This is a genomic window from Pseudomonas morbosilactucae, from assembly GCF_023241715.1.
Classification (GTDB): domain Bacteria; phylum Pseudomonadota; class Gammaproteobacteria; order Pseudomonadales; family Pseudomonadaceae; genus Aquipseudomonas; species Aquipseudomonas morbosilactucae.
This window is the reverse complement of record NZ_JALQCW010000037.1, coordinates 1-52,489: the sequence shown is the minus strand read 5'-3', so window position 1 is coordinate 52,489 and position 52,489 is coordinate 1. Positions and strand designations below refer to the sequence as shown.

General features: G+C 63.6%; 42 protein-coding genes and 4 pseudogenes. 20 read left to right on the top strand and 26 right to left on the bottom strand.

The window, feature by feature from the left end:
- Positions 1-467, top strand: a 467-nt coding sequence (locus M1B34_RS16380) for a methyl-accepting chemotaxis protein (RefSeq protein ID WP_268265653.1), incomplete at its 5' end; no start/stop codon positions are given.
- A gap of 289 nt (positions 468-756) precedes the next feature.
- Here the strand turns inward: M1B34_RS16380 and M1B34_RS16375 are convergent.
- Positions 757-1,137, bottom strand: a complete 381-nt coding sequence (locus M1B34_RS16375; RefSeq protein ID WP_268265652.1) for a DUF3077 domain-containing protein — start codon at positions 1,135-1,137, stop codon at positions 757-759.
- A gap of 517 nt (positions 1,138-1,654) precedes the next feature.
- Here M1B34_RS16375 and gliR point away from each other — a divergent pair.
- On the top strand, positions 1,655-2,671 hold the full coding sequence (gliR, locus tag M1B34_RS16370) for an AraC family transcriptional regulator GliR (RefSeq protein ID WP_123337404.1): 1,017 nt from the start codon (positions 1,655-1,657) through the stop codon (positions 2,669-2,671).
- Positions 2,672-2,673: 2 nt separating this feature from the next.
- On the opposite strand, the gene M1B34_RS16365 is transcribed toward gliR, so the two are convergent.
- The 9 genes from M1B34_RS16365 to mdaB all read right to left on the bottom strand — a co-directional run bounded on the left by M1B34_RS16365 (position 2,674) and on the right by mdaB (position 12,598).
- Positions 2,674-3,042 (bottom strand): glyoxalase superfamily protein, encoded by a 369-nt coding sequence (locus tag M1B34_RS16365; RefSeq protein ID WP_268265651.1) that lies wholly within the window; start codon positions 3,040-3,042, stop codon positions 2,674-2,676.
- Positions 3,043-3,158: 116 nt separating this feature from the next.
- A complete protein-coding gene (locus M1B34_RS16360) occupies positions 3,159-4,625 on the bottom strand; it encodes an N-acyl-D-amino-acid deacylase family protein (protein WP_268265650.1) in 1,467 nt (488 codons plus the stop codon).
- 1 nt (position 4,626) lies between these two features.
- The gene (locus tag M1B34_RS16355) at positions 4,627-5,487 is read right to left on the bottom strand and encodes a MurR/RpiR family transcriptional regulator (protein WP_268265649.1); all 861 of its coding nucleotides are present in this window, start codon (positions 5,485-5,487) and stop codon (positions 4,627-4,629) included.
- Positions 5,488-6,837 (bottom strand): GntT/GntP/DsdX family permease, encoded by a 1,350-nt coding sequence (locus M1B34_RS16350; protein ID WP_268265648.1) that lies wholly within the window; start codon positions 6,835-6,837, stop codon positions 5,488-5,490.
- A 237-nt stretch (positions 6,838-7,074) separates the two neighbouring features.
- Positions 7,075-7,401 (bottom strand): hypothetical protein, encoded by a 327-nt coding sequence (locus tag M1B34_RS16345; RefSeq protein WP_268263182.1) that lies wholly within the window; start codon positions 7,399-7,401, stop codon positions 7,075-7,077.
- 109 nt (positions 7,402-7,510) lie between these two features.
- On the bottom strand, positions 7,511-8,956 hold the full coding sequence (locus tag M1B34_RS16340) for a SulP family inorganic anion transporter (RefSeq protein ID WP_268265647.1): 1,446 nt from the start codon (positions 8,954-8,956) through the stop codon (positions 7,511-7,513).
- A 220-nt stretch (positions 8,957-9,176) separates the two neighbouring features.
- Positions 9,177-10,844 (bottom strand): gamma-glutamyltransferase, encoded by a 1,668-nt coding sequence (gene ggt / locus M1B34_RS16335; protein ID WP_268265646.1) that lies wholly within the window; start codon positions 10,842-10,844, stop codon positions 9,177-9,179.
- Between the two features lie 180 nt (positions 10,845-11,024).
- A complete protein-coding gene (locus tag M1B34_RS16330) occupies positions 11,025-11,957 on the bottom strand; it encodes a LysR family transcriptional regulator (protein WP_268265645.1) in 933 nt (310 codons plus the stop codon).
- Positions 11,958-12,007: 50 nt separating this feature from the next.
- Positions 12,008-12,598: an NADPH:quinone oxidoreductase MdaB gene (mdaB, locus tag M1B34_RS16325; protein WP_123337421.1), complete on the bottom strand. Its 591-nt coding sequence runs from the start codon at positions 12,596-12,598 to the stop codon at positions 12,008-12,010.
- A gap of 204 nt (positions 12,599-12,802) precedes the next feature.
- On the opposite strand from mdaB, the gene M1B34_RS16320 reads away from it, so the two are divergent.
- Entirely contained in the window at positions 12,803-13,117 is a 315-nt protein-coding gene (locus tag M1B34_RS16320; protein WP_268265644.1) for a putative quinol monooxygenase, read from the top strand.
- Here M1B34_RS16320 and M1B34_RS16315 read toward each other — a convergent pair.
- The gene (locus M1B34_RS16315) at positions 13,107-13,871 is read right to left on the bottom strand and encodes a sulfite exporter TauE/SafE family protein (RefSeq protein WP_268265643.1); all 765 of its coding nucleotides are present in this window, start codon (positions 13,869-13,871) and stop codon (positions 13,107-13,109) included. The two genes, M1B34_RS16320 and M1B34_RS16315, sit on opposite strands and share 11 nt — an antisense overlap.
- A gap of 214 nt (positions 13,872-14,085) precedes the next feature.
- On the opposite strand from M1B34_RS16315, the gene M1B34_RS16310 reads away from it, so the two are divergent.
- From M1B34_RS16310 to M1B34_RS16300, 3 genes are all read left to right on the top strand, one after another.
- Positions 14,086-14,967: a LysR family transcriptional regulator gene (locus tag M1B34_RS16310; RefSeq protein WP_268265642.1), complete on the top strand. Its 882-nt coding sequence runs from the start codon at positions 14,086-14,088 to the stop codon at positions 14,965-14,967.
- Between the two features lie 56 nt (positions 14,968-15,023).
- Positions 15,024-15,599, top strand: a complete 576-nt coding sequence (locus M1B34_RS16305) for an NAD(P)H-dependent oxidoreductase (RefSeq protein WP_268265641.1) — start codon at positions 15,024-15,026, stop codon at positions 15,597-15,599.
- 62 nt (positions 15,600-15,661) lie between these two features.
- Positions 15,662-16,033 (top strand): MerR family DNA-binding protein, encoded by a 372-nt coding sequence (locus M1B34_RS16300; protein ID WP_268265640.1) that lies wholly within the window; start codon positions 15,662-15,664, stop codon positions 16,031-16,033.
- Between the two features lie 277 nt (positions 16,034-16,310).
- Here M1B34_RS16300 and M1B34_RS34320 read toward each other — a convergent pair whose 3' ends face one another.
- The 3 genes and pseudogenes from M1B34_RS34320 to kynU all read right to left on the bottom strand — a co-directional run bounded on the left by M1B34_RS34320 (position 16,311) and on the right by kynU (position 19,467).
- Positions 16,311-16,616, bottom strand: a complete 306-nt coding sequence (locus M1B34_RS34320) for a transposase (protein WP_482827988.1) — start codon at positions 16,614-16,616, stop codon at positions 16,311-16,313.
- A gap of 68 nt (positions 16,617-16,684) precedes the next feature.
- Positions 16,685-18,136 (bottom strand): annotated as a pseudogene (locus tag M1B34_RS16295) (amino acid permease).
- Positions 18,137-18,217: 81 nt separating this feature from the next.
- Positions 18,218-19,467 (bottom strand): annotated as a pseudogene (gene kynU, locus M1B34_RS16290) (kynureninase).
- A gap of 176 nt (positions 19,468-19,643) precedes the next feature.
- Here kynU and M1B34_RS16285 point away from each other — a divergent pair.
- Positions 19,644-20,117: an Lrp/AsnC family transcriptional regulator gene (locus M1B34_RS16285; RefSeq protein ID WP_123337437.1), complete on the top strand. Its 474-nt coding sequence runs from the start codon at positions 19,644-19,646 to the stop codon at positions 20,115-20,117.
- 3 nt (positions 20,118-20,120) lie between these two features.
- On the opposite strand, the gene M1B34_RS16280 is transcribed toward M1B34_RS16285, so the two are convergent.
- Positions 20,121-21,134, bottom strand: a complete 1,014-nt coding sequence (locus M1B34_RS16280) for an AraC family transcriptional regulator (protein ID WP_268265639.1) — start codon at positions 21,132-21,134, stop codon at positions 20,121-20,123.
- Positions 21,135-21,574: 440 nt separating this feature from the next.
- Between M1B34_RS16280 and antA the strand changes: the two genes are divergently transcribed.
- The 5 genes from antA to M1B34_RS16255 all read left to right on the top strand — a co-directional run bounded on the left by antA (position 21,575) and on the right by M1B34_RS16255 (position 27,368).
- The gene (gene antA, locus M1B34_RS16275) at positions 21,575-22,960 is read left to right on the top strand and encodes an anthranilate 1,2-dioxygenase large subunit (RefSeq protein ID WP_268265638.1); all 1,386 of its coding nucleotides are present in this window, start codon (positions 21,575-21,577) and stop codon (positions 22,958-22,960) included.
- A gap of 2 nt (positions 22,961-22,962) precedes the next feature.
- On the top strand, positions 22,963-23,454 hold the full coding sequence (antB, locus tag M1B34_RS16270; protein WP_268265637.1) for an anthranilate 1,2-dioxygenase small subunit: 492 nt from the start codon (positions 22,963-22,965) through the stop codon (positions 23,452-23,454).
- 18 nt (positions 23,455-23,472) lie between these two features.
- Positions 23,473-24,495 carry an anthranilate 1,2-dioxygenase electron transfer component AntC gene (gene antC / locus M1B34_RS16265; RefSeq protein WP_123337445.1) on the top strand — a complete coding sequence of 341 codons (1,023 nt, stop codon included), beginning with the start codon at positions 23,473-23,475 and terminating at the stop codon, positions 24,493-24,495.
- Between the two features lie 77 nt (positions 24,496-24,572).
- Positions 24,573-25,973 carry an amino acid permease gene (locus tag M1B34_RS16260; RefSeq protein ID WP_123337447.1) on the top strand — a complete coding sequence of 467 codons (1,401 nt, stop codon included), beginning with the start codon at positions 24,573-24,575 and terminating at the stop codon, positions 25,971-25,973.
- 186 nt (positions 25,974-26,159) lie between these two features.
- Positions 26,160-27,368, top strand: coding sequence for a benzoate/H(+) symporter BenE family transporter (locus tag M1B34_RS16255; RefSeq protein ID WP_268265636.1), 1,209 nt, complete (start codon positions 26,160-26,162; stop codon positions 27,366-27,368).
- Between the two features lie 20 nt (positions 27,369-27,388).
- On the opposite strand, the gene pdxR is transcribed toward M1B34_RS16255, so the two are convergent.
- From pdxR to kynB, 3 genes are all read right to left on the bottom strand, one after another.
- Positions 27,389-28,888, bottom strand: coding sequence for a MocR-like pyridoxine biosynthesis transcription factor PdxR (gene pdxR, locus M1B34_RS16250; protein WP_268265635.1), 1,500 nt, complete (start codon positions 28,886-28,888; stop codon positions 27,389-27,391).
- A 148-nt stretch (positions 28,889-29,036) separates the two neighbouring features.
- A complete protein-coding gene (kynA, locus tag M1B34_RS16245) occupies positions 29,037-29,888 on the bottom strand; it encodes a tryptophan 2,3-dioxygenase (RefSeq protein WP_123337453.1) in 852 nt (283 codons plus the stop codon).
- A 100-nt stretch (positions 29,889-29,988) separates the two neighbouring features.
- Positions 29,989-30,630 (bottom strand): arylformamidase, encoded by a 642-nt coding sequence (kynB, locus tag M1B34_RS16240; protein ID WP_123337455.1) that lies wholly within the window; start codon positions 30,628-30,630, stop codon positions 29,989-29,991.
- 307 nt (positions 30,631-30,937) lie between these two features.
- Here kynB and M1B34_RS16235 point away from each other — a divergent pair, with 307 nt between their 5' ends.
- From M1B34_RS16235 to M1B34_RS16225, 3 genes are all read left to right on the top strand, one after another.
- Positions 30,938-31,282, top strand: coding sequence for a cupin domain-containing protein (locus tag M1B34_RS16235; protein ID WP_123337457.1), 345 nt, complete (start codon positions 30,938-30,940; stop codon positions 31,280-31,282).
- 125 nt (positions 31,283-31,407) lie between these two features.
- Entirely contained in the window at positions 31,408-31,893 is a 486-nt protein-coding gene (gene parS, locus M1B34_RS16230; RefSeq protein WP_268265634.1) for a type II RES/Xre toxin-antitoxin system antitoxin, read from the top strand.
- Complete coding sequence (locus M1B34_RS16225; RefSeq protein WP_268265633.1) at positions 31,890-32,408, top strand: RES family NAD+ phosphorylase; 519 nt, start codon at positions 31,890-31,892, stop codon at positions 32,406-32,408. The genes parS and M1B34_RS16225 overlap by 4 nt, the downstream gene beginning before the upstream one ends.
- A gap of 116 nt (positions 32,409-32,524) precedes the next feature.
- Here the strand turns inward: M1B34_RS16225 and mmsB are convergent, their stop codons facing one another.
- Both mmsB and M1B34_RS16215 read right to left on the bottom strand, forming a co-directional pair.
- Positions 32,525-33,415 (bottom strand): 3-hydroxyisobutyrate dehydrogenase, encoded by an 891-nt coding sequence (gene mmsB, locus M1B34_RS16220; protein WP_268265632.1) that lies wholly within the window; start codon positions 33,413-33,415, stop codon positions 32,525-32,527.
- Positions 33,416-33,425: 10 nt separating this feature from the next.
- Complete coding sequence (locus M1B34_RS16215) at positions 33,426-34,952, bottom strand: CoA-acylating methylmalonate-semialdehyde dehydrogenase (RefSeq protein ID WP_268265631.1); 1,527 nt, start codon at positions 34,950-34,952, stop codon at positions 33,426-33,428.
- 150 nt (positions 34,953-35,102) lie between these two features.
- Between M1B34_RS16215 and M1B34_RS16210 the strand changes: the two genes are divergently transcribed.
- A complete protein-coding gene (locus tag M1B34_RS16210; RefSeq protein ID WP_123337485.1) occupies positions 35,103-36,050 on the top strand; it encodes a LysR family transcriptional regulator in 948 nt (315 codons plus the stop codon).
- Here M1B34_RS16210 and yfiB read toward each other — a convergent pair.
- Genes yfiB through yfiR form a run of 3 tightly spaced genes read right to left on the bottom strand, consistent with a single transcriptional unit; the run spans position 36,047 to position 38,405 of the window.
- Positions 36,047-36,559: an outer membrane lipoprotein YfiB gene (gene yfiB, locus M1B34_RS16205; protein ID WP_268265630.1), complete on the bottom strand. Its 513-nt coding sequence runs from the start codon at positions 36,557-36,559 to the stop codon at positions 36,047-36,049. The genes M1B34_RS16210 and yfiB overlap by 4 nt on opposite strands.
- A complete protein-coding gene (gene dgcN, locus M1B34_RS16200; protein ID WP_268265629.1) occupies positions 36,556-37,827 on the bottom strand; it encodes a diguanylate cyclase DgcN/YfiN in 1,272 nt (423 codons plus the stop codon). Before dgcN ends, yfiB begins: the two co-directional genes overlap by 4 nt.
- The gene (gene yfiR, locus M1B34_RS16195; protein ID WP_123337488.1) at positions 37,824-38,405 is read right to left on the bottom strand and encodes a regulatory sequestration protein YfiR; all 582 of its coding nucleotides are present in this window, start codon (positions 38,403-38,405) and stop codon (positions 37,824-37,826) included. The genes dgcN and yfiR overlap by 4 nt, the downstream gene beginning before the upstream one ends.
- A gap of 319 nt (positions 38,406-38,724) precedes the next feature.
- On the opposite strand from yfiR, the gene M1B34_RS16190 reads away from it, so the two are divergent.
- From M1B34_RS16190 to M1B34_RS16175, 4 genes and pseudogenes are all read left to right on the top strand, one after another.
- Positions 38,725-39,576: a sugar phosphate isomerase/epimerase family protein gene (locus M1B34_RS16190; RefSeq protein ID WP_268263161.1), complete on the top strand. Its 852-nt coding sequence runs from the start codon at positions 38,725-38,727 to the stop codon at positions 39,574-39,576.
- Positions 39,577-39,588: 12 nt separating this feature from the next.
- Entirely contained in the window at positions 39,589-40,647 is a 1,059-nt protein-coding gene (locus M1B34_RS16185) for an isopenicillin N synthase family dioxygenase (protein ID WP_123337490.1), read from the top strand.
- 34 nt (positions 40,648-40,681) lie between these two features.
- Positions 40,682-41,479, top strand: coding sequence for an ABC transporter substrate-binding protein (locus tag M1B34_RS16180; RefSeq protein ID WP_268265628.1), 798 nt, complete (start codon positions 40,682-40,684; stop codon positions 41,477-41,479).
- Positions 41,480-41,577: 98 nt separating this feature from the next.
- Positions 41,578-43,114: pseudogene (locus tag M1B34_RS16175) on the top strand (amino acid ABC transporter permease/ATP-binding protein).
- Positions 43,115-43,121: 7 nt separating this feature from the next.
- Here the strand turns inward: M1B34_RS16175 and recD are convergent.
- The 3 genes and pseudogenes from recD to recC form a co-directional block, all read right to left on the bottom strand.
- A complete protein-coding gene (recD, locus tag M1B34_RS16170) occupies positions 43,122-45,197 on the bottom strand; it encodes an exodeoxyribonuclease V subunit alpha (RefSeq protein WP_123337494.1) in 2,076 nt (691 codons plus the stop codon).
- Positions 45,194-48,883 carry an exodeoxyribonuclease V subunit beta gene (gene recB, locus M1B34_RS16165; RefSeq protein ID WP_268265627.1) on the bottom strand — a complete coding sequence of 1,230 codons (3,690 nt, stop codon included), beginning with the start codon at positions 48,881-48,883 and terminating at the stop codon, positions 45,194-45,196. The genes recD and recB overlap by 4 nt, the downstream gene beginning before the upstream one ends.
- Positions 48,880-52,328: pseudogene (recC, locus tag M1B34_RS16160) on the bottom strand (exodeoxyribonuclease V subunit gamma). The gene recB and the pseudogene recC overlap by 4 nt, the downstream one beginning before the upstream one ends.
- Positions 52,329-52,489 lie beyond the last annotated feature (161 nt).

Sequence of the window (52,489 nt, the reverse complement as noted above, 5' to 3'; positions counted from 1 at the left end):
TGCTGGCCCTCAACGCCGCCATTGAAGCCGCGCGTGCTGGTGAAGCCGGTCGTGGTTTTGCCGTGGTGGCCGATGAAGTGCGGGCCCTGGCCCAGCGCACGCAGAAGTCCACCGAAGAGATCGAAGGCTTGGTGGCCGGTCTGCAAAACGGCACCCAGCAAGTGGCCAATGTGATGAACAACAGCCGCAACCTGACCGAAAGCAGCGTCGAGCTGACCCGCCGCGCGGGTACTTCCCTGGAGAACATCACCCGCACGGTGTCCGACATCCAGTCGATGAACCAGCAGATCGCCGCCGCCGCCGAGCAGCAAAGCGCCGTGGCCGAAGAGATCAGCCGCAGCATCATCAACGTGCGCGACGTCTCGGAACAGACCGCTGCCGCCAGCGACGAAACCGCTGCGTCCAGCGTTGAACTGGCCCGCCTGGGCAACCAGCTGCAAATGATGGTCAGCCACTTCCGCGTCTGATTCGCGGCGCCCCCTTCGCCGGCAAGCCAGCTCCTACAGACCGTTGTAGGAGCTGGCTTGCCAGCGAAAGGCGCAACGCGGTCGCCCTACCTCACGTGAACAAGGGTGGCGGCTGCGTGCAGGCCTGCAAGGCCAGGAAGAAGCAAACCTGGTGGATCCGAAAATCCGCCAGCACGCAACCGCCATTAATTGACACGGCAACAAGCGTGATCGCAAACGCGCTTGATGTACCACTACAGGTCTAGGTTAGCCCGGTCCCTGCCGGCGACGCTCCCCCCTACCCCGCCGGTTAACTAGCGCCATCCAGCAGCGCATCCACCACCGCCCGCGCCATCTCCACCGAATGAATCATCGACCAGATCAGCCCGCGCTCAATGCCGCTGGCGCTGGTGATTTCGTCGGCCGTCTCTTCCGCGCACTTAAGCAGCAATGAAACGTGCAGCAGCGCCTCTTCGGCATTGACTCCTGCGCAGACGGCGAATAGCGGACGGCCCTCGCCATCCCGACAACCAAAGCGGGTGCTGCCAGTGGCAGTGAAACGTTCGTGCAAAGAGGGCGAAAGCGTGGTGCTTTCCAGCACCTGTAGCAAGGTCTTGTTGGGTTCCTCCAGCGCGGTGATCAACTCACGGCTGGGTTGCAAAACGGGTGGGTCGGGAACGATCTTCTTCACGGCAAAACTCCTGGAGAAGTTGAACCGCCACGCATCGCTACCAAACGATCAAGGTGGCGGCCATACGCAGGTTGGTAGACCGGGACTCCAGGAAACCCAGCGCACACGAGGTGCCCTGCGCACAGCCGCCATAACACGTCGACAGATTAAGACCTATCGAAAGTCAGCGGCGCTTGTGCCTGAAGTGATGCGGGCTACCAAACCCGATCGCTGAAATGCAGCGACGGCCGAAGACTAGCCCTGGACATTCGATAGGCACAAGCCATGCAAACAGCTGAAATGTAACGGAGGGATTCTCTCGGAAATGCCCTACAAATCAAAGCGAAAATCCGTCATTAGAGGCGAACTTTATCGCGCGGCGGTGAGGGGAATAAGCCGTGCGCCCTTCGCTGGCAAGCCAGTTCCTACAGAAAGGCGCCAATGCCCGGGGCCAAGCATTTACACCCATCCCGCTTTGCCCTTACCTTTCCGGATCTGCGTCCTGCTGTCCGAATGATCAGTCACCCGGAATACCTCGATGCCCAGCCTCGGTTTTACCTCGGTCCCGCCTCTGCTCAAATATCTGCTCTATGGGGAACAACTGGGTATTGCCAGCGCGCCGGCGCTGGCGGCGGCGGGGCTTGAGGCCGCGCAGTTGAACGACACCAGCCTGCGGCTGCCGATGGAGGTCCATGAGCGTTTGCTGGACTACTTCTGCCAGCATTCCGGCGACCCGCTGTTCGGGCTGAATTCGGCGCGTTTCGTCAAACCCAGTTCCTGGAATGTGCTGGGCTACATCACCATGAACTGCGCCACACTGGGCGAAGCCATGGGCCGCATCATGCCGTTCGAGAAGCTGGTGGGGGACATGGGCACCAGTCGTGCCGAGGTGGCGGGCGATCAGGTGCAACTGATCTGGAGCTGCCGCCATCAGCGCCCGGACATTCGCCGGCACCTGGTGGAAAACGTGCTCGCGTCCTGGCTGCTGTATGCACGCTGGATCGCCGACTCGGAACTCTCACCCAGCGTGGTGTGGTTCGAGCATTCGCGGCCGGAACAGGCCGAACTGGCACAGTACGAGGCGTTGTTCGGCTGCCCGGTGCGCTTCGAGCAGCCCTGCTCGGCCCTGGTGGCGCCCCTGGAATACCTGCAATTGCCCCTGCGCCAGTCCGACCCACGCCTGCTCAAGACGCTGGAAGACCATGCCCAGGGGATGATGGCCGCGTTGGCCGACGCACCGCTGGCGCTGCAAGTCAAAAGCGCCTTGCGCCAATGGCTCAAGCACGGCGTGCCGCGCAAGGAGCAGGTCGCAGAGCAATTGGCCCTGTCGGTGCGCACCCTGCAACGCCAACTGCAGCAGGCCGGCACCTCGTACCAGCAACTGCTCGATGATGTGCGCCAGGAACTGGCCGAACACGCCCTGCTGCACAGCGAGCAGTCGCTGCAGGAGATCTCCGACAGCCTCGGCTTCAGCGAGCCGCGCTCGTTCCACCGGGCCTTCAAACAACGGACTGGCCTGACCCCGGCGCAATACCGCCAGCAGCGCAGGCGCTGAACTCAGACGCAGATGGCGTTGGTAAACACCAGGCGATTGCCGAACGGATCATGCACAGTCATGTCCTGGCTGCCCCAGGGCATGGCCTGAATTTGCGGATGGGCAAAGGGATAATCCTTGGCCTTCAATTGCTCCTGGAAGTCCTCCAGTTCATCGGTCTCGATCCGCAGGGCCGCGCCCGGGGTGCAATCGCCGTGGTGCTCGGACAGGTGCAACACGCAACCGCCTCGGGACACCTGCATGTACAGGGGGTAATTGGCTTCGAAACGATGTTCCCAATCAAGCTGGAAACCGAGAAAACCCAGGTAGAACTCCCGCGCTTTGGCCTCGTCGAAAATCCGCAGGATGGGGGTGGTTTTGCCAAAGCTCATTGCACGACTCCCTGACTCAAATAAGCCGACTATACAGGCGGCGATTCCCAGCACTTCGGCGCCGTTAAAAGATTCTTTAATAGCACGGCGCCATCACTGTGATGGAGATCAAAGAATCAGCCTGCGGATGTGAAGCCCCGGCGCAAATCCCCCTCCCGCGCCAGGAACCGCCCCGAGCGTTGGCCGTTGGCCTGGCCCTCGGCGTAGCTGCGCACGCCATTGACCCACACCCCGTCGATCCCTTGCGCCGCTTGCTGTGGGTGCTTGAAATCGGCCACGTCACGCACCCGCGCCGGGTCGAACAGCACCAGGTCGGCCCAATGCCCCTGGCGGATTTCGCCGCGCTGGTGCAGGCCGAAACGCGCCGCCGAAAGCCCGGTCATCTTGTGCACCGCCGTGTGCAGCGGGAACAGGCCGAGGTCGCGGCTGAAGTGGCCCAGCACCCGAGGAAAGGCGCCCCACAAGCGCGGGTGGGGAAACGGATCGTCCGGCAGGCCATCGGAGCCGATCATCGACAGCGGGTGGGCGAGGATGCGTCGCACATCGTTTTCATCCATGCCGTAGTACACCGCCCCCGCCGGTTGCAGGCGCTCGGCGGCGACCCGCAGGCTGACGCCCCACTCGGCGGCGATGTCCGCCAGGTCACGACCGCTCTGCTCCGGGTGTGGCGTGGACCAGGTGATGGTGATGCGGTAAGCATCGGTGACCTGCTTGAGGTCCAAAGTCGAGGAACTGGCGGCGTAGGGATAGCAGTCGCAGCCCACCGGGTGGTCCTGGGCCGCCTGTTCCAGGGCCGCCAGCAGTTGCGGGCTGCGCCCCCAGTTGCCGGCGCCGGCACATTTGAGGTGGGAGACGATCACCGGCGCCCGGGCCGAGCGGCCGATCAGAAAGGCTTCGTCCATGGCCTCCAGCACCGGCTCGAACTCACTGCGCAGGTGCGTGGTGTACACCGCCCCGAACGCTGTCAGCTCCTGGGCCAGTTGCAGCACTTCATCGGTCTCGGCACAGAAGGCGCTGGCATAGGCCAGCCCGCTGGACAGGCCGAGGGCACCGTCCTCCAGGCTTTCGCGCAGTTGCTCGCGCATGGCCGCGATCTCGGCGGCGCTGGCGGTGCGATGCAGGTCCGCAAGGTGGTTGCTGCGCAGCGCCGTGTGCCCCACCAGGGCCGCGACGTTCACCGCCGGGCGCGCCCCATCCACCGCCGCGCGATAGTCGCAAAAGCGCGGATAGACAAACATCGAGCGCTCGCCCAGCAGGTTCATCGGGTCCGGCGGGTCGCCCTGGAGGCTCACCGGCGCAGCGCTGATCCCGCAGTTGCCGACGATCACTGTGGTCACGCCCTGGCTGAGCTTGGGCAGCATCTGCGGCTGGCGGATCACCACGGTGTCGTCGTGGGTGTGCACATCGATGAAGCCCGGGGCCAGGACCCGACCGCCCGCATCAATGTCTGCCTCAGCCGTGGCGGCGGACAGATCGCCGATGCGCTGGATGCGACCGTCACCAATCGCCAGGTCGGCGGGGTAACCCGGGCGGTCGCTGCCGTCGATGATCAGGGCGTTGCGGATCAGCGTGTCGTAGTGCATGTCAGTCTCCCAGGGGCAGGCAGTCGTCGCCGCCACGGTAATGGTCCAGGGCCAGCTTGATCCGCCGCAGGCGTTCCTGGCTGTCATCGGGCAGGGCCAGGGCCAGCTCGGTGGCCAGGACATCGATGGCCAGCAGCATGCCGTAGCGGGCCGCGGTGGGTTTGTAGATGAATGAAGTTTCGGCGCTGTGCAGGGGCAGTAGCACGTCGGCCAGTTCGGCCAGGGGGGACTCGGGCAAGGTAATGGCGAGGATGCCGGCACCGTAGTTGCGGGCCAGGGCCACCGCGTCCAGCAACTCGGGGGTGATGCCGGTCAGGGAGCAGGCGATCACCGCATGTTGCGGCCCCAAGGCGGCGGCGGTGACCCGCATCATCACCGGGTCGTGGCAGGCGGCGATGGGGTAGCCCAGGCGCACCAGACGCACCTGCAGCTCATCGCTGCACAGGGTCGAGCAGCCGCCCATGCCGAAGGCGTGGATCATCCGTGCCCGCCCCAGCAAGCGCAGCGCATCGGCAAACTGCGCTTCCTCGAAACCGGCCAAGTGCTGATGCAGCGCAGACTCGATATCGCCCAAGATCTGCCGGTAGAAACCGGACTGTTCGGGCGCCCTGGCGGGGTCGAGAAAACGGCTGCCGACACCGCTGGCCTGGGCCAGTTGCAAACGCAGGTGACGCAGGTCGCGGCAACCGACGCTGCGGGCAAAGCGCGACAAGGTGGCGGCGCTGACGTCGGCGCGCTGGGCCAGTTCGTCGAGGCTGGCGGAGGCGGCAAAGCCCACGTCGTCGAGCAGCAAGCGGGCGATCCGCCCTTCCCCGGCGCTTAAATCATCCAGCCGCAAACGGATCTGGTAAAGAATGTCCATCTACAACAGCTCCGCGAGTCCCAGGGTCAGGCCGAAGGCGATCACTGAAATCAGCGTCTCCAGCACGGTCCAGGTCTTGAAGGTTTGAACGACGGTCATATTGAAGTATTCCTTCACCAGCCAGAAGCCACCGTCGTTGACGTGGGACAGAATCACCGAACCGGCCCCCGTGGCGATCACCAGCAATTCCGGGTGGGGATAACCCAGGCCGACGGCCACCGGCGCCACCACCCCGGAAGCAGTGGTCAGGGCCACGGTGGCGGAACCGGTGGCGATCCGCATCAGCACCGCGAACAGCCAGCCCATCCACAACGGTGACAGCTGGAATTCATGGGCCAGGCCGACGATCTGCTGGGTCACCCCGGAGTCGATCAGGATCCGGTTGAGGCCGCCACCGGCCCCCACCAGCAAGGTGATGCTGGCCGTGGGCGCCAGGCATTCGTTGGTGAACGTGAGGATCGATTCGCGGTTGATGCCCTGGGCCAACCCCAGGGTCCAGAAACTCACCAGGGTGGCCACCAGCAGGGCGATCACCGAGTTGCCGATAAACAGCAAAAACTGATTGAGCCCAGTGCCGGGTTCCGCCAGCAGGTTGGCCCAGCCGCCGATCAGCATCAGCACCACCGGCAACAGGATCGTCGCCATGGTCAGGCGAAAGCTGGGCAGGCGCGCCCGGGGTTCGCGGGCAATGAACTGCCGTTCCAGGGGGTTCTCGGCCGGCAGGTGAATGTGCGGCACGATAAACCGGGCATACACCGGACCGGCAATGATCGCCGTGGGCACGCCGATCAGCAGCGCATACAGCAGGGTCTGCCCCACCGACGCCTGATAGGCCTGCACCGCCAGCATCGCTCCCGGATGGGGCGGCACCAGGGCATGGACCACCGAAAGCCCGGCGACCATGGGCAGGCCCACCATCAGCAGCGACACCCCGACCCGCCGTGCCACGGTGAAGGCAATGGGGATGAGCAACACAAAACCCACTTCGAAAAACAGTGGCAGCCCCACCAGGAAGGCAATGCACACCATGGCCCAGTGAGCGTTGCGCTCGCCGAAGCGATCGATCAGGGTCCGTGCCACCTGTTCGGCGCCGCCGGACTCGGCCATCAACTTGCCAAGCATGGTGCCCAGGGCCACCACCAGGGCTATGTGGCCCAGGGTTTTGCCGACCCCGGCTTCATAGGCACCCACCACACCGGACGGCGGCATGCCGGCCATCAGCGCCAGGCCGACGGACACTAGGGTGATGACGATAAAAGGGTTGAGTCGGTAGCGAGCAATCAACACGATCAACGCAATGATGGCGACTGCGGCATAGCCCAGCAGCCAGTAACCCGATGCCGGAGCCATGGGTTCCTCCTTGACGACAGTGTCACTTTCGAATGGTTGTGAAACCCTTTAATCACTTAAAGAGACTGGCTTCAAACCAAGTGAAACTAATTTTCGTAAAGAGGCAGGCTTTGTCGCGAACAGCTATGCAAAAGCACCAGCGATGAAATTCGGTGGTGGGTATTTTCATCACCGAGCACTGAAAACGGGCGAGCACTGCCACTCGCCCGACGGCACTGGAAGGTAGCGGATCAGCGCCTAACGGCGCGCAAAATCATGGCGAATGCATTGCTCGTAGTAGGTCTGCTTGACCCCGGCGGGCTTGAGCCGCGAGCTGCTGTTGTACGTCTGCTCGGTGATGCCCATGGCCGACATGCGCATCCAGGGCTGGGCGAACTTGCGCGCCTGCAATTGCTTGCGCGCACCGTACAGCGAAACTCCGGAAAGCTTGGAGGCCTGGGCGCCGGCGGCGATCCCCGAGCCCCAACTGCAGACAAATCGCTCGCGCTTGCTCAACTCCCGAGCCTCGACACCGAACGAAGCGGCCATCACACACAACGTCAAGGGCAGTACCCATGTCCTCATTTCGCCAACACCCTGCTGAAAAAGGCGGCAAGTTTGGCAATGAAAAGCGCCTCAGGGGGCCAGCAATATGCCGCACTGCACGGCTTTTTTTGCTGGCCCCCAACGGGCCTCAGTCGTGTTGTTCGCGGGCACGCTTGAGCAGCTTCTTGCAACGCTCCGACAGGTGCAGCACCCGCAGCTGCTTGCCAGCCTTGGTGTAGCGCTCACGCAGGGTCTTCAAGGCGGCAATCGCCGAGTAGTCGACAAAGCTCAGGTGACGGCAGTCAATGGTCACCCACTCGGGGTCGTTGGCCGGGTCGAATTGATTGAGGAAGGGCGTGGTGGACGCGAAGAACAAGGTGCCGTGCACCTGATACAGCTTGCTGCCGTCGGCCTCCAGATGGGCCTCGGCGTACAGCTCGCGAGCCTGCTGCCAGGCGAAGTTGAGGGCGGCAATGATGATCCCGCACAGCACCGCCGTGGCCAGGTCGGTGAACACGGTGATGGTGGTCACGGCGATGATCACCAGCACGTCGTTGAGCGGCACCTTGTTCAGCACCCGCAGCGATGCCCAGGCGAACGTCTGCTGCGACACCACGAACATCACCCCCACCAGCGCGGCCAGGGGGATGCGTTCGATCATCGGCGACAGGAACAGCACGAACAGCAAAATCATCACCCCGGCGACCACCCCGGACAGCCGCCCGCGCCCACCAGAACTGAGGTTGATCACGGTCTGCCCGATCATTGCGCAGCCGCCCATGCCGCCGAACGCCCCGGAGACCATATTGGCCGCGCCCAGGGCCACGCATTCGCGGTCCGGGTAGCCGCGGCTCTCGGTGATTTCGTCGGTGAGGTTCAGGGTCAGCAGGGTTTCCAGCAGGCCGACCAGGGCCATGAGGATCGCGTAGGGGGCGATGATGCCGAGGGTTTCCAGGGTCCAGGGCAGGTCCGGCAAGGCCAGGCTAGGTAGGCCGCCAGCGATGTGGGCCATGTCCCCCAGGGTGCGGGTCGGCAGGCCCAGCAGGTAGACCGCCAGCCCCATCCCGAGGATCGCCACCAGCGCCGGCGGCACGGCGCGGGTCAGGCGTGGCAGCAGGTAGACGATGGCCATGGTCAACAGCACCAGCCCGGTCATCAGGTACAGCGGCGTGCCGCTGAGCCAGTGCTCGCCATCCTTGAAATGCTCCAACTGGGCCAGGGCGATGATGATCGCCAGCCCATTGACGAAGCCCAGCATCACCGGGTGCGGCACCATGCGCACCAATTTGCCCAGGCGCAACAGGCCGAACGCAACCATGATCAAGCCGCCCAACAGCACGGTGGCCAGCAGGTACTGCACCCCGTGTTGCACCACCAGCGCGACGATCACCACCGCCATGGAACCGGCAGCCCCGGAGATCATGCCCGGCCGGCCGCCGAACAGCGCGGTCAGGGTGCAAATGATAAAGGCGCCGTAGAGCCCCACCAGCGGATTGAGATGGGCCACCAGGGCAAAGGCGATGCATTCGGGCAGCAGGGCGAAGGACGTGGTGAGTCCGGCCAGGACATCGGCGCGCAGACGTTTTGCTTTCATGAGTGACCTGATAGTTGGACCGACTCGGCGATCCGGGGAATGGCGGGAAACAGGCGGGGAATGTTACGGAATTGAGCCGCCGCCGACCAGCCGGCCGTCGGCACGTGCTGGATCGGAGCGAGCATCTATTGCGCGCAGGAGCTGGCTTGCCAGCGATACACCCTTAAGGCCGGTGCAAACTCCAAGAGCCTATCGCCGGCAAGCCGATTCCTACAGCGGGTTATTGAACAACTTTACCGACACCGCGCCCCCGTGGGTCGGAAGCGGTCTCCAACTGAGTACCATTGACCCGGATCGCCTGGACATCGCCCATCTCCCAGCCCTGATCCTCCAAGGTATAACCCATGGCTTTCAGCTCATCGGCGACCTTGCCGGTGAGCGGCGCATAGGCGTCATAGTAAATCGTGTCCTTGGGCAGCAACTGGTGATGCACGCGCTGCGCCGCCACGGCCTTTTCCAGCGGCAGCTGGTAGTCGTAGAGGTTGTTCAGCACCTGGAAGATCGAGGTGAAGATCCGCGAACCACCGGGGGTGCCCAGCACCAGGGTGACCTTGCCGTCGCGGGTCACCAGGCTCGGGCTCATGGACGACAACATGCGCTTGCCAGGGGCGATGGCGTTGGCATCACCGCCGACCACGCCAAAGGCATTGGCCACGCCGGGCTTGGCGCTGAAGTCGTCCATTTCATCGTTGAGCAGGAAGCCCGCCCCCTTGACCACCACACCGCTGCCGTAGTCCCAGTTCAGGGTGAAGGTGTTGCTCACCGCGTTGCCCTGGGCGTCAACGATGGAGAAGTGGGTGGTCTGGTGCGGCTCAAGCCCGGGGCGCACTTTTTCCGTGGCGGAGATGGCGTTGGGGTTGACCTCGGCGGCGCGCTTTTTCAGGTACGCCGGGTCGGTCAACGGCTTCACCGGCACCTCGGAAAAGTCCGGGTCGCCCAAGTAGTCGGCACGGTCGGCGAACACGCGTTTTTCGATTTCCGCCAGCAGGTGGATGTACTTGGCCGAGTTCAGTTCGACGCCCTTGAAGTCCGCGGCGCGTTCTTCCTTGATGCTGATCAGCTGGGCCAGGGCGACCCCACCGGAGCTGGGCGGCGGCGCGGTGTACAAGGTGTTGCCACGGAAGGTCACCTGCAACGGCTGGCGCCACTGGACCTTGTAGTCCTGCAGGTCCTGCTTGGTGATCAAGCCCTTGTCGGCCTGCATCTGCGCCACCAGCAAATCGGCGGTCTTGCCGCTGTAGAACTCCTTGGCACCCTGGTCGGCGATGCGTTCCAGGGTCGCGGCCAGCTCTGGCTGACGGAAGGTTTCACCCGGTTTCATGCTGCCGAAATAGTCGCTGAAGTTGGTGGTACCGTTGAACAGCTTCAACGCATCTTCCCGGTACTGGTACTGCTTGTCCGCCACCTTGAAGCCGTTTTTCGCGTAGCCCACGGCCGGGGTGATCAACTCGCTCCAGGGCAGCTTGCCGAACTTCTTGTGGGCTTCCCACAACCCCATCACAGTGCCCGGCACACCAGCGGCGCGGGCGCCCACCAGGCTCAGGTTCTCGATCACCTCGCCCTTGTCGTTCAGGTACATGTCCCGGGTCGCGGCCTTGGGCGCGGTTTCCCGGTAGTCGAGAAAATAAGGTTTGCCGTCGATGAACATCGTCATGAAGCCACCGCCGCCGATATTGCCGGCCTCGGGGTACGTCACCGCCAGGGCAAAGGCCGTGGCCACTGCGGCGTCCACCGCGTTACCGCCTTTCTTCAGGATCTGCGCCGCCACGTCGGCGCCGTACTGGTTAGGCGCGGCCACCGCACCGCCTTCCAGGGTGACGGCAAAGGCTGAACCGCTGGCGGCAATGGCCACGGTCAAGGCCAGGGACTTGAACAACAGAATGCGCATAAGGAGCTTCCTTTTCTTGTTTTTGAACAGCTAGAACCTTAGGCCTTGCATGGCGATTTGAACAATCGCCTATCGCCCAAGCGACTTGTGTGGTGCTGGCTGGCGTAGGCGCCGGCTCGCCAGCGATGCGCCTTCAAGGACCGCGCATTAGTCGAAGGCCTATCGCCGGCAAGCCGGTTCCTACAAGGGGGGTGGCGTATCAAGGGGGTGGAATTCGGGGTGGGAGTAGTCCGCCAGTTTGCCTTGGAGGAAGTCGAGGAAGCACTGGATGCGCAGGGCCAGTTGCGAGTTGCGGTAATACACGGCGTTGATCGGTTGGCGATAGCCGCTGTTGAACGAGACCAGCACCGGCTGCAAACGCCCGGCACGGATATCGTCGACGGTCATGAAGTGCGACAGGCAGGCAATGCCCTGCCCCTCCAGTGCCAGATGGCGCAAGGTCTCGCCGCTGGAGGCGCTGATCCCCGGCTGGATCTGCCAGCGATCACCGTGCGCGTGGCGCAATGGCCAGTGGTTGAGCGTCTCGGTCTGGGTGAAGCCCAGCAAGGTGTGAGCCGACAACTCCGTCACGCTGTGCGGCGTGCCGTGGCGTTCCAGGTAGGCCGGGCTGGCGAGGATGTGCAACGGGCTGCAGCCCAGGGAGCGGGCATGCAGGGTCGAGTCCGCCAGCACACCGATGCGAATCGCAATGTCGGTGCTCTGCTCCAGCAGGTCGATGATCAAATCGTTGCTGTTGAGCTCCAGCTGGATGTCCGGGTAGAGACCGCGGAACTCGTCGATGTAGGGCACGATGGCGTGCAGCATGAAGGGCGAAGCGGCGTTGATCCGCAAGCGCCCGGACGGGGTCTGCTGACGCGAGGACAGGCGCTCCTCCAGCTCCTCCATCTGATCGAGAATCAGCTTGGCCTGCTCGAAGAAGTACTTGCCCTCTTCGGTCAGGTCCATGCGTCGAGTGGTGCGGTTGATCAGCGTGGTGTCGAGCTTGGCTTCCAGTCGCGACAGGGTACGGCTGACCGCCGACGGCGTCTGCCCCACCTGCTCGGCCGCAGCGGAAATCGAACCGCATTCAATGACACAGACGAAGATCTGCAATTCGTCGGATCGGGCTTTCACAGCAGTCCTCTATCGAGAGTGGGGGCACAAGCTCCCGATAGTAGCCGGATTCAGCCCGCCAGGTTGAACAACGCCTTGAGGTGCTGCTCGTAGCGGGCCACGTCGCCTTCGATGTCCGGACGCTTCATCACATCGACGCAGAGGAAGGTCGGCAAAGCGCTCATTCCAAGGAATTCGTTGGCTTTGTGGAACGGGAAGTACACCGCATCCACGCCCTTGGCTTCGAAGAAATCGCTGGGGTCGTCGAAGGCTTGCTGGGGTGCGTTCCAGGTCAGCGAAAGCATGTACTGCTTGCCCTGGATCAGGCCGCCGCTGCCGTACTTCTGCGAGGCGTCGGAACGAGTCCGGCCATCGCTGGCGTAGAGGCTGCCATGGCCTTCGGTGAAGACTTCGTCGATGTACTTCTTGACGATCCACGGGGCGCCCATCCACCAGCCGGGCATCTGGTAAATGATCACGTCGGCCCAGAGGAACTTGGCCACTTCTTCCTGGACGTCGTAGCCCGCGTCGATGTGGGTGACCTTGACGTCGATGCCGCCGCGATCCAGGACCGCCAGGGCGGTGTCGTGCAGGGTCAGGTTGTAGCGGCCATCGGAGTGGGCGAACTTTTTGCCGCCATTGAGCAACAGTACTTTTTTCATGATTGAGCCTCATCGCACGCCGCCCTGTCGCGCTGCCATGCGGCGCCGGGTGGCAAAGATTGAAAATGATGGGCGCAGGTTAACGATGGCCGGGCCTGAGAATAAGCCCGACTTGCTCAAAATACATTTGACTAAAACGCATGAATAGCCAGTTGATTGTTGCCATAAAATTTGGAACCCATCCCTGATCACGAGCCCCTCGTCATGCCTGAGCACCACGCGTTCATCCTTCACGCCAAGACCCGCCCGGAGAAAGCCGACGCCTTCGACACCCTGTTTCGCGCCTACGTGGCACCCAGCCGCGAAGAACCCGGTTGCATCGAATACCACATGCTGCGCGACCAGCAGGACCCGACCCTGTTCATCTTCTATGAGGTCTGGGCCTCCCAGGCGGCCCTGGACCAGCACTCCGCCCTGCCCCACATGCAGCGTTTCTTCGAGCAGCGCATGGAGTACCTGGAACGGGATTTCGAGATCCGCCGCATCGACATGCTCAGTCCCGCGTCGGCTAGCCGCTGATCAGCAAATACCCGCCCAGCAGGCCCAGGCCGATAAAGAACACCCGCTTGAACAGCACGGCGCTGATGCGTTGCCGCAGGCCTTGGCCCAGCCACATGCCGAGCATGGCCGGCGCCAGGGCCAGCAACGAAGCACTCAATTCGCCGCTGCCCAGGGCACCGTGCCATGAAAGGCCGGCGGCCAGGGCCAGTGTGGAAACCGTGAACGACAGCCCCAGGGCCTGCACCAGCTCATCCTTGCTCAAGCCCAGGGCCTGCAAATAAGGCACCGCCGGGATCACAAACACCCCGGTGGCGGAGGTAATGACGCCCGTGATCAACCCGCACAGCGGCGCCAGCCAGTGCTCATGACGGGGAGCGAGGCGCAAGGTCGGCAACAGCAGGCCACTCAGCGCATAGAGCAACAAGGCCGCGCCCAGGCCCCGCACCACCCAATGCCCGGCGTCGATCCCCAGCCACAGGGAACCGCCAGCGGTGCCCACGAAGATCGCCAGCAGCATCGGCCACAGGCGCTTGAGCAAGGCCGGCAAGTGCCCGCCAAAGGCCAATTGCCAAAGGTTGGTCAGGGTGGCCGGCACAATCAGCAAGGCCGCAGCCTGCGCCGGGGCCATAGCCAAGCCCAACAGCCCCATGGCGATGGTGGGCAGGCCAAGGCCGATCACGCCCTTGACCATGCCGGCCAGGACAAAGGTGCCGATCACCAGCAGGGAAAGGCTCAATCCGAGGTTCTGATAAAACGCGAGGGAGGTCGTCATGGGCCTATCCTGCGCCCGGATCGGCTCGCGGAAAATCTGCCATATACTGAGCCAGCCTCTTGCTAAGCAATAGGCACATACGAAAATTTATTGCCCGTACCTCCGTAGGAGCTGGCTTGCCAGCGAAGGCGTTTCCACGGCCTGTGCAAAACTCCCGGGCCCCTTCGCCGGCAAGCCGGCTCCTACACCGACCCGGTTCCCCGAGGGAGACTCCATGCACTTCGACCTGATCGACTTGCGGCTGTACCTGAACATTCTGGAGGCGGGGAACATCACCGCCGGCGCCGCTCGCAGCCACTTGTCCCTGGCCGCCGCCAGTGCGCGAATCCGCGCCATGGAAGCCTCGCTGGGCATCGAGTTGCTCGAACGCGGGCGCCGCGGCATCAACCCGACACCCGCCGGCAAGGCCCTGGCCCAACACGCCCGGACGCTGTTGCTGTACGCCGAACACCTGCAACAGGACCTCGCCGAATACGCCAAGGGAATCAAGGGCCAGGTGCGCTTGCTGTGCAACACCACCGCCCTCAGCGAGTACCTGCCGGAGCTGCTGGCGGACTTCCTGCACAAGCAGCCCCAGGTGGATATCGACCTGCAGGAATTGCCCAGCCAGCGCATCACCCACGCCCTGCGCCAGGGTGCGGCAGACCTGGGTATCGTCTCCGACGCGGTGGACATTCAGAGACTGATGAGCCGGCCTTTCCGTGATGATCCGCTGGTCCTGGTGATGCCCCAGGATCACCCGCTGAGCCTGCAGCCCAACCTCAGCTTCAACGACACCCTGGCCCACGACTACGTTGGCCTGGCCAGCCATAGTGCCCTGGCGGTGTATCTGGAGGAACAGGCCCTGCACCTGGGACGACGCATGCAATTGCGCATCCGCGCCGAAGGCTTCGACGCCCTGCTGCGCATGGTGGCCCGTGGTGCCGGGCTGGCGCTGGTGCCCCTAGCGGCCCTGGAGCGCAACCGTCACCTGCCGTTGCAGTCCCACCCTCTGAGCGAAGCCTGGGCCCGGCGCCGGTTGCTGTTGTGCGCCCGGGACTTCGCAACGCTGCCGCTGTATGCCCAAGGTTTGTGCGCGGCACTGCTGCCGCCTTGACTCTCCCCTTAGGGGCAGACTTTAGCCTTGGGGTTTATCCCTCAAGGACCACGGCAATGAGCAAACGCATCCTGGTGATTCTCGGCCACCCCTCGCGCAACAGCCTGTGCGCGGCATTGAGCGAGCGCTATGTGAAGGCGGCGCAGGAAGCCGGGCATGACGTGCGCCAGCTCAGGCTCGGCGACCTGCGCTTCGATCCGGTGCTGCGCGAAGGCTACCGGCAGATCCAGCCTCTGGAGGAAGACCTGCAACGGGCCCAGGCCGACATCCTCTGGGCCGAGCACCTGACCTGGGTCTTCCCCATCTGGTGGGGCGGGATTCCAGCCCTGATGAAGGGCTTTCTCGACCGTGTGCTGCTGCCGGGCTTCGCCTTCAAGTACCGCCCCGGCAAGGCCTTTCCCGAGCAACTGCTCAAGGGCCGCACCGCCCACCTGATGGTGACCATGGACACCCCGCCCTGGTATTTCCGCTGGATCTATCGCATGCCCGGCTTGCAGCAGATGCGCCGCACCACCCTGGCCTTCTGCGGCATCAAGCCGTTGCGCACCCTGACCTTTGGCCCGGTGCTGGACGCCAGCGAAGAACGCAAGGCGGATTGGCTGATGCAGGCGCAGTACCTTGCCAGGCAGTGAATCCACCGGATAATGCGCAACGCTGTCCACCGCCCGAAACCGGTACTGAACAAGGAGTTTTCATGTACATCGGCCAAGCCGCGCAACTGTCCGGGACCACCGCCAAGAGCATCCGCCACTACGAAGCCATCGGCCTGTTGCCCGAAGCTCCGCGTCAGGGTCGCTACCGCCTCTATGACGCCCAGAGCGTCGAGCAACTGATGTTCATCAAGTGCGCGCAGCAGCTGGGTTTCAAGCTCAAGGAATTGCAGCAGGTGTTCGCCACGCACCAGGGCCAGGCCTTTCCCTGGGACCGCGCGCAGGCCGCCCTGACGCAAAAGAGGCGCGAGCTGCAACAACAGATCGATGACTTGCAGCAGTTGCAGAGCCGGCTCGAAGTCTTCGAGACCAGCCTGCAACAGGCTCGCGAAGAGTGCCCCCTGGGCAGCCTCTAGCGGGTCGTTGAGAAAGGAGCAGAAAGGTGCATTCCGATAGAAAATTCAATTAATTAGTGACGCCAATCAGGCTCAGCGGCTCGCACGAACAAGTACGCTGGCACCGTCCAGACCTCCGGACTCGCTCCACCAGCTCCGCCCTTAGACTTTCGGAGGCAACTTGGGGCACCAAACCAAACTGCGATGTGCTCCTCGGGGACATTTGGGTCCCCCTCAATGCCGACCACGACCGCAAGAAGGCCGTCTAGCTCGACTAAGTCTCCACGTTGCCAATTTGTCATGCGCAGCACCTTTGAAGGCTTTCGATTTTCAAGTCGGCTCGTTCGCCGCAAGCGCGACATTCACCACAACTCAAGTCGGGGTTGGCTGCCACCACCCAGCGATTGCGCTCAGGCGGATCGCATTGTAAGCCGCTAAGGCCCAGGAGACCCAGCCTCGCAAGGTGGCGAGCCCTGACCACCCTCCTTAGTCGTTCACTACGCACGCAATACACAGCCTGCACAAGCAATGCCCGGAGAATCCGCTCAGACGGAATCGACGGCCGCCCAGCGTCCGCATGGCGGGTGTCCAGCAGATCGCTCAGCTCGCGGAGAATCGTATCGACCAGGAAAGCCTACGAATGGGGTGATCGGCCGGTACACCGGCCTCCACCTATACGTACGAGAACAGGCCAAGCTGCTGGACATCCGGAGGCGTGGCCTCAGACCTCGGACAGTCCGGCGACCGTCCTGGGCTTACGGAAGCACAGGTAGTAGACCAGGGTCAGTAACAGCAAAAACGGCACGCCAAACACCAGGGTCATCTTGAACGCGTCAGTGAAGTAGGTGGTGATCATCACGCCCCCATCAACACCAGCCCAAGCAGGGTGCTGTAGGGAAACAGGCGCATACGGAACGATAACGGCTGCTCGCCGTGACGCTGGTGATAACGGCGGAAGCAGTAGTGGGTGAGGAAGATCATGAACCAGGTGAAGATCGCGCCAAACATCGAGATGGCCATCATCAGGGTGAAGGAGCTTTCCGGGTACAGCACGTTGACCAGGGTCGCCAGGGCAATGCCGGAACTGGACAGCAACAACGCGTTGAGGGGGATGCCGGTCTTGCTCAGGGCGCCCATGGACTTGGGCGCGTAGCCGGCGCGGGACAGGCTGAACATCATGCGCGTGGTGATGTACAGCTGGCTGTTCATCGCTGACAGGGCGGCGATCAGGATCACGAAGTTCATCACCCCGGTGGCCCCGGGAATGCCGATGGTCTGCATCACCGTAACGAAGGGGCTCTGGGCCTTGCCGGCCTGGACCCAAGGCACGATGGCCAGCATCAGGGCCAGGGTCAGCAGGTAAAACACCACCAAGCGCACGATGGTCGCGCGGAAGGCTTTTTTCACCGCCTGCTGCGGGTCCTCGGCTTCACCAGCGGCCACGGCAATCATTTCCACGCTCAGGTAGCTGAAGATCGAGACGATCACCGCGATCCACATGCCTTGGAAACCGTTGGGGAAAAACCCGCCGTGGGCCGTGTAGTTGTGCACCCCGTAGTCGGGGTTGCCGGAGCCGAACACCACGTACACCGCGAGGATGATAAAGCCGACGATGGCGGCGATCTTGATGGTCGAGAACCAGTATTCAAAGTTGCCGAAGGTTTTCACGCTGATGGCGTTGAGGGCGATCAGCACGCTGGAAAAGGAGACGATCCACACCCATTCCGGAACGTTGGCGAACCAGTACTTCATGTACATGGCGATGGCCGTGACCTCGGCGCCCACCGCCAGCACGATGGCCGCCCAGTAGGCATAACGCACCAGGAAGCCGGCGAGCGGACTGACGTAGAACTCGGCGTAGGCCCCGAAGGAGCCGGAGGTGGAATGGGCCACGGTCATTTCCGCCAGGCAGCCCATCAACAGCAAGGTGATCAGGGCGCCGATGGCGTAGCTCAGCAGCACGCTGGGACCGGCATACCCGATGGCGTAGGCGCTGCCCATGAACAGCCCGGTGCCGATGGCGCCACCGATGGCGATCATGCTCATCTGGCCGGCGGTGAGCTGGCGCCGCAGGCCCTGCTCACGATTGGAAATCGCTTCAAAACCCTTGTTGGTCGTGGTCACGTTGGGTGCCCCTTTATTGTTATGGTTGCACGGCGCTGGGTGTCTCGCTCCCGCGCCTGCCGCGGGAGCGAGGTGCCGAAGTCAAGTCACGCTGTGGCGCACCTGGAACTCCGGTTGGGCCCAGGTTTTTTGATCAAGAATCTGCCCCAGCTTCTCCACCGCATCCCAGACTTCGCTGAAGCGGGTGTACAGCGGGGTGAAACCGAAACGCATGATCCGCGGCTCGCGATAATCGCCAATCACCCCCTGGGCAATCAACGCCTGCACCACCGCGTAACCTTGCGGGTGCTCGAAGCTCACGTGGCTGCCGCGCTTGGCGTGTTCACGCGGGGTGATCAGTTGCAGGTCATGGCCTGCACAACGCTGCTCCACCAGGTCGATAAACAGGTCGGTCAGGGCCAGGGACTTGCGCCGCAGGCTGGCCATGTCGGTCATGGCGAAGATATCCAGGCCGCACTCGACCAGGGCCAGGGAGGTGATCGGCTGGGTGCCGCACAGGTAGCGAGCGATGCCCGGGCTCGGCTCGTAGCTGGACTCCATGTCGAACTGCCGGCATGCCCGAACCAGCCCGAGAGCGGCTGGGTCACCAGATTGCAGAGCGCCGGCGAGACCCAGGCAAAGGCCTGGGAACCCGGGCCGCCGTTGAGGTACTTGTAGGTGCAACCGATGGCGTAGTCGGCGCCCGCCTGGTGCAGGTCGATCGGCACCGCGCCGGCGGAGTGGGCCAGGTCCCACAGGGTCAGGGCCCCGCATTCGTGGGCCAGGGTGGTCAGGGCCTGCATGTCATGCATGTAGCCGGTCTTGTAGTTGACGTGGGTCAGCATCACCACGGCGGTGTCCTCGCCGATGGCGGCCGGCAACGCTTCGGGGCTGTCGACCAACCGCAGGGAGTAGCCCTGCTGGAGCATCTGGGTCAGGCCCTCGGCGATGTACAGGTCAGTGGGGAAGTTGCTGCTTTCACTGACGATCACCCGCCGCGTCGGCGCCCGCTCGGCCTGCACACGCAAGGCCGCGCTGAGGACCTTGAACAGGTTGATCGAGGTGGTATCGGTGATCACCACCTCGTCTTCACCGGCACCGATCAGGCTCGCCAACTGGTTGCCCAGGCGCTGCGGCAGGTCGCGCCAGCCGGCGGTGTTCCAGCTGCGGATCAGGCCATTGCCCCACTCTTGCTCAAGCACCTGGCGTGCCCGCTCAAGGGCCGCCACCGGGCGTGCGCCCAGGGAGTTGCCGTCGAGGTAGATAACCCCGTCCGGCAGGGCGAACTGTTCACGCAAGGGGGCCAGGGGGTCCTGCTCGTCGAGGGCCAGGCAATGGTTTCTGCTGATCATGGGGCGTCCTGTTCTTGTAAATGAGCGGTCAGGCGGGCCGAGGGGGAAGCGGTCCGCGGAGCCTGAAAATAATGGACGAAGCCCGGGAGAATTTTCGTGCAAAGTGCAGCGTCATACCGTACTAATCTCGAATAAAATTCGAACCCGACCGAAAAAAACGCGGATTTATTCAACTCATGATGCTCGACTCCACCGATCTGCGCCTCCTGCACTTTCTGCAACAGGACGGGCGCATCAGCAACCAGGAACTGGCGGAAAAAGTCGCCCTGTCGCCGTCGGCCTGCCTGCGTCGGTTGCGCATGCTGGAGGGTGAAGGGGTCATCAGCGGCTACCGCGCCGTGCTCAACGCCGAGCGCCTGGGCATCGAGCTGGAGGCCATCGTCCACGTGTCCCTGCGCCAGGATGTGGATAACTGGCACGAGACCTTTATCCAGAAGGTCCAGCAGTGGCCGGAAGTGGCCAGCGCCTACGTGATCACCGGGGCCAGCAACTACGTGCTGCGGATCCAGGCACGCAACCTCAAGCACTTCTCGGATTTCATCGTCAACCACCTGAATCGCACGGCCGGGGTCACCGACATCCGCTCGGAAATCGTCCTGCAGAAGATCAAGGAGCGGGACGAGCTGCTGGACCTGGTGCAACGCAAATAACCTTCAGAAACCGCTGAGGCGCCGAGCCTGGTGGCGCTGCAAGGTGGTGCTCGGCGACTCGTCGAACAGCTTGCGGTACTCGGCGGAAAAACGACCCAGGTGGGTGAACCCCCAGCCCAGGGCGATTTCGGAAATATTGCGCGCCGAGCCGTGCTCCAGCAGCTCCTGACGCACCGCGTTGAGCCGGTGTTTTTTCAGGTAGGCCATGGGCGACAGGGCGAAATACTTCCTGAAGGCCTCGAACAGCTTGAAGCGCGAAACCCCGGCCGCGGCTTCCAGATCTTCCAGGTGCAAGGCCTCGCGGGCGTTGTCGTGGATGTATTGGCGGGCACGCAGCAGATAATGGGGCAGCTTGACGCCCAGCACCTCGCGCAACTCTTCGGAATAATTGTTCGGCTGGGCCAGGATCAGGCCCTTGATCAACGAACTTTCGATGTCCCGGGTAAAGGCCACCTGCTCATACAGCTCGTTGCTGCTTTCCAGCTCGGCGATGAAGTAGCGCGCCATGCGCCACCAGGACGCCGAGGCGCCGTCCACCGCGTTCATCGCCGCCTCGAAACGCAATGGCGCATCCAGAGGGCGTTGCAGCAAGTCTTCCAGGGCCTCGCCCATGGCACTGCGGGTAATCACCACCTGGACCTTGCGGCAGTCGCCGGAAATCGCCAGCACCTGGCTTTCATTGGGCGAGATGATCACCCCTTGGTCGGGGTTGGACATCAGCCGCACGCCGTCCTTGCTCAACTCCTGCTCACCGCACAGGGGCAGGCTCAGGCTATAGCTGCTGAAGCGCTCGGCGTCTTCGATGTCCACGGTGACGTCGGTGCCGTATTCGATGGTGCCCAGGGTGGTGGCCCGGGACCGGAAGACGTTGGCGCTGTGGTGGAAACGGATGCGTTCGGGGCTGGGGGTTTCCAGGCGATGGGGCCCACAGATACCTGACATCCAGCTTCTGGCCCCTTCGAGGTCGAAGCGTTCGATACGAATATCGCGAAACTGCGAATCAGCTTTGCTATTCATCACGGCACACCCACGGCAATATTTTTCAGCGCGCTCTGACGGCGCGTCTTGGGGGTTGAAGAGCAACTTCCACGCCAGCGGGCGCCACTGCCTAGCCAATGGATAGCAATGGCTGACTAAGTGGATAAACCCTGCCCGATGCTCTTCGATCCAGCCTTGCGGCTGGGCGTCACAGTAGCTCATCGGTGCACCGTGGTGCAGCCCTCGATCACCCGGTGCACGACCTTGGGTATTCCACGCCCACCGCGAGTGGCGGGTGTTACCGGCCCGGGCCTCGGCCTGCACTCCGCCCTCTGCTGCCATCCAGCCCCGGCCGGCAAGGCGCCCACCGGGCGGGCAATTTTGTGGATGACCTTGACCCACAAAGCGGATAGCCACCCCGCCCCTCGACTCCCTCTAATGCACGCACCGATTGGCCTGAATAAAAAAGGTAGCGACCCATGAGTGGTGCCAGAACGACCGAACAATGGACAGCCTTTATCGAGAGCTGTGTGGATTTTCGCCCCGCCGATGGGGTGTTCCGCATCGCCCGGGACATGTTCACCGAGCCCGAGCTGTTCGACCTGGAAATGGAGTTGATCTTCGAGAAGAACTGGATTTACGCCTGCCACGAAAGTGAGCTGGCCAATAACCACGACTTCGTGACGATGCGCGCCGGGCGCCAGCCGATGATCATCACCCGCGACGGCGAAGGCCGACTCAATGCCCTGATCAACGCCTGCCAGCATCGCGGCACCACCCTGACCCGGGTCGGCAAGGGCAACCAGTCGACCTTTACCTGCCCGTTCCACGCCTGGTGCTACAAGAGCGACGGCCGCCTGGTGAAGGTCAAGGCGCCGGCGGAATACGCCGAAGGGTTCGACAAGGCCACCCGAGGCCTGAAAAAGGCCCGCATCGAGAGCTACAAGGGCTTCGTGTTTATCAGCCTCGACGTGCATGCCGACAACAGCCTGGAAGACTTCCTCGGCGACGCCAAAGTGTTCTTCGACATGATGGTCGCCCAGTCCCCCACCGGTGAACTGGAGGTGCTGCCCGGCAAGTCGGCGTACACCTACGACGGCAACTGGAAGCTGCAGAACGAGAACGGCCTGGACGGTTATCACGTCAGCACCGTGCACTACAACTACGTGGCCACGGTGCAGCACCGCCAGCAGGTCAACAGCGAGAACGGCGGCAGCGCCAGCACCCTGGACTACAGCAAGCTCGGCGCCGGCGATGCCGACACCGACGACGGCTGGTTCGCCTTCAACAATGGCCACAGCGTGCTGTTCAGCGACATGCCCAACCCCAGCGTGCGCTCCGGCTACGCGACGATCATGCCGCGCCTGGTGGAGGAATACGGCCAGGACAAGGCCGAGTGGATGATGCACCGGCTGCGCAACCTCAACATCTACCCGAGCCTGTTCTTCCTCGACCAGATCAGCTCGCAGTTGCGCATCATCCGCCCACTGGCCTGGAACCAGACCGAGATCATCAGCCAGTGCATCGGGGTCAAGGGCGAGTCGGACGCTGACCGGGAAAACCGCATCCGCCAGTTCGAAGACTTTTTCAACGTCTCGGGCATGGGCACCCCCGACGACCTGGTGGAGTTTCGCGAGGCCCAGCGCGGCTTCCAGGCACGCCTGGAGCGCTGGAGCGACATCTCTCGGGGCAGCCATAAATGGGCCACCAGGCCAACCCGCAATAGCGAAGCCATCGGCATCCAGCCGGCCATGACCGGCACCGAGTTCACCCACGAAGGGCTGTACGTCAACCAGCACAGCAACTGGCAGCGATTCCTGCTGGACGGCCTGGCCAAGCAACCCCTGAAGCTGCGTGAGGTGTAACCATGAATGCGCAATTGCAGTACCAGATCGAACAGTTTTTCTACCGCAAATCCGAACTCTGCGACGCCCAGGACTGGGACGCCTACCTGGCGCTGTTCGACGAGCAGAGTGAGTTCCACTTGCCGCAGTGGGATTCCGAGCACGTCTACACCACCGACCCCAAGCGCGGCATGTCGCTGATCTACTACGCCAACCGTGGTGGCCTGGAAGACCGGGTGTTCCGCCTGCGCACCGGCAAGGCGGCGTCCGCCACGCCAATGCCACGCACCTTGCACCAGGTCAGCAACCTGCGGGTTCGCGAGCAGGACGATGGCGACCTGGAAGTGAAGCTCAACTGGCACACGCTGTTCTATCGCCTGGCCACCTCCGAGCAGTTCTACGGCCACGCCACCTATCGCCTCAAGCCCCATGGCGACAGTTGGCTGATCACCCGCAAGCATGTGCTGCTGCTCAACGACCGGATCAACTCGGTGCTCGATTTCTACCACCTCTGATTGCCTGGGATACCGACGATGAACCACAAGGTCGCCTTCAGCTTTGCCGACGGCAAGACGCTGTTCTTTCCCGTGCAGGCCAATGAAATTCTGCTCGACGCCGCCCTGCGCAATGGCATCAAAATCCCCCTGGATTGCCGCGAAGGCGTGTGCGGCACCTGCCAGGGGCGCTGCGAGTCGGGCCACTACAGCCAGGATTACGTGGACGAGGAAACCCTCTCCGCCCAGGACCTGGCCCAGCGCAAGGTCCTCACCTGCCAGACCCGAGTGCAGTCCGATGCTGCGTTCTACTTCGACTTCGATTCCAGCCTGTGCAACGCCCCCGGGCCGGTCCAGCTCAATGGCTCGGTGATCGAGGTGCGCCAGGTCAGCGAGAGCACGGCGATCCTGCACCTGGACCTGGGCAGCAGCGAACCCTTGCTGGATTTCCTGCCGGGGCAATACGCCCGCTTGAGCATCCCAGGCACCGACAGCCAACGCGCTTACTCCTTCGCCAACCGCCCCAACGAAAGCAATCAGCTGCAATTCCTGATTCGCCTGTTGCCGGACGGCGTGATGAGCAACTACATCCGCGAGCGCTGCCTGGTGGGCGACAACATCAAGCTGGAGGCTCCGCTGGGCGCCTTCTACCTGCGCCATATCAACAAGCCCCTGGTGCTGGTGGCCGGGGGCACGGGGTTGTCGGCGCTGCTGGCCATGCTCGACCAGATCGCCCACCAAGGCTGCGAGCAGCCGGTGCACCTGTATTACGCTGTGCGCGGCCCTGCCGACCGCTGCGAACGCACGCGGATCCTGGCCTACGCCGAGCGCATCGCGGGCTTTCGCTACACCGAAGTGCTCAGTGACCCGCCAGCGGATTGGCCCGGCAAGCGGGGCTACATCCCCGAGCATTTCGACCTCAGCCAACTGCGCGACGGGCCCCTGGACATGTACGTCTGCGGACCGCCGCCGATGGTCGAGTCGATCAAAATCTGGTTGCAGGAACAGCAACTTAACAACGTTCAACTGTATGACGAGAAGTTCACCGAGAGTAATATCTGATCCGTCAGCATCTAGCCGAGATCGAATCCGCCACAACGGGGATCGTTCCTGATAACAACGAGAAGAGAGCGCATTTAGTGGATCAAATTTCGCAACCGGGCGAGCTCAAGCGTGGCTTGAAGAACCGCCATATTCAGTTGATCGCCCTGGGCGGGGCGATCGGCACCGGACTGTTCCTCGGCTCTGCCGGGGTACTCAAGTCCGCCGGACCGTCGATGATTCTGGGCTACGCCATTGCCGGGTTCATCGCCTTCCTGATCATGCGGCAACTGGGGGAGATGATCGTCGAGGAGCCAGTGGCCGGTTCCTTCAGCCACTTCGCCCACAAGTACTGGGGCGGCTACTTCGGCTTCCTTGCGGGCTGGAACTACTGGGTGCTGTATGTCCTGGTGGGCATGGCCGAACTCACCGCCGTGGGCAAGTACGTGCAGTTCTGGTGGCCGGAAATCCCCACCTGGGTCAGCGCCGCGGTGTTCTTCGTGCTGGTCAACCTGATCAACATGATGAACGTGAAGTTCTTCGGTGAAGCCGAGTTCTGGTTCGCCATCATCAAGGTGGTGGCCATCCTCGGCATGATCGTCCTGGGTTGCTACATGCTGTTCAGCGGCAGCGGCGGTCCACAGGCCTCGTTCAGCAACCTGTGGGACCACGGCGGCTTCTTCCCCAACGGCTACAGCGGCCTGTTGATGGCCATGGCCTTCATCATGTTCTCGTTCGGCGGCCTGGAGCTGGTGGGCATCACTGCCGCCGAAGCCAGCGAGCCGCGCAAAGTGATCCCCAAGGCGATCAACCAGGTGGTTTACCGGGTCCTGATCTTCTACGTCGGCGCCCTCGCGGTGCTGCTGTCGCTGTACCCGTGGGATGAACTGCTGGTGAGCCTCAGTGCCGGCGGCGACGCCTACAGCAGCAGCCCGTTCGTGAAGATCTTCTCGCTGATCGGCAGTGATGCGGCCGCGCAGATCCTCAACTTCGTGGTGCTGACGGCGGCGCTCTCGGTGTACAACAGCGGCGTGTACTGCAACAGCCGCATGCTCTACGGCCTGGCCGAACAGGGCGATGCGCCGAAAGCGCTGATGAAGCTCAACAAGCAAGGCGTGCCGGTGCTGGCCCTGGGCATTTCCGCGCTGATCACCCTGCTGTGCGTGCTGGTCAACTACCTGGCGCCCCACGAAGCGCTGGAGTTGCTGTTCGCCCTGGTGGTGGCGGCACTGATGATCAACTGGGCGCTGATCAGCCTGACCCACCTGCGCTTTCGCAAGGCCATGGCCGAACAAGGTGTAGTGCCGTCGTTCAAGGCCTTCTGGTCGCCACTGAGCAACTACCTGTGCCTGGCCTTCATGGTCATGATCGTGGGCGTGATGTGGATGATCCCGGGCATCCGTGCCTCGGTGTATGCCATTCCGGTGTGGGTCCTGGTGATCTGGGGCCTGTACCGCGTGAGCCAGGCGAGAAAGGCCGCGCAACCCGCCCTGCGCTAAGCCGCAGTAGCGCTGCAAGACTGAAAGCCCGGCCTTGGATCAAGGCCGGGCTTTTTTATTGGCCACGCAAAAGCGGTCTGCCAATTCCTGCAAATGTGGCCTGAATCAACAGTCCGCTCTCTCCCTAGAATCGAGCCCCTCCCGGCGGTTGAGCCAGGGAGCCTGTGACTGGATGGAGAGTGGCTTATGAACAGAACTGCGGCAGGCCTTCGACTGGCCGATATTTTTTCGCCCACCGTGGCGGCGCTGATTTCAGTGCTGGTGAACTACGGCGGGACCTTCGTCCTGGTGTTCCAGGCCGCCGAACTGGCGCGGCTGTCACCGGCCCAGACCGCGTCCTGGGTCTGGGCGGTATCGGTGGGCGTGGGCCTGAGCGGTCTGTGGCTGAGCCTGCGCTACCGGGCACCGATCATCACCGCCTGGTCCACACCCGGCGCCGCCTTCCTGGCCACGGTGATGCCCTTCACGCCTTACGCCGAGGTGATCGGCGCCTACCTGATTTCGGCCCTGGGGTTCATCCTCCTCGGCGCCTCCGGGGCCTTCGACAAACTGGTGCGGATGATCCCCAAGGGCATCGCCGCCGGCCTGCTGGCGGGCATCTTGCTGCAGTTCGGCATCAACGCCTTTGGCGGCGCCAGTGCCGACCCGCTGCTGGTGATCGTGCTGCTGGTGTCCTACGCGCTGCTGCGACGTTTCACTTCACGGTTTGCCGTGGTGGGCATCCTGGTCATCGGCCTGGCGCTGCTGATCGCACAGGAGCGAATCGACTTTTCAGCGGTGCACTTGAGCCTCGCAGTGCCGGTGTTCACCGCGCCGCAGTTCTCTGTGCAAGCCTTGCTGGGGGTGGCGCTGCCGCTGTTCGTCATCACCCTCACCGGCCAGTACATGCCCGGGATGCTGGTGCTGCGCAATGACGGTTACCAGACCAGCGCCAACCCGTTGCTCACCGTCACGGGCCTGGGTTCACTGCTCATGGCGCCATTCGGTGCCCACGCCTTCAACGTGGCAGCAATCACGGCGGCGATCTGTACCGGCGAGGACGCCCACAAGGACCCGGGCAAACGCTACATCGCCGGTATCGCCTGCGGGCTGTTCTACATCCTGGTGGGGACTTTCGGGGTGACCCTGGCAACCCTGTTCATGGTCCTGCCCAAGGCCTTTATCACCACCCTGGCGGGCCTGGCGCTGTTGGGCGCCATCGGCGGCAGCCTGGCCAATGCCATGGCCGATGCGCCCACCCGGGAAACCGCGCTGATCACCTTCCTGGCCACGGCGGCCAACGTCACCCTGCTGGGGGTCGGCGGCGCCTTCTGGGGGCTGGTGGCCGGGTTGACCGTGCACCTGCTGATCCACGGCCGGGCCACCCGATTGCCGGCCAATACCGCCCAGCCTTGAAGCTCGACGCCTGGCCCGGGCTAACGCTTTCTCAGGGCCTGGGCCAGGCGCGCCATGGCCGCGTCGATCTCATGCGCACTCAACGAGGCGTAGCCCAACAACCAACCCTGCTGCTTCTGCTCCCCGGCGTACAGCCGGCTGAGCCCGGGCAACTGGATACCGACCCTGGCGGCCCGTTGCTGGGTCTGCACCTCGGTCCAACCGGGTTGCAGCAGGCAAGGGATCTGCAACCCGCCCGGCGGCGGCAAGGCGATGGCGATGCCCTTGAGGTGCCGCTCGATGGCCGCGAGCATCGCTTGCCGACGCCCGGCGTAAAGTTTGCGCATGGCCCGCACATGGCCATTGTAATGGCCCTCTTCCATGAACCGCGCCAGGGTCAGTTGAAGAATCTGCGGGGTGTGCCCATCCATGATGCTGCGGGCGCTGCTGAAGGCACTGACCAACTCCTCGGGCAAGGCCATGTAGCCCATGCGCAGGCCGGGTGAAAGGGTCTTGCTGAAGGTGCCGACGTAGAGGGTTCGCTGATACGGGTCCAGGCCCTGGACACAGGCCGTGGGCAGGCCGTCGTAATGGAACTCGCTGTCGTAGTCGTCCTCGATGATCCACTTGTCGTGCTCGGCGGCCCAACGGGTCAGCTCCAGGCGACGCTCCAGGGACAGGGTGGCGCCGGTGGGGTATTGGTGCGACGGCGTCACATAGACGCAGGAGGCGCCACTGCGATCGGCCCGCAGCAGGTCAGTGCGAATGCCCTGCCCATCGACGTCGATGGGCACGATCCGCGCCTCGGCGGATTCGAAGGCCTTGCGCGCCCCGAAGTAACCCGGGTTCTCCATCAGGATCGGCTTGCCGGCGTCCACCAGCAACTGGGCACAGAGGAACAGCGCCTGGCGGGTACTGCTCAGCACCAGGATCTGTTCGGGCCGCACCTTGGCCCCGCGCTCCAGGTTCAGGTAGGCGGCGATGGCCTTGCGTAGGGGCTCGGCGCCTTGCGGGTCGCCGTGCAGCAATACGCTACCCCGATGTTCCTTCAACACCTGGCGTTGCAGGCGCTCCCAGACCGCCAGCGGAAAGCTGCGGGTTTCCGGCAAGCCTGTGGCAAATGCGGTGACCACTTGCTGATCGGTGACGCCGCCTCGCTCGAACATCATCCGCCCACGGCGGCTCAGGCCCGAGCCCGGCTCCCGGGCAGCGGAGGGCTGCTCCTGCAAGCGCACGCGGCGGCGGGCGGCACCGCGTAACTGGGCGCCAATGCTGTCACTGACGTAACTGCCCGAGCCCCCGCGGCGCTGGATGAAGCCATCGCGCTGCAACTGCTCGTAGGCGTTTTCCACGGTGTCACGGGACACTGCCAACGACTTGGCCAGGGTCCGACTCGCCGGCAACTTCACCCCGGGGCCCAGGGCGCCATCGAGGATCAGGCCGCGCAAGGCACGCTGAATGCGCTGGTGCAGGTCCAGGGGCGCAAACTCCGGGTCGTTGAGCCGCATGTTGAGGGTTTCAAGCTCGAAGGTCTGGGCCACGTGGTCTGCCTGATGAAATGAAAATAAGCCGCTGGGGACGGCCACTTTATCCCTCGGGCGACGCTGGCGTCAGCCCTTGGAAATCAGCGGGTGGCGCCAGCGGCCCAGGCGCAAATGAAAACGCCCCGGCAGGCGGGGCGTTTGGCGATCAGAGCGAGGAGCGAACCCGCCACAGCTCGGGGAACAACACGGTGTCGAGCATCTTGCGCAGGTAGCCCACGCCTTCGGTGCCGCCGGTGCCGGGCTGGAAACCGATGATCCGTTCCACGGTGGTCACGTGGCGGAAGCGCCATTGGCGGAATGAGTCTTCGAGGTCGATAAACTTCTCCGCCAACTGGTACAGGTCCCAGTAGCGGGTCGGGTCGGCATACACCTCGCGCCAGGCGGCCTCGACCGACGGGTCGTGCAGCGTCGGCGCGGTGCTGTTCAGCGTCAGGCGCTGAGGGTCGATGTTCAAGCCGGCCTTGGCCATCAGGCCGATCGCTTCGTCGTACAAGGACGGCGTGCTGATCGACGCCTGCAACGACTCCAGCAGTTCCGGACGGTGGGCGTGGGGCCGCAGCAAGGCCGCGCTTTTGTTGCCGAGGATAAATTCGATGTCCCGGTATTGGAACGACTGGAAGCCCGAGGACTGGCCCAGGTAAGGCCGGATCGACTTGTACTCCGACGGGGTCATGGTGGCCAGCACCGCCCAGGCGTGGACCAATTGATCGAAGATCCGCGACACCCGCGCCAGCATCTTGAACGCCGGCGGCAACTCGCCCAGGCGCACGTGCTCACGGGCGGCCTTGAGTTCGTGCAGCATCAGCTTCATCCACAGCTCGGAGGTCTGGTGCTGGATGATGAACAGCATCTCGTTGTGGTCCGGCGACAAGGGGTGCTGGGCACTGAGGATGCGCCCCAGGTCCAGGTAGTCGCCGTAGCTCATGGAGTCGGAGAAATTCAGCTCGGCGTTATGCCATTCATCCGGCGGGTTGCTTGAATAAGGACATTGGCTCATGGCGGGGGCTCCTCCCATCAGGTAGCGGCTGGCCGATCGCTCGGGGCTGGGCACGGATCAAAGGCCCGCGCCGAGGCAGCCAGCTTCGTTGTAGTGGAAATTATCGGTTCAAGGGCCGCAGGATCGCCCGCACCGGGCTGGCGTCCAGGTGGGCAAAACGCAACGGCAGGGCGATCAATTCGTAATCCCCTTCCGGCACGGCATCGAGCACCACGCCTTCGAGAATCGCCATGCCTTGGCGGGCCACGGCGTTGTGGGCGTCCATGGTCTTGGATTGCTGCGGGTCCAGGGACGGCGTGTCGATGCCGATCAGGCGCACGCCGAGGCTGGCCAGCAGCTCGACGGTGGCCGGGGCCACCGCCGTGAAATGCTCGTCCCAGACCGCCAGCGGCGCCTGTTGATAAGTGCGCAAGAGCACCCGCGGCGGCAACTGCTCCAGGTGCCCGGCCAAATCCTCGGGCTGCACCAGCGGCCCGCTGCCCAGGCAATGCACAACCCGGCACGGGCCCATGTACACGTCCAACGAGACCTCACCGATGGGCGCACCATCGGCCCGGTAATGCAGCGGCGCATCGACATGGGCGCCGGTGTGGGGTGACAAGGTGATGCGCCCGACATTCACCGGGCACTCGGGTCCGAACTGCCAGACACGTTCTTCCTGAAATGGCGTATCCCCCGGCCAGGTCGGGGTCGCGGTACTCAAAGGCGGGCTGATATCCCACCAGCGGGGTGTGTTGTCCATGGTGTGGCTCTCGATCACGTCGACCTGAATGATACGAGCGATGCCCGTGTAGATTCTTGCGAAATTCCGCGCCGCGCTTCAGATATTTCGTAAATCCTGCGAAAAAAGCGCTTTTTGGCGAACGATAATTTCAACCGGCAATCCCCGCCCTCGCCCCGGCAGGCCCGGGCATTGCTGCGCTCGCCGGCGACACGCGCGGGGACCGGGCTGCGCTTCTGGATAGATTGATGTCGAGCCCAGACAACCCTGACGGCGCCGGGCGCTATAGGGTGCGGCTTCCGATCTGCCAACTGCCAGGAGCGCCAGAATGTCCAAACCTATTACCGTGCTGCGTGACACCCACCCGTTGCCGGTGCTCGACGCCTGCAAATGGGAAAAACTCGAAGGCGACCCGCACACCGTCAACCTCAACGCCTACACCAGCGAAGACGGCAGCAAGATCATGGGCACCTGGATCTGCACCCCCGGCAAATGGCGGGTGGCATACGAGAAGTGGGAGTACTGCCATTTCCAGGAAGGCTACTGCGTCATCACCCCGGACGGCCAAGCGCCGATCCACCTGCGCGCCGGCGACATCTTCATCGTCGAGCCGGGCATGAAAGGCACCTGGGAAGTGGTGGAAACCGTGCGCAAGTATTTCGTGTTTGCCTGACGTCTGGCCCACCCGCCGGGAGCCCGCGCAATGCGGGCTCCCCTCCAGGATGGCTATTCAACTCAACCTCACCCGCCAAATGTCTATATAATCTCCGCCAATTGGCAAAGGCAGGAGAAGCGATCATGGTTGCACTCACAGGCACTGGCATCGCCCCCAAACGGCGGGGCAAACTGGCATTGAAAGAGCAGTCTTCGGACATCCTCCTGGGTGGCCGGGCCAGGTTTGACGACCGCATTTCGATCTATCGCCTGACCGAGGAAGGCATCCCGCTGACGGCCATCATCAAGTTCGTCTCGTCGGTGCCCATGCTCAAGGACGAACAGGTCCTGGCCAAGATCATCGGCCTCTCCGAACGCACCCTGCAGCGCCGCCTGAAAACCCCGGACGAACCCCTGAACCCGGAACAGAGCGCCCGCGCCGTGCGCTTTGCCCAAGTGCTGTCCAAGGCCCAGGACATCTTCGGCAGCAGTGAAGCGGCGCAAGACTGGATGGCCAAGCCGGTGATGGGCCTCGATGGGCACAAGCCCGTGGATCTGTTGACCAACCCCATCGGCTTCGAGCTGGTGGATGAGTTCCTCACCCGTCTGGAATACGGGGTCTATCAGTGATCAGCGTTCCCGGTAGCAGCGCGATCCATTTCTGGCGGCTGGACACCGCCCGGCACGCCGACAGTTGGGACAGTGGCGTCGGCGCGGAGCTGTGCGGCGGTCGCTGGAACTCCAAAGGGGTCAAGGCCGTTTATGGCAGCGCCGACCCCGCCACGGCCATTCTGGAAGTCGCGGTACACAAGGGTTTTACCGTGCTGGACAGCGTGCCCCATGTCCTCACTGGCGCCTTGATCCAGGACCCAACGGCCATCTATCGCGTGGATGAACACAGCCTGCCAAACCCCAACTGGCTGATACCGGGCATCCCCAGTGCCGGCCAGCAAAAATTTGCCGACCAGTTGCTGGCCGACCATCCCTTCGTGCTGATGCCCTCATCGGTGTCCCGGCACAGCTGGAACATCCTGATCAATCCGTTGCTGGCCAAAGGTCTGTACCAAGTGGTGGTTCAGGAGCGCTTCGGCCTCGACACCCGCCTCAACCCTCCCCTGCACAGCGCTGCCAATCGCCCGAACTGAAGCCACAAAAAAGCGGGAACCTGCCCGACGCAGATTCCCGCAAACGCCCCTGTTGAAGGGGCTGCATTCGATGAGTTGATGCAAACACAGCGGCGAGGGGGCTAGCCCCCGTCGATTTACTGTTGCGGTTTGCGATAACTGTTAACGATGGCCGAGAAGTCTTTGCCGCCCTCCCCGCGTTGGCTCATGGCTTGATACAGCTGCTGCGCCACGGCACCGAGTACCACCGGCTGGTGGGCCTGGCGTGCCGCTTCGGTGGCCAGGCCCAAGTCCTTGAGCATCAGCTCTGCACCAAAGCCGCCAGTGTAGCCCCGTGACGCGGGGGCGGTTTCGATCACCCCCGGCCAGGGGTTGTAGGTATCGGAACTCCAGCAGCGACCGGTGGAGCTGTTGATGATCCCGGCCAGCACCTGGGTATCGATGCCCAAGGCGTCGCCCAACGCCATGGCCTCGCTGACGCCGATCATGGAAATCCCCAGCAGCAGGTTGTTGCAGATCTTGGCGATCTGCCCGGTGCCCACGTCACCGCAATGCACGATGTTGCGGCCCATCTGCGCCAGCACCGGTTGCAGGGTGGCGAACAGTTCAGCGTTGGCGCCAACCATAAAGGTCAGGGTGCCGGCCTGGGCGCCGCCGGTGCCGCCAGACACCGGCGCATCGGCCATGCTCACGCCTTGCTTGGCGGCGGCGGTGGCCACTTCACGGGCGGTCTGTGGGTCGATGGTGCTGCAATCCACCGCCGGCACGCCGCGGCCAATGCCTGCCAGTACGCCATCCTCCCCCAGCCAGACACTGCGCACATGGGCAGCGGCCGGGAGCATGGTAATCACCAGCTCGCAGCCCTCGGCGGCGGCCTTGGGCGAGGCGCTGATGCGGCCGCCCAGTTGCGCCAACTCCGCCAGCACGCTCTGGTTGAGGTCGAACAGGTTCAGTTGATGCCCGGCCTTGATCAGGTTACGGGCCATGGGCGCGCCCATGTTGCCCAAGCCGATAAATGCGATGTTCATGTCAGGCTCCTCAACGCAGGTTGATGGTGGTGTTCACACCGTCGTTGACGCTGTCATCGTCGAACCAGCGGCTGGTGACGGTCTTGGTCTGAGTGTAGAACTGCACCACCTGCTTGCCGTACGGGCCCAGGTCACCCAGCTTGGAGCCGCGGGAACCGGTGAAGCTGAAGAACGGCACCGGCACAGGAATCGGGATGTTGATGCCCACTTGGCCGACGTCGATTTCGCTCTGGAACTTGCGCGCTGCGGCGCCGCTCTGGGTGAACAGGCCGGTGCCGTTGCCAAACGGGTTGGCGTTGACCAGGGCAATGGCCTGATCCAGGGTGTCCACCTCCAGCACCACCAACACGGGGCCGAAGATTTCCTGGGTGTAGATCTGCATGTCCGTGGTCACCCCGGAAAACAGGGTCGGGCCGATGAAGTTGCCTTGCTCGAAGCCCGGGACCTGGATGCCGCGACCATCAAGCTCCAGCTTGGCGCCTTCTTTCACACCGCTTTCGATCAATTCGAGAATCCGCGCCTTGGCCCGCTTGGAAACCACTGGGCCGACATCGGTGCCCGGCTCGCTGCCGGCATTCACCTTGAGCTTTTGCGCCAGGGCCTTGAGGTCCGGCAGCCATTGTTTCGACGCGCCCACCAACACCACCACCGAGGTGGCCATGCAGCGCTGGCCGGCGGCACCGAAGCCTGCGCCCACCAGGGCATTGAGGGTCTGCTCGCGGTTGGCATCCGGCAGCACCACGGCGTGGTTTTTCGCGCCCATCATCGACTGCACGCGCTTGCCGTGTTTGCCGGCCAGGTCATAGACGTGAGTGCCGACGGCGGTCGAGCCGACGAAGGACACGGCCTTGATGTCTTTGTGGGTGCACAGCGCATCCACCACATCCTTGCCACCGTGCACCACGTTGAGCACGCCGGCCGGCACACCGGCTTCCAGCGCCAGTTCTACCAGCAGCATGGTCGACAGCGGGTCCTGCTCGGATGGCTTGAGGACGAAGGTGTTGCCGCAGGCGATCGCCATCGGGAACATCCACAGCGGGATCATCGCCGGGAAATTGAACGGGGTGATGCCGGCGCACACGCCGATGGGCTGGCGCAGGGTGTAGGTATCGACGCCACCGGCGACGTTCTCGGCAAACTCACCCATTTGCAGGGTGCCAATGGAACAAGCGTGCTCAACCACTTCCAGGCCGCGGAAAATATCCCCCTCGGCGTCGGCGATGGTTTTGCCCTGCTCGGCGCTGAGGACCACGGCGATGCGCTTGGAATGTTCGCGAATCAGCGCCTGCAATTTGAGCATGATGCGCATGCGCGCACCGATGGGGGTCAGTTTCCAGGTCTGGAAGGCGCGCTGGGCGGCGGCGATCGCGGCGTCGACTTCAGCGGCGGTGGCGAAAGGCACCTTGGCCAGGATTTCCTGGGTCGCCGGGTTGACGATGTCTTGCCATTGATCAGTGCGGGATTCGACCCATTCACCGTCGATCAGCAACTTGACCTGTTGCAGTGTGGTGCCACCGGGCGTGAGGGATGCGTTCATCGTGGTCTCCTGACTTCTTGGGTTCTTATGCAGGGAGCCAAGGCGCGCAGGCGCCTTGTATAGAGAGGACGTCGCGAGTTGGTGTCGGACTGTTTTTGGAGTATAGATGTGCAAACTTCTAATAAGAACGCACATAAAATCCGGTCCAACATGCAAAAAAACATCACCTCATTGGGCTCCCTGAACTGGGACGACCTGAAGTTTTTCCTGGAAGTGGCCCGCACCCGCAAAGCCAGCAGCGCCGCCAAGCGCCTGGCTGTGGACTACACCACGGTGTCACGGCGCATCACCTCGCTGGAAACCGCCCTGGGCACCTTGCTGTTCGAGAAGTCGCGGACCAACGGCTTTGTCCTGACCGCCGAGGGGCAGCGCCTGCTGGGCTACGCCGAATCGATCGAGAGCACCCTGCACATGGCCTGCGAACAGGTCTCGGGCTCAGGCGTGGCGTTGTCCGGGCATGTGCGCATCGGCTGCACCGAGGGCTTCGGCAGTTTCTTCATCACCCCGCAGTTGAGCCACTTCCTCGACGCCTACCCGGCCATCTCCGTGGACATCCTGCCGCTGCCGCACTTCATCAGCCTGTCCAAGCGTGAAGCCGACATCGTGATCGCCCTGGAGCGCCCGGAACACGGGCCTTACGTGTGCTGCAAACTCTGCGACTACCGCCTGCAGCTCTACGCCACCCAGGAATACCTCGACCAGCACCCGCCGATCCGCCGCCCGGCGGACTTGGGTGAGCATCAATTCATCAGTTACGTCGACGACCTGGCCTTCAGTTCCGAGCTGCTGTACCTGGCCAACGTGGTGCCCGGCGCCAGCGCCAACCTGCGCAGCACCAGCGTCATCGCTCAGTACGTGGCGGCGCAGCAAGGCCGCTCGATGGCCATCCTGCCGTGCTTCCTCGCCGCCCAGGACCCGCGCCTGCTGCCGGTGCTGCCGGAGCAGATCAACCTGACCCGGCAATTCTGGATGTACTGCCGGGAGGACCTGCGCAAGCTCAAGCGCATTACCCTGTTGTGGGATTACATCCGCAATGTCACCGAGCAAAACCAGCCGCTGCTGATGGGCGAGAGTCGTACCCTGCGCTTCGCCGATTAGTCGGCAATGACCACAATCGCCACCCGGCGATTCTCGGTGCGCCCGGCGACGGTGTCGTTGGACGCCACCGGCTGGCTGCTGCCGAGGCCGCGCAACTGGACGTTGCGCTCGGCCATGCCGGCCTCGACCAGCACCTTGGCCACGCTCTTGGCGCGGCGTATGGACAGCTGTTCGTTGTAGGTTTCCTTGCCCGAGGCGTCGGTGTGACCGTCCACGCGCACCTTCTGGATGTCGACGCTGAGCAGGGACTTGGCAATGCGCTGGACGATCTCGGTACTGGCCTGGTTCAGGCTTTCCACATCGCTGCCAAACAACACCTTGCCCGACAGGCCGAAGGCCCAGCCCTCATCCGTCAGCTCGAACCCCTCGTGCTGGAGCACGGCAATCTGCTGTGGCGTCAGGCCCTTGGGCGGCACGCTCTGGCAGCCGGCCAGGCCGAGCAAGGCGCTGAACAGCAGCACGCCGATGAAGCGAAAAACACGTGGGGTTAAAGAAAGCAAGACCGTCATCTCCTGGTTTTAACGTGAACGATAGGGGGATGCGCCTCTTCGTTCGGGGATTGACCCTCACGGGCCTGGCGCTTGGCCTGGTACATGGCCGCATCGGCAGCGTCCAGCAGGGTGCCGGGCGTGGCGCCATGATCCGGGTAGATGGCCATGCCGATGCTGAGGGAGGTCAACACCGCCGTGTTGCCCGGCAAGGGAATCGGCTCTTGCATGCTGGCGCTGATTTTGTCGGCAATGCGCCGGGCGTCTTCGACCCGGTGCAGCGGCGTCAGCAGGATCGCGAATTCATCACCGCCCAAGCGCGCCACCAGGTCTTCTTCACGCAGTTGCGCACGAATCCGCGCCGCCACAGCCACTAGCACGGCATCACCGGCCGCGTGGCCAAAGTTGTCGTTGATGTCTTTGAAACGATCGCTGTCGAGGAACAGCACCGCCACCCGCTCATTGAGTTTGGCCGCGCTGCGCAAGGTGCGAATCAGCCGCCCCTCGAAAAAGGCACGGTTCGGCAGGCCGGTGAGGCTGTCGTGGCTGGCTTGGTGAGCCAGGGTTTCATTCTCGCTTTGCAGGTGGGTCTGCCAGGCTTCCAGCTCATCGAGCAAGGCATTGAAGTCGTTGCCCAGGTTGTCCAGTTCAATGATCGCGGCCGGCGGCACGCGCTGGTCGAACGCACGTTCGCGACGGACGGCGTGGGCCACGTCTGCCAGGCTGCGCAGAGGCCCGGTGATGCCGCGCAACTGACGCCGGGCCAGGTACAGGGAAACCCAGGCGCTGACGGCCGTACACAGCACAATCCCCACCAGGCCGCTGAACAGAAAGCGCATCAGGCTGCCGCCGTGCCCGGTCAGGCTGATGGTGCCGATCACCTCGCCCTGATGCTCGATCGGCATGGCGATGGGCTTTTCCAGGAAGGCGCTGGCGAAGTGCATCTCCAGGTCGGACAGCCAGCCGCTCTCCGGGCGCTTCCAACTCGCCAACAGTTGGCCGTTTTTGTCGAGGACCTGGGCATCCGCCACTTCCTCGGTGGAGGCGATCAACGCCAGGGCCTCAGTGGCCGCCGCACGGTCGTTGAAGACCACCGCCGCTTCCACCGTGTAGTTGATGGAACGGGCGATCAAATGCAGGTTGTGGTCGGCATACACCCGCAGCGCCAGGACCCCGAGCAAGGTCAGCGACAGACTGGCCATCAAAATGGCCAGCAGGGCGACGATCAGGTGCCCACGACCGATCACCGAGCGCAGGGTCGAACGGTTCTTGGATTTGAAGATCGTCATGGGGCCGCCGCGCGACGACGGGACAACTGCAGGACGCTGGGGTGAATCCGCACACCGCTGCGAGCCACCGAATCCAGATTGACCTCGAAGGACACCTGCTCATCGCTGACCCGCAAGCAGAACAGGCTGCCCACTGTGCATTGGTCACCGCCCTCGCTGATGCTCAACACCGGCAGGCCCAGCAGCGAGGCAAACAGACGACCCCGCTCTTCGCTGCTCAACTTGCCGATGTACAGCGCATCGCACTCATTGAGAATCGCCGGGCTGCTGGCCAGCAAGCGCCGCGCTACCACCGGCCGCCCGGTACGCTGGGTGCTGCCCTTGAGCAAGTCGTCGGTGTATTCGGTGGGGCCGACCACACACAGGCGCAGTTGCGCAGGCTCCACCGGCCAGCGGGCATAACTGAGAATGCCGAGCACCACCTGGGTCACGGCCTTGGCGCGCTGATCGGCCAGGCCAAGGGGCGCGTCAGCCGCAGAATGGGCCAGGGTGAAGGGGCTCAACAGGCACAAAAGGGCCGCGAGCAGGCACCGCCTGACACCCCAAAAGCGTTCTGTCCTCAAGACAGCCACGTCCATGCAGGAATACTCAATGATCGTCATGAAATGATGCCGCAACGATAGCACAGCCACGGAAAACCCCGCGAGATGGCCATATACATAGCCGGCTATTGGTTTAGAAAAAAATGAAGTAACGATTTGCCACAGCCTATTCTTCCCGACCGCTGCGCCTGATTAAGATCGGTGCCAGAGTCAGCGGCCCAGCGCCGCCCTCGGCGAGACCGGCTACACAGATAGCCGGCTCGGGGAATGTCTTCAGCTACTGCCGTACACAGCGCGCTTCGGTCACCTGCCGATGCCGTGCTTTACGTAGCCCAGGCATCCTTGAGGTTCGCCGATGAAACTCGATCTTTTCCGCACCCTGTGGGGTTACACCGCCAGCAAGGCCCAGGCACTCGACGAGTTGCTGGAGGCCGGCTTCGACGGCATGGAAGCCCGCCTGCCCCTGGACGCCCGCGAGCGCGCCGAATTCGCCACCTTCCTGAGCGCCAATCAGGTCGGCTACATCAGCACTGTGTTTACCGCCTACGACGTATTGCCGGAGCAAAAGGCCCTCCCCGCCGAACACCTGCAGGACCTCGACCGCAAACTTGCCTGGGCCGCCGAACTGAGGCCGCGCTTCGTCAATGTGCTGGCCGGCAACGACCGCTGGCCCCTGGCCCAGCAAGTGGAGTTCTTCGGCCAGGCCCTGGAGCTGGCCCGCAAGCACGGCCAGTTCTGCAGCTTCGAAACCCATCGTTCGCGCTCGTTGTTCAACCCTTGGCTGACCCTGGAATTGATTCGCCAAGTGCCGGACCTGCGCTTCACCAGTGACATCAGCCATTGGGTCGTCACCTGCGAGCGCCTGCTGGACGATCCCTGCGACGACCTCAGCGCCTTTGTCGAACGGGTCCACCATATCCAGGCCCGGGTCGGTTATGACCAGGGCCCGCAAGTGCCCCACCCCGGCGCCCCGGAATACGCCCGGGAACTGGCCTTCCACCAACAGCACTGGGAAGCCATCTGGCGCTCGCAGCAGGCCCGCGGCTACCAGGTCAGCACCCTGACCCCGGAATTCGGCGCCGACGGCTACCTGCATCACCTGCCCTTCACCAATGTGCCGGTGGCCGATCTCTGGTCGCTGAACCTGTGGATGGCCCGCACCGAGCGCGAACACTTCCAACGCTTCAGCCACTCCATCCGTCCCTGAGGTTCTTGCGTCATGCCCGAGAAGATCGATACCCCCCAGGCCAAGGCCAATTTCAACAGCATCCCGGTGGTGAACATCGCCGGCCTGTTCAGCGTCGAGCTGGAGCACCGCTTGGCGGTGGCCGAGCAACTGGGCAAGGCCGCCAGTGAAGTGGGTTTCCTGTACATCACCCAGCACGGCATCGCCCCGTCACTGATCGCCGACCTGCGTCAGGCGGCCAGGGACTATTTCGCCCAGCCCCTGGCCAGCAAGATGCAGCACTACATCGGCACCTCGAAGACCCACAAGGGCTTTGTCCCTGAAGGCGAGGAGGTGTATTCCAAGGGCAAGCCGGACCACAAGGAAGCCTTCGACATCGGCTTCGAAGTGCCGGCCGACGATCCCCTGGTGCTGGCCAACACCCCGCTGCTGGGGCCCAACGAATGGCCGACGCTGCCGGGTTTCAAGGAGGCAGCGCAAGCCTACTACGCGGCGGTGTTCGCCCTCGGTCGGCGGCTGTTTGGCGGCTTTGCCCTGGCCCTGGGCCTGGCGGAGGACTACTTCGACCCGCTGGTGACCCGCCCGCCTTCCAAGCTGCGGCTGATCCACTACCCCTTCGACGGCGCTGCCCAGGATGCCCCGGGGATCGGCGCCCACACTGACTACGAGTGCTTCACCATTCTCCTGGCCGACAAGCCCGGCCTGGAGGTGATGAACAGCCTCGGCCAGTGGATCGATGCCCCACCGGTGGCGGACGCTTTTGTGGTGAACATCGGCGACATGCTCGAAGTGATGACCGCCGGGGCCTTTGTCGCCACCGCCCACCGCGTGCGCAGCGTCAGCGAGGAGCGTTACGCCTTCCCGTTGTTCTACGCCTGTGACTTTCACACCCAGATCAAGCCACTGCCGCAGTTCGCCAACGGCACCGATGAGTACGAGCAAATCGCCATTGGCGAGCACATGTACGGCCAGGCCTTGCAGACCTACCAGTACCTGCGCAAGCGCGTGGAAAACGGCGAGATCCAGCTACCGGAAAAAGCCCGCAAGCCGTCCAGCTTCGGGCACCTGAAACACCAAACCCAACCGTCCTGATTGCCTTGCCCAACCCACCCTGGAGTGCCGCCTGATGCTCAACAAAAACAACCTTGTGCGCCTGACCCTGATCACCCTCGGCCTGTGCGCCGCCCATACCGCCCTGGCCGCCACCGCGACCCCGGGCCAGTTGAAGATCGGCATGGAGATCACCTACCCGCCGTTCGAGTCTTACGACAGCGAGAAGAACGTGGTGGGCTCCGACCCGGAACTGGCCCATGCCCTGGCCAAGCACCTGCAAGCCAAGGCCGAGTTCGTCGACACCAAGTTCCCCAGCCTGATCCTCGGCCTCAACGCCGGACGCTACGACGCCATCATTTCCGGCATGTACATCACCCCGGAACGGCAGACCCAGGCCCTGACCATCGCCTACGCAAAAACCGGGGCGGCGATCATGGCCCCCAAGGACAGCGGCCTGAACCCGCAAACCCCTGAAGAACTGTGCGGCCTGAAAGTCGGCCTGGAACAGGGCACCACCTGGGTTGGCCAACTGCAGAAACTGTCCAGCGACTACTGCGTGCCCAACAACAAGGGCGCCATCAGCGTCAGCGAATACCCGTCGGCGCCGGAAGTGACCCAGGCCCTGCTGTCGAAAAACATTCAGGCCCAGGTGGAAATCGCCGGCGCGGCAAAAATGATCGCCGAGCGCACCAACGGCCGCGTGGTGGTCACCACTGCCCACCCGATCTACCAGCAAACCCTGGGCATCTTCGTCAAGAAGGGCAACGACGCCACCTACAAGGCATTGCAGGAAGCCTTTGCCGCCAGCCAGAAGAATGGCGAGTACGCGGCGATCCTCAGCAAGTACAACCTGGAACCCGTGACCGAGTGAGTGCTTTCGGGCGCACGGAGGCGCCCTGTGTTTGATCCGCGATCGAGGGCTGCACGCCCGTTTTGAAGCCTGCGATCCGACGCGGCTGAGGTGTTTTTATGCAATTCGACTGGTCCTACTTTTTCTCCCTGTTCTCGCTGCCGAGCTTCTGGCAGGCCTGCGTCACCGTGGTCCAGCTCAGCGCCCTGGCCTGGTTTATCGGCATGCTGCTGGGCTTTGTCCTGGCCTCGGCCAAACTCTCCAGCGCCGCCTGGATCAGGACGCCGGCGGCGATCTACATCTGGTTCTTCCGCAGCATCCCGCTGCTGGTGCTGGTGGTGTTCGTCTACAACCTGCCCCAGCTATTTCCGGTGACCGGCTCGGTGCTGTCCAACCCCTTCTATTCCGGCCTGTTCGCCCTGGTGGTGACCGAGGCCGCGTACATGGCGGAAATTCACCGCGGCGGCCTGATCTCGGTGGCCAAGGGGCAGAAGGAAGCGGGCCGCGCCCTGGGCATCGGCCTCCTGGGCCTGCAACGCCTGATCGTGATTCCCCAGGCGTTTCGCATCTCCCTGCCGACCCTGATCAACGAGTACATCACCGTGGTCAAGCTGACCTCGCTGATCTCGGTGATCTCCCTCACCGAACTGCTTACGGTGGGCCAACGCCTGTATGCGCAGAACTTTCTGGTGATGGAAACCCTGGCCGCCGTGGCGGTGTACTACGTGCTGATCGTCAGCCTGTTCGGCTGGCTGCTGCAACGCCTGGAGCAGCACCTGGACCTCAATCTGCGCAAGCCGCAAACCCTGGACGAGAGCACTGTGGCGCGGTTCCAGCAACAGACCCGGCAACAGGCCAGCCGCGTCGAGGCGCACCCCGGCGCCGGCAGCGGCCCTGCAACTGCGTAACCTGCACAAGTGCTATGGCGATCATCAGGTGCTCAAGGGCATCGACCTGAGCGTCAACAGTGGCCAGGTGATTTCCATCATCGGCCCCTCGGGGTCCGGCAAGACCTCGCTGATCCGCACCATCAACGGCCTGGAGCGCATCGATCAGGGCGAGATCGTGCTGTTCGGCAACAGCTTCATCAGCGCCGGTGACAACCTCAACAGCGCTCAGGTGCGCGACGGCGTGCGCCAGATCGGCATGGTGTTCCAGAACTTCAACCTGTTCCCCCATCGCAGCATTCTCGACAACGTCACCCTGGCGCCGCGCTACCACGGCACCAAGCGCTCGCTGAGCGAACAACACGCCTATGGGCTGCTGGACAAGGTCGGCTTGCTGGCCCACGCCCACAAGTACCCGCACCAATTGTCGGGCGGCCAGCAGCAACGGGTGGCCATCGCCCGAGCCCTGGCCATGGAACCGGCGATCATGCTGTTCGACGAGCCCACCTCAGCCCTGGACCCGGAGCTGGTGGGGGATGTGCTGAATGTGATTCGCGACCTGGCCCGGGAAGGCATGACCCTGCTGATCGTCACCCACGAGATGGACTTCGCGATGTCGATTTCCGACCGGGTGATCTTCATGGAAAACGGCCATGTCCAACTCGACGCCAGCCCCCGGGCCATCCGCGAAGACGCGGACGGCGAACGGGTGCGGCGCTTTATGGGGCTGCAAGCGCCGGCCCAGGCCTCCCAGGCGGCGGTGCTCTAGGCCGGCCTCAGCCGAGTTCCAGCATCAGCCCGCTGAGGCGCTTGACCTTGCGCCGCACGGCCTCTTCAAAGACCCCGGCGCGGGGCTCGATCAGGCTGAACCAATCCTTGGCCCGAGTGATGCCGGTGTAGATCAGCTCCTTGGTCAGCACCGGGTTCAAGGCGTCCGGCAGGATCAACGCGGTGTGGGTGAACTCCGAACCCTGGGATTTGTGCACGGTCATGGCGTACACGGTTTCCACATCGTTGAGCCGGCTCGGCAGCACAAAACGCACGCCGCCCTGGCCGTCGTTACGCGGGAAAGCCACGCGCAGTACCCGACGTCCGGGTTCGGCACCCTCCTGCTCGGGCAGGCGCAGGGCGATGCCGATGTCGCCGTTCATCAGGCCCAGGCCGTAGTCGTTGCGGGTCATCAGCACCGGGCGCCCTTCGTACCATTGCTGGTCGCTGTCGATCAGCCGCGCCTTGAACAGCGCCTGGGTCACTCGCTGGTTCAAACCCTCCACGCCCCAAGGGCCTTTGCGCACCGCACAGAGCAACTGGAACTGGTCGAATGCCTGCAATACCTTGCGCGCCCATTGGGTCCAGCGCGGGTCTTCAAGGCTGGCCTCGCTTGGCGGGCGCTCCGTGCGCAGCAAGCTCAAGTAATGCCGGTAACCTTGCGGCCCATCGCCATGCCCCTCCAGCAGCAGGCGCTCAAGGGCGCGGTCCTGCTCACCCTTGAGGCTCAGGCAATAGAGGTCGGCGTGGCTGCGGGCAGCCAGCAGGCGACGGGCCTCCTCCGCCTGCTGCTGGTTGACCCAACGGGCCAGTTGGCCAATGCCGCTGCCTTCGCCAAAACGTCGGGAATGGCGCAGCATCACCACCTGTTGGGCCAAGGGGTGACTGTGCTCGCGGTCTTCCTGCAAGCCACTGCCGGCCAGGTCTTCGCCACTCAGGGCTTCCAGCCATTGCCGCGTCTCGGGGCTGTACCAGCCGCCTTCGGCATCCCGGCACAAATCGCCCAGCACCGCACCGGCCTCCACCGAGGCCAACTGGTCCTTGTCCCCCAAGAGCACCAGGCGCGCATGCAACGGCAGCGCGTCCAGCAGGTTGGCCATCATTTCCAGGTCGATCATCGAGGCTTCGTCCACCACCAGCACATCCAGGGGCAGGCGATTGCCGGCGTGGTGGCGGAAGTGCCGGGTGCCCGGGCGATTGCCCAGCAAGCGGTGCACGGTGGTCACGTCGCTGGGGATTTTCTCTCGCACCTCATCCGCCACCGCCAGGGAGCGCACCTGCAGGCTGATGGACTCGGTGAGCCGCGCCGCCGCCTTGCCGGTGGGGGCCGCCAGACGGATACGCAAGGGTTTGCGCTGCTCCACCGCCGGCGCCTGGAGCAAGGCCAACAGGCGCACCACGGTGGTGGTTTTACCGGTGCCAGGGCCGCCGGTGATGATGCTGAAGGCGCCCCGGGTGGCCAGGGCGCAGGCGAGCTTCTGCCAGTCGATGGGCCCGGAAGGCTTGGCCGCACCGAACAGTTCGGTGAGGCGGCGCGACAGGTCATCGGGGGTGGCTTCCTGCTGGGCCAGGCGTTGGCGCAGGGCATTGTCGATGCGCCGCTCGTAGGCCCAATAGCGGCGCAGGTACAGCCGCTTGCCGGACAACACCAACGGCCGCTGCCCGGCCTCTTCGCTGTGATCGGCGGCCAGCGCCACCAAGCGGCTGGCGGCCAGGGTCTTGCACCAATGGGCACCGTCCAGGGCCACCAGGACTTGCGAAGGCAGGAGGATCACACCGCTCTGGGAGTCACCTTCAGGCGGCAGGGACAGGGCGAAATCCGGTTCTTTGAGGGTCTCGAACAGGTCCAGGCAAACATGGCCGTGGCCCAACTGATGACTGGTCAACGCGGCCGCCATCAGCACCAGGGAGTCGCCGCGGGGATCCAGCTCGTAGAGGAAGCCGACAAAAGCCTTGTCCAGGGCGCGCAACCAGCCGCGTTCGACCCACAGGTCCAACAGTTGCAGCAGGTCTTCGGCCCGGGTCAGTGGCGCCAGAGTGGACGGCGCCAAATCGTCCGTGGGCGCAAACAGGTCTTCGGTCATAACAACACTCCCTGTTCCCAGGCGGGCTCGGCTTTGGGCAGGTCCGGCTTGCCCTGGAACAGGCGATCCAGGCGCTCGATCAGGTCTCGGGAAGGCCGGGCGAAGAACACGCCCTGGCTAGGGGCACAGGTGCCCCGCAGGAACAGGTACAGGGCGCCCCCTATGTGCCGGTCGTAATCATAGTCCGCCAGGCGCGCCTTGAGTTGGCGATGCAAGGCCAGCAGGTAGAGCACGTATTGCAGGTCGTAACGGTTGTCGAGGATCGATTGTTCCATGGCCTGCTCGGTGTAGGCGGCGTCGTCCACGCCCAGCCAGTTGGATTTGTAGTCGGCCACGTAATAGCGCCCCTGGTGCTCGAAGGTCAGGTCGATAAACCCCTTGAACATGCCATTGAGCAACACCGGCTCGGCAGTCACCCGAGGCACGCCGTGGTGGGTGTGCTGGCGCACCAGCTCATCGAGCTTGAGCACATCGACCTTGTGGCTGGCGAACCAGAACTCCATCTCCACCCGATACTGCGTCAACCCGGACAACACCACTGGCGCCTGCCCGGCACCGAGGGCCAACGGGGTCTGCAACAGCGGTTGCAGCCAAGCGCTCAGGGTGCCGATCCAGCCTTCCCAGCCACGTCGGTTGCAACGCCGGGCGATGGCGTCTTCGATGGCCTCAGGCGTAGCGCTGAAGCCTTCTTCTCCGGCCCACTCCAACAGCCCATGGAGAAAGGTCCCCGGGTTCGGGCCCCGGGGGAAGCGGTGGATATCGCCGCCGCTGGCCAACACTTCTCGCGGCGCATCCGGGTCCAGGCGTTCGTCATCGAAGAGTTTTTGCGCCTGGGGGTTTTCCGGGGCTTCGCTGCCGGCACCCAGGCTGTCGCTGATGCGCAGGGCGCTGTAAGACGCGATCCACCAGTTCTCCGCCGCCCGTCGTTGAGGGATCAGCGGGGCCAGCAAGGTCGCCTTGTTGCGTGGGGGCTGGAAGCGGGTGTCGCCAGCCAGGGGCAGCGGCTCGACGCTGAGGGCAGCACAATCCTGTTGCAGGTCCCGCAACCAACTGCGCAACCCGGCGGACTCGCCCAGTGATGCACCGCCGCCCAGTAGGTAACCCAGGGCTGAGCGATGCAACACGGAGCTGTTGTGGTTGCCGCGCTTGAGATCACTGACGCCCAGCCAGCAGGCATGCTGGGCCCGGGTCAGGGCCACATAGAGCAGGCGCAGGTCTTCGGCCAGGCGCTCATCGTCAGCCTGGGCGATCAATTCGGGGGTGGGCCGCAAGGTCACTTGGGCCTTGCCGCTGCTATCGTGGTAATGCAAGGGCAGCCGGCTACCGTCTACGGGTTTGGCCGAACAGATGAAAGGCAGGAACACCAGTGGGTATTCCAGGCCCTTGGACTTGTGGATGGTCACCACCTTGACCAGTTGCTCGTCACTTTCCAGGCGCAGGATCTGCTCTTCACCGGCTTGCCCGGACAAGGCCAGGTGCTCGCTCAGGTGACGGATCAGGGCTTGCTCGCCGTCCAGTTCGGCGGCAGCCTGCTGCAGCAATTCGCACAGGTGCAAGAGGTTGGTCAGGACCCGCTCGCCATCGCTGCGCTGCACCAGGGCCTGGGGCAACTGGAAGTCATGCAGCAAGCGCCGCAGCATCGGCAGCACACCCTGGCTGCGCCAGATTCCGCGATAACCGCGGAACTGCATGACCCGCGCTTCCCAGGCCAGTTCGTCCTGGTTCAGGCGCTCCAGTTCCGTCAGCGACAGGTTCAGGGTCAACGACGCCAGGGCCGCCCGCAGCGGGCGCTCCACATCCGGCTCGGCACAGGCCTTGAGCCAGACCAACAGGTCCCGGGCTTCCTGGGCGGCGAACACCGAATCCTTGTCCGACAGATAGACGCTGCGCACCCCGCGCGCCGCCAGTTCGCCACGCACCGCCTGAGCCTCTTTGCCGTCGCGTACGAGGATGGCGATGTCCGCCGGCAACAAGCCCCTGAGGGGCTGATCGTCACGTACAAAACCGCTGCGCTGCTGTTGGCCGCCATTGAGCAACTCGACAATTTCACTGGCGCAGGCCGCCGCCAATTGCTGGCGATACTGGGCCCCCGACAAGGGCTGCTCGGTTTCCAGGTGCCAGATGTTCAGGGCCGGCAGCGTCAGGCCGTCAACCTGCAAGTGCTCCTTGCGCCCTTGGGACGCCACCGGCAGGAACGGCACCGGGTTGTCACCGGCCTCACGAAACAGAAAGGCACCTCGGCCCTGCTCCCGAGCCTCGGCGCGCTGGAACACATGGTTCACTGCACTGACCATGGCGTGGCTGGAACGGAAGTTGGTGCCCAGGGTGTGCAGGCGGCCGCTGGTGGCCTGGCGCGCCCGCAGGTAGGTGTAGATGTCGGCGCCACGGAAGGCGTAGATCGCCTGCTTGGGGTCGCCGATCAGAAACAGGCCGGTGTCCGGGTTGTTGTCTTCGATGCGGTAGATGCTTTCGAAGATCCGGTACTGCACCGGGTCGGTGTCCTGGAACTCGTCGATCAGGGCCACCGGGAACTGATCGCGAATCAGCTCCGCCAGGCGCTCGCCGGACTCCGCCTGCAAGGCCGCGTCGAGGCGCAGCAGCATGTCGTCGAAGCCCATCTCGGCGCGCCGGCGCTTCTCTTCCTCAAAACGTGCACCGACCCACTGAGCGGCATGTTGCAACACCGCCGCATCGGGGCTCGGCAGCGCGTCGAGGGCGGCCTTGAGGCCGGGCATGGCGTCGATGCCGGGGTGGCTTGGGGCTTGGCCTTTCCAGGCCTCGCTCATGCCGTCAGGGGTCAAGCGGCTGAAGCCGGTGCCGATGTCCAGTTGCTCGGCGGACTCGTCCTCGGCCCAGGCGCTGATCTTCTCGAACCAGGGCTCGAAGTAACGGGCCTGCATCTTGCGACCGTCCACGGTTTTGCTGGCTACGCCTTGCAGGCAGATATCCCGCAACTCTCCGGCCCATTGCCGCCAAGGCGCCTTGATTGCCACCAGGGCTTCGCGACGCTCTTGCAGGCTGGCCTCGATAAGCTCGCTGGGTGTCAGGCTTTGCGCCTCGCGCCGCTCGCCACCGAACAAGGCCCGGACCCGCGGCAACAACGCTGCAGGTCCGCCCCAATTGGCCCGCACCCAGTTCAGCGCATCGCCTTGCATCGGGTAGCAGAACAGCCGCCAGTAATCGCGCAGCACTTCGCCCAGCAGGTCGCTGTGGTCGGTTTCCAGGGTCTGGGTGAACAGGCTGCCGCTGTCGAAGGCGTGCTCACGAAGCATGCGCTGGCACCAACTGTGGATGGTCGAAACCGCGGCCTCGTCCATCCATTGGGCGGCGATATCCAGGCGGTTGGCACAGGCGGCCCATTGCTCGGGGCTGAACTGCTGCCGCAGCTCGGCGATCAGGCTGTCGGGCGCCTCCAGCTCATCGCGAAAGAATCTTGCGGCTTCGGCCAGGCGCGTACGAATTCGTTCGCGCAGCTCCTTGGTGGCGGCATCGGTAAAGGTCACCACCAAAATCTGTGGGGGCAGCAACTCCCGCGTAAAGCCTGCCGCTTCGCCGCCATGGCCAAGCACCAGGCGCAGGTACAGGGCCGAGATGGTGAAGGTCTTGCCGGTGCCGGCACTGGCCTCGATCAGTTGGCTGCCACGCAGTGGGAACGCCAGGGCCAGGGGCCGTTGTGGGGCGGTCATGATCCGGCCTCCTCGCTGAGCGCCGAGCGCCAAGGTGCTTGTAGCAGCGGACGGTAAAGGGTTTCGGCCCAACCACCGAAGGTTTCATCGGCAATCAAGGCGTTGTAATCGGCATATTGTCGCGCCAGGGCTGGGCTTTCCCGACGCTCGCCGTCGCTGGTCACGCCATCGCCTTCATAGGCTTTGCGTGCGGCGGCCTCGGCTTTGTCCGGATCGCTCTGGGCCAGCCAGGCAAAAGCGGTTTTCACAGCCACCGGCAATGGCCGGCACATACCGGCTTGCCAAGCCAGCAACAACTCGCCGAGGCAGTCCAGGGCCGCCTGGCGCTCAAGGGGGGCCAGCAGCAGGCTGTCGTCACTGGCCACCAGGGCGGTGGTCAACGAATAACCGCTGGCGCAGGCGGCCAGGTGCTCGACCCAGGCCCGGGTCAGGCGGTGCCATTTGCGGCTTTTGATCGAACCGATGCTGTTGGGAATGGCGGTGATCGACAACAGCCCGCCGTCGCTGCGCTGATGCAGGCCACTCAACCAACCTTCCAGCAACACACCGCCCAGTTCGAGGCTGATGGGTGAGGCGCTGGTCAGGGGCGTGGGCCACAGGCTCAACAGCTGTTGATAACGTTGCAACAGGTCAGGCAGTGGCTCGATCAACTCCCGTTGCAGGCATTCGCCAAAACCGGCCATGGGCAGCAGACCGCTGGCTTGCAGGCGTTGTGCTTGGGCTTGCAGGGCGTGCTCGGGGTCACCGCTGTTCAGTGCGGCCTCCAGCAAACTGTCGCTGAGGCTATAGCGTTGCAGGGCGTCGAGGACAAAAGGCTCCTCATCGGCCAGGGGCGCTTCCAGGGCCTCGAAAAACACTTTCAGACGCTGACTGAAGAAATGCCGCACAGGGTTGCGTAAGAAATCCTGCAACTGGGCCAGGCTCAAGGGCTCTTCCTGGAGGTAAGGCGGCAACAGTTCCACCGCACCCTGTTCGGGTTGATCCTGATGCAGCAACTGCCATTCCCGGGCGTAGCTGAAGAGCGTGTCGCCGTCGTGGAAGTAGCGGGCACTGAAGGGTTGCAGCGGGTGCTCCTGGGTCAAGGCTTCAAGCAGCGAATGCTCCGGGTCGCCCAGGGCCCAGCCGCTGGCCAAATGGTCGCGTAGCTGGCCAATCAATACCGACGCAGGGCGTTCGCTGTTGTCGCGGATGCTACGACCGACCCAACTGACGTAAAGCTGATCTCGCGCAGACAACAGCGCCTCCAGCAAGAGGTAGCGGTCGTCTTCACGCCGGGAGCGGTCACCGGGTCGGTAGTCGCTGCCCATCAGGTCGAAATCCAGGGGCGGTTGGGCGCGGGGGTAATCGCCGTCGTTCATGCCCAACAGGCAGACCAGCTTGAAGGGAATGGCACGCATCGGCATCAGGGTGCAGAAGTTCACCGCGCCGGCCAGGAAGCGTTGCGACAAGCGCCCTTGGTCAAGGCCGGCGAGCCAGGCTTCGCGGACCACGGTCAGTGGTAGCGCATCCTGCAGGCCGACGGATTCGCAGGTCTCCAGCCAGGTTTCTCGCAGGTCTTCCAGTTGGCCAAGCAGGTAGTCGTCGTGCTCGGTGCTGGCCAGGAAGAACAACTGCATCAGGCGCTGCAGGCGCGCACCCCATTCAACCGGTTTGGCGGGCTGGGTGAGTTGCTGATAGGCGATCTGCAAGGCGTCGAGCAGGGCCACCAACGGGCCGATCAAAGCCGCGTCCAGGCCCCCGATTTCGTCGTAGGGCTCAATCCCTTCGCAGGCGTCGGAGCGGCCCACGGCGTATCCCAGGAGCATGCGCCGCAGGCCGAAACGCCAGCTGTTCTGCTCCAGCTCCTCAGGCAAACCGAGGGCTGCACGCTGTGGCGCGTCCATGCCCCAGCGAATGCCCGCACCTTCGATCCAGCGGTGCAGGGTCGGCAGGTCGGCCTCTTCCACACCGAAGCGGGCGCGCAAGGCGGGGACGTCCAGCAGATCGAGAATCTCACTGACCGGGAAGCGGCTGTCGGGGAGCTTGAGCAAGTGCTCCACGGCGATCAGCAAGGGGTCGCGGCCGCGTTGGCCCTGGTCGGTGAGGGTGAAGGGGATGAAGCGTCGGTCATCACGTTCCAGCTGGCCGAATACGGCGCGGATGTGTGGCGCGTAACTGTCGATGTCGGGGACCATGACGATCACGTCTCGAGGACGCAGATCAGGGTCGGCACTGAAGCGAGCCAGCAACTGATCGTGGAGGATTTCCACTTCGCGCTGGGCACTGTGGGCAATGTGAAAACGGATCGACTGATCGTCTTGCGGATCGACGGCGGGCCAGTGTTCCCGGGTCTCATTCAAGGGGCGCAGTTCGAGGATGTCATCCTGCAGTTGGTTGAGTAGGCTGTGCGGCTGGGTGTCGCTGAACAGGTCGATGCGACCGTCACGGAAGGCCGAACGATAGCTGTTGGGATCGTCGTAGCTGTCCAACAGATTGATGTAGTCACGACCCTGTTTGCCCCAGGCAGCCAGCAGCGGATGGGCGTGTTGGTGTAAGGTTTGCGGGTCCAGCGCCATAGGCATGCCTGCCTTACGCGCTTGGCGTTTGTATTGGTGCCGCAGCAGGTCTTTATCGGCGACGATGTCTGCCCAATGGTGACGACAAGGGTTGTGCACGCAGAGCAGGACTTGGCTAAAACGGGCCAGACCAGCCAGGGCTTCCAAGGCTTGGGCGGGCAACGAAGAAATCCCGAAAACGATCACTCGCGAGGGTAATTCCTTGGGCGCCACTTCAAGGCTGTTGATCCGCTCGATAAAACGCTGGTGCACCCCGGCGCGGCTTTGCGCCATGCCTTCCTCCCCCACATCCAGCAGCAGGGCACGCCAGAGTTCAGCTTGCCAGGCATTGGCCGGGGTCAGGGGCTTGGCCTCTCCACGCACGTTGCGCAGCTGATGCCGGCCAGCGGCCCAGTCTTCCAGCCAGTCGGCGCGGTAGACCTGATATTGGTCGAACAGATCCGCCAGGCGCTCGGCCAGTTGGTAGCGTTTGCGTAGGTCGGTGTCGTGGGTCAGGAAGCGCTGTAACGGCTCGAAGTGCGGCTTGTTGATAAGTTCAGGGAGCAAGCGCATCAGGCGCCAAGTCAGCGGGGCTTTATCCAGCAGGGACTTGGGCGGAATTTCATCTCGTCCCAAGACCATGCGATAGAGCTGCCACATAAAGCTGCCGGGCAATTGCACGTCGATCGCGGCGGCGATACCGCAACCGCCCATATCGTCATCTTCAGGGTCTTCGGCCAAAGCCAGTTTCAGCCACTGGGCGATGCCGTTGCTCTGCACCAGGGCGATTTCATTTTCCAAGGGCGCCAGGGGATAACGCCGCATCCAGCTGACCACCAGCTGCGCAGCTCATCCAGGCGATTACCGTGAACCACCATGAAACCGGCGTTGAGGGACGTGGTGTCCGGCATAAAGGCTTCCTTGGAAAATGCAAAAAGCTAGGGGCGAACCTTAGCACTGTGGCTGGGTGCTGGCAGCGTGAAGCAGTAACGCGAGGGTTGCATCAACGGATAAAAGTTTTTTCTCGGCGCACAAACAAAAACCCCAACTGCTTTTCGCAATTGGGGTTTCG

What these genes read in the sequence shown, in the direction of transcription:
- gliR (WP_123337404.1), top strand. Translation starts at nt 1,655, where the DNA reads ATGCCCAGCCTCGGTTTTACCTCGGTCCCGCCTCTGCTCAAATATCTG.
- M1B34_RS16365 (WP_268265651.1), bottom strand. Translation starts at nt 3,042, where the DNA reads ATGAGCTTTGGCAAAACCACCCCCATCCTGCGGATTTTCGACGAGGCC.
- M1B34_RS16360 (WP_268265650.1), bottom strand. Translation starts at nt 4,625, where the DNA reads ATGCACTACGACACGCTGATCCGCAACGCCCTGATCATCGACGGCAGC.
- M1B34_RS16355 (WP_268265649.1), bottom strand. Translation starts at nt 5,487, where the DNA reads ATGGACATTCTTTACCAGATCCGTTTGCGGCTGGATGATTTAAGCGCC.
- M1B34_RS16350 (WP_268265648.1), bottom strand. Translation starts at nt 6,837, where the DNA reads ATGGCTCCGGCATCGGGTTACTGGCTGCTGGGCTATGCCGCAGTCGCC.
- M1B34_RS16345 (WP_268263182.1), bottom strand. Translation starts at nt 7,401, where the DNA reads ATGAGGACATGGGTACTGCCCTTGACGTTGTGTGTGATGGCCGCTTCG.
- M1B34_RS16340 (WP_268265647.1), bottom strand. Translation starts at nt 8,956, where the DNA reads ATGAAAGCAAAACGTCTGCGCGCCGATGTCCTGGCCGGACTCACCACG.
- ggt (WP_268265646.1), bottom strand. Translation starts at nt 10,844, where the DNA reads ATGCGCATTCTGTTGTTCAAGTCCCTGGCCTTGACCGTGGCCATTGCC.
- mdaB (WP_123337421.1), bottom strand. Translation starts at nt 12,598, where the DNA reads ATGAAAAAAGTACTGTTGCTCAATGGCGGCAAAAAGTTCGCCCACTCC.
- M1B34_RS16320 (WP_268265644.1), top strand. Translation starts at nt 12,803, where the DNA reads ATGCCTGAGCACCACGCGTTCATCCTTCACGCCAAGACCCGCCCGGAG.
- M1B34_RS16315 (WP_268265643.1), bottom strand. Translation starts at nt 13,871, where the DNA reads ATGACGACCTCCCTCGCGTTTTATCAGAACCTCGGATTGAGCCTTTCC.
- M1B34_RS16310 (WP_268265642.1), top strand. Translation starts at nt 14,086, where the DNA reads ATGCACTTCGACCTGATCGACTTGCGGCTGTACCTGAACATTCTGGAG.
- M1B34_RS16305 (WP_268265641.1), top strand. Translation starts at nt 15,024, where the DNA reads ATGAGCAAACGCATCCTGGTGATTCTCGGCCACCCCTCGCGCAACAGC.
- M1B34_RS16300 (WP_268265640.1), top strand. Translation starts at nt 15,662, where the DNA reads ATGTACATCGGCCAAGCCGCGCAACTGTCCGGGACCACCGCCAAGAGC.
- M1B34_RS16285 (WP_123337437.1), top strand. Translation starts at nt 19,644, where the DNA reads ATGATGCTCGACTCCACCGATCTGCGCCTCCTGCACTTTCTGCAACAG.
- M1B34_RS16280 (WP_268265639.1), bottom strand. Translation starts at nt 21,134, where the DNA reads ATGAATAGCAAAGCTGATTCGCAGTTTCGCGATATTCGTATCGAACGC.
- antA (WP_268265638.1), top strand. Translation starts at nt 21,575, where the DNA reads ATGAGTGGTGCCAGAACGACCGAACAATGGACAGCCTTTATCGAGAGC.
- antB (WP_268265637.1), top strand. Translation starts at nt 22,963, where the DNA reads ATGAATGCGCAATTGCAGTACCAGATCGAACAGTTTTTCTACCGCAAA.
- antC (WP_123337445.1), top strand. Translation starts at nt 23,473, where the DNA reads ATGAACCACAAGGTCGCCTTCAGCTTTGCCGACGGCAAGACGCTGTTC.
- M1B34_RS16255 (WP_268265636.1), top strand. Translation starts at nt 26,160, where the DNA reads ATGAACAGAACTGCGGCAGGCCTTCGACTGGCCGATATTTTTTCGCCC.
- kynA (WP_123337453.1), bottom strand. Translation starts at nt 29,888, where the DNA reads ATGAGCCAATGTCCTTATTCAAGCAACCCGCCGGATGAATGGCATAAC.
- kynB (WP_123337455.1), bottom strand. Translation starts at nt 30,630, where the DNA reads ATGGACAACACACCCCGCTGGTGGGATATCAGCCCGCCTTTGAGTACC.
- M1B34_RS16235 (WP_123337457.1), top strand. Translation starts at nt 30,938, where the DNA reads ATGTCCAAACCTATTACCGTGCTGCGTGACACCCACCCGTTGCCGGTG.
- parS (WP_268265634.1), top strand. Translation starts at nt 31,408, where the DNA reads ATGGTTGCACTCACAGGCACTGGCATCGCCCCCAAACGGCGGGGCAAA.
- mmsB (WP_268265632.1), bottom strand. Translation starts at nt 33,415, where the DNA reads ATGAACATCGCATTTATCGGCTTGGGCAACATGGGCGCGCCCATGGCC.
- M1B34_RS16215 (WP_268265631.1), bottom strand. Translation starts at nt 34,952, where the DNA reads ATGAACGCATCCCTCACGCCCGGTGGCACCACACTGCAACAGGTCAAG.
- M1B34_RS16210 (WP_123337485.1), top strand. Translation starts at nt 35,103, where the DNA reads ATGCAAAAAAACATCACCTCATTGGGCTCCCTGAACTGGGACGACCTG.
- yfiB (WP_268265630.1), bottom strand. Translation starts at nt 36,559, where the DNA reads ATGACGGTCTTGCTTTCTTTAACCCCACGTGTTTTTCGCTTCATCGGC.
- dgcN (WP_268265629.1), bottom strand. Translation starts at nt 37,827, where the DNA reads ATGACGATCTTCAAATCCAAGAACCGTTCGACCCTGCGCTCGGTGATC.
- yfiR (WP_123337488.1), bottom strand. Translation starts at nt 38,405, where the DNA reads ATGGACGTGGCTGTCTTGAGGACAGAACGCTTTTGGGGTGTCAGGCGG.
- M1B34_RS16190 (WP_268263161.1), top strand. Translation starts at nt 38,725, where the DNA reads ATGAAACTCGATCTTTTCCGCACCCTGTGGGGTTACACCGCCAGCAAG.
- M1B34_RS16185 (WP_123337490.1), top strand. Translation starts at nt 39,589, where the DNA reads ATGCCCGAGAAGATCGATACCCCCCAGGCCAAGGCCAATTTCAACAGC.
- M1B34_RS16180 (WP_268265628.1), top strand. Translation starts at nt 40,682, where the DNA reads ATGCTCAACAAAAACAACCTTGTGCGCCTGACCCTGATCACCCTCGGC.
- recD (WP_123337494.1), bottom strand. Translation starts at nt 45,197, where the DNA reads ATGACCGAAGACCTGTTTGCGCCCACGGACGATTTGGCGCCGTCCACT.
- recB (WP_268265627.1), bottom strand. Translation starts at nt 48,883, where the DNA reads ATGACCGCCCCACAACGGCCCCTGGCCCTGGCGTTCCCACTGCGTGGC.